The sequence below is a fragment of the Streptomyces sp. NPDC057249 genome (assembly GCF_042669245.1).
GTDB lineage: Bacteria > Actinomycetota > Actinomycetes > Streptomycetales > Streptomycetaceae > Streptomyces.
Genome location: NZ_JBHUXS010000014.1, coordinates 1 through 53,741 on the forward strand (window position 1 = coordinate 1; position 53,741 = coordinate 53,741).

A 53,741-nucleotide genomic window follows, 5' to 3' on the forward strand; every position below is an offset into this window, starting at 1 on the left:
AAACGCCCGGTTACATTCCGAACCCGGAAGCTAAGCCTTTCAGCGCCGATGGTACTGCAGGGGGGACCCTGTGGGAGAGTAGGACGCCGCCGAACTCCTTTTGGAAGAGCCCCGTGCCCTTGTGGCACGGGGCTTTTTCGCGTTCCGACCCTCTAAAGTCGTGCCATGCGCTACGAACTTGTCATCTTCGACAACGACGGTGTGCTCGTGGACAGCGAGCCGATCTCCAACACCATCCTGGCCGGCTACCTCACGGAGCTGGGCCACCCCACCTCGTACGAGGAATCCCTGCGGGACTACATGGGGTCCGCCGTGCACCGCGTCCACGACCTCGTCCAGGAGCGGACCGGGAGCAAGCTGCCCGAGGACTTCGACGTCACCCTCCACTCGCGGGTGTTCGCCGCGTTCGAGGAGGAGTTGGAGCCCGTCCCCGGCGTCGACGACCTGCTGGGCAAGCTGGTCGCCGACGGCGTCCCGTACTGCGTCGCCTCCTCCAGCAGCCACCAGCGCATCCGGGTCAGCCACCGGAAGACCGGGCTCGACCAGTGGTTCGAGGAGGAGTGGATCTTCAGCGCCGAGGACGTCCGGGTGGGCAAGCCGGCCCCCGACCTCTTCCTGCACGCCGCCGAGCGCATGGGCGTCGCGCCCGAGCGGTGCGTCGTCATCGAGGACAGCCCGCTCGGGGTCGAGGCGGCCCGGGCCGCCGGCATGGACGTCTACGGGTTCACCTCGATGATGCCCGCGGACCGGCTGACCGGTGTGACCGGGTACTTCTCCGACATGAGCCAGCTGCCGGAATTGCTTGCCTGACGCGTCTACCCACGGGTAGAAACTGGCCCTACGCTCGCCGCCATGACAGATGCACGGTTGCGGCACGGCAGGGCGTCCCTCGCGTTGAGCTTCTTCGTGCAGGGGGCCACCTTCGCCCTTCTGGTGACGCGGATTCCCGCGATCCAGGACCGGTACGGGATATCCGACGGCCTGCTGCCCGTGTTCCTCGCCGCCGTCCCGATCCTGGCCGGGGTGGGCAGTGTGCTCACCGAGAAGGTGGTCGCCCGGGTACGGCCGCGGGTGGTCCTGCGGTGGACGCAGCCCGTCGTCCTCCTCGCGCTCCTCGGCGTCGGCGCCGGCAGCGAGCTCTGGCAGGCCGCCCTCGCGCTCGGCGTGTTCGGGCTGGCCGTCGGCGCGCTGGACGCGTCCATGAACATGATGGGCGTCAGCCTCCAGCGGGCGTACGGGCGCTCCATCATGCTCGGGTTCCACGCCGCGTACAGCCTGGGCGGGATCGCGGGGGCCTCGATGGCCTGGGCCGGGGCGCATTGGGACCTGTCGTTGCTGGTCTCGTACCTTCCGGCGGTCGTGGTGATGCTGCCCGCGGCGTTCGCCGGGAGCCGGTGGTACGTCGAGGGCGCTGACGGGACACCGGGCGCCGACCCGGAGAAGGGGGCGGCCCGGGCGGTGTCCTTCCGGCTGCTGCTGCCGCTGTGCCTGGTCATGGCGTTCGCGTACATCGGGGACTCGACGGTCTCCAACTGGAGCGCGAAGTACCTCCAGGACGTGCTGGGCAGTTCGGAGCAGCTGTCCACCGTCCCGTACAACGTCTACATGGTGACGACGCTGCTGGGGCGGGCCGTCGGGGACCTCGGGGTGCGGCGGTTCGGGGCGGTGGCCGTGGTGCGGAGCGGGAGCGTGCTGGCGGCGGGCGGGTTCGCCGTGGTGGCCGCGGCCGGCGGTGCGTGGACCGGGATGCTCGGGTTCACCCTGCTGGGGCTCGGGCTGTGCGTGATCGTGCCGCAGACCTTCGCCGCGGCCGGGCGGATGTTCCCCGGGGCGAGCGACACCGCGATCGCCCGGCTGAACATCTTCAACTACGTGGGGTTCCTCGTCGGCTCCCCGCTCGTCGGGGCGCTCGGGGACGCCTGGAGCTACCGGGGCGCGATGCTCGTCCCGATGGTGCTGGTCCTCGCGACGCTCCTGTACGCCAAGTCGTTCGGCGCGGAACCCGCCCGATACGGTGGCGGGCATGAGCGGCCGCGCACAGCTGATGTGGGATGACGCAGTAACGGGTTACGACTTCGGGGAGAGCCACCCGATGGACCCGGTCAGGCTCGCCCTGACGATGGGCCTGGTGCGGGCGTTCGGCCTCGACCGGGCGGTCGACGTGGTGGCGGCCAAGCCGGCCGGGGACTCCACGCTGCGGCTCGTGCACCGGCCGGACTACGTGGCGGCGGTGAAGGCCGCGTCCGCCGACCCCCGCTCGGCCGACCAGAAGTACGGCATCGGGACCGTGGACGACCCCGCGTTCGCCGGGATGCACGAGGTGTCCGCGCTGATCGCCGGGCAGTCCGTGGCCGCCGCCGAGGCGGTCTGGCGCGGCGAGACCCGGCACGCGGTGAACTTCACCGGCGGGCTGCACCACGCGATGCCCGGCGGCGCGGCCGGCTTCTGCGTCTACAACGACCCGGCGCTCGCCATCGCCCGGCTCCTGGAGCTGGGCGCCGAGCGCGTCGCGTACGTCGACGTCGACGTCCACCACGGCGACGGTGTGCAGGCCGCCTTCTGGGAGGACCCCCGCGTCCTGACGGTCTCCCTGCACGAGCACCCGCGCACCCTGTTCCCGCAGACCGGCTGGCCGGAGGAGACCGGGGCGGGGAGCGGCGAGGGCGGGGCGGTGAACGTGGCGCTGCCGGCCGGGACCGGGGACGCGGGGTGGCTGCGGGCGTTCCACGCGGTGGTGCCCGAGCTGCTGGCGGACTTCCGGCCGCAGGTGCTGGTGACGCAGCACGGGGCGGACACGCACTTCGAGGACCCCTTGGCGCACCTGGCGGTGTCGCTGGACGCGCAGCGCTCGGTGATGGCCGCGTGCCACGACCTGGCGCACACGTACGCGGACGACGGGCGCTGGGTGGCGCTCGGCGGCGGCGGTTACGCGGTGGTGGACGTGGTGCCCAGGTCCTGGACGCATCTGGTGGGCATCGCGGCGCACGCCCCGGTGGACCCGGAGTCGGTGATCCCGTCGTCGTGGCGGGACGAGGTGTACGCGCGGACCCGGCAGCCGGGTCCCGCGCGGATGACGGACGGGCGGACGCCGTCGTGGTCGGCGTGGGAGGACGGGTACGACCCGGCGGACCGGTTGGACCAGGCGGTGCTCGCGACGCGGCGGGCGGCGTTCCCGCTGCGGGGGCTGCTCACCTGACGGGTTCGGTTACGGGGGCGAGCACGGTTTACGCCGACTGTGGGGCGTAATCGGGCTTTTGGCCCCTGGGCGGGCCGGGTGGGGCAGCATCGGTGGGGTGTTGAGCACCGGAGCGCTGCGTGCGCATCTGCTGGCGGCCCGGCTGGCCGGGCCCGTGGCCACCTCGCGTGAGGTGAGCCTGCGGAGTTATCGGCTGTTCGCGGCCAGGGACCCCCGGGTGACGCTCGGCCTCGACCCGGAACGGGGCTGGGACGAGCGCGCGTTGCTGTCGTTGATGGCGGACAGGTGCGGGGTCTCGGACGATCCCGCGCATGTGTCCGGGCCCGATGTCATCGATCCGGAGCGGACGGTGGCGGGGCTCGACGCGTTCGCCGTAAGGCTGGCGGATGCGGCGGCCCGGCGGGTGCCGGTGCTGTTCGGGACGGGGCATCCGCATCGGCTGATCGGTTTCTACGCGGCGCTGGCAGACGCTTTGTCGTCGGCCGGCTGCCCTGTCCTCACCCCGGCGCAGGGGCGATGTATCGACATAACGACTCGGTTTGGCGTACGTACGTACAGCCTCGACTACGTACGGGGTGTCGCGCTGGTGCGTGAACCCGGCGCGGGGGCGGCCGGTGGTGGCACCGGCGCACACTCCCATTCGCCGCTGCCCGTGCGGGTGGCCCTGGAGGCCGCCGCAGCCGGACGCGGGCCCGTTCCGGAGTTGGTCGTCGGGGACCACGGATGGGTCTGCGGGGCAGGTCAGCTGGGCATCGAGGCGATCGGGCTGGCCGATACGGACGATCCCGCGCTGTTCGTCGGGGAGGCCGAGGGGCGGGTGGCGGTGACCGTTCCGCTGGACGACGCGGTGCGGTCCGCGTATTACCTGCCGCTCACGCGCTATGTACTCAATCGGGCGTGTCTGTCACAGTAGCGGCCGATCGTCTCTCCTCTTCCCCACTCGCATCACCCGCCCCTAACCTGGGGAGTGAGCGCACAACGACGAAGAGTCACCGGAGGGGAAGCCGGTGCGCGTCTCGTGCGGAAGGTACAGGTGAGTCATGGCTGCTGACAGCGAGAGTCCTCTGAGCGAGGTCAAGTTTCTGACCGTGGCGGAAGTCGCCTCGGTCATGAGGGTGTCGAAGATGACCGTGTACCGCCTGGTGCACAGCGGTCATCTGCCGGCGATCCGGGTGGGCAGGTCCTTCCGGGTGCCGGAGCAAGCGGTTCACGAGTATCTGCGCGAGTCCTTCGTGGGGGTGGCATCGGCCTGACATTCCCCTCGGATTACGTCCCTCACGCGGTGGCGGGTAGGCTAGGCCGACGTAGGTCGTGTGGGCCCAGACGCCCCGCACCAGTGAAGAAGAAGTGAGCGAGGGTAGTCGTGGGCTCTGTTATCAAGAAGCGGCGCAAGCGGATGGCCAAGAAGAAGCACCGCAAGCTGCTCAAGCGCACGCGCGTTCAGCGTCGCAACAAGAAGTAAGCGAACGCAGTTCGAGAATCCGCAGCCCTTCCGCCGTTCCCGGCGGGAGGGCTGCGGTGCTGTGTGCGGGGGGTGTCCACCGGTTACGGTGACGTCCTGACCGACCGAATACGGGAGACCGACGGAAGGCGCTGATCTTGGGGAAGGTCGTGCTCGTCACGGGAGCGGCCCGGCAGCTGGGCGGCCGTTTCGTCCGGCGCGTCCAGCGTGATCCGGACGTGGAGCGGGTGATCGCCCTCGACGCGGCCGAGCCGGAGCACGAACTGGGCGATGCCGTCTTCGTACGGGCGGACATCCGCGGGCCCGCCGTCGCCAGAGTGCTCGCCGAGCACGACGTGGACACCGTCGTCCACCTGGACGTGAGCGGTTTCGCGCTCGGGGCCCAGGGGCGTGCGGCGGTCAAGGAGACCAACGTCATCGGCACCATGCAGCTGCTCGGCGCCTGCCAGAAGGCGCCTGCCGTGCAGCGGCTCGTGGTGAAGTCCAGCACTGGTGTGTACGGCTCGGCGCCCCGCGACCCGGCGGTCTTCCACGAGACCACTCCGCCCAAGTCGCTGCCCGGCGGCGGCTTCGCGAAGGACGCGGCCGAGGTCGAGGGGTATGTCCGGGGCTTCGCCCGCCGCCGGCCGGACGTGGCCGTGTGCGTGCTGCGGTTCGCGAACATCCTCGGGCCCGACGCGGACTCGCCGCTCGCCGACTACCTGTCGTTGCCGGTGCTGCCGACCGTCTTCGGGTACGACCCCCGGCTCCAGTTCGTCCACGAGGACGACGTGATGGACGTCCTGTCGATCGCGGCGAGCGAGCCGAGGCGCGGCACGCTGAACAGCGGCACGTTCAACATCGCGGGGGACGGGGTGCTGCTGCTCTCCCAGTGCGCGCGGCGGCTGGGACGGCCGACGGTGCCGATGCTGCTGCCCGCCGTCACCTGGGTCGGGCAGGCGCTGCGGGCGGTCGGCATGACGGACTTCTCGCCGGAGCAGATCCGGCTGCTCACCCATGGCAGGGTGGTCTCCACGGTCCAGATGCGCGAGACGCTGGGTTTCGCGCCCAGGTACACGACGGGGGAGACGTTCGCGGACTTCGCGCGCAGCCGGGCGCCGGGGCTGCTGCCGCCCCGGGCGGTGGGCCGGGCCGTGGACCGCGTGGCCGCGAGCGTGCCCCGGATCGCCGGGCCCGGCGGCTCCGGTGACACCCACCCGACCCCAAGCGCCAGGTAGAGGAGCGCAGCGACGATGGCGGATGCCAAGGTCATTCCGTTCGACGACGACCGTTCGCGGTCGGGGGGCGTGCCGCGCGCCGCGCGCCGGCGGCCTCCGGTGCGCGGCACGGGGTCGGTGAGCGCCCTGCCGGGGCCCTCGGCCGCCCAGGACGCCGCGCCGGAGTCCGAGGACCCGGGCGGGGGCGGCGCGTCCGGGCGGGGCGCCTGGGACCGGCGGATCGCGGGCGGGCTCGCCTTCCTGCGGCGGCGGGTCACCGGCGAGTACGACGTGGACGAGTTCGGCTACGACGAGGAGCTGACCGACCAGGTCCTGATGTCGCTGCTGCGGCCGGTGTACGAGAAGTACTTCCGGGTCGAGGTGAAGGGCATCGAGAACATCCCGTCCGAGGGCGGGGCGCTCATCGTGTCCAACCACTCCGGGACGCTGCCGCTGGACGGGCTGATGCTCCAGGTCGCGGTGCACGACCACCATCCGGCGGACCGGCATCTGCGGCTGCTCGCGGCGGACCTGGTGTTCATGCTGCCCGTGGTCAACGAGCTGGCCCGGAAGGCGGGGCACACGCTGGCGTGTGCGGAGGACGCCGAGCGGCTGCTGCGCAAGGGCGAGGTCGTCGGGGTGATGCCGGAGGGCTTCAAGGGGATCGGCAAGCCGTTCGGCGAGCGGTACAAGCTCCAGCGCTTCGGGCGGGGCGGCTTCGTGTCGACGGCGCTGCGGGCCGGGGTGCCGATCGTGCCGTGCTCGATCGTGGGCGCGGAGGAGATCTACCCGATGATCGGGAACGCGAAGACGCTGGCGCGGCTGCTGGGTTTCCCGTACTTCCCGATCACGCCGACGTTCCCGTGGCTGGGGCCGCTGGGGGCGGTGCCGCTGCCGACGAAGTGGACGATCCAGTTCGGTGAGCCGATCCCGACGGACGGCTATCCGCTGGAGGCGGCGGAGGACCCGATGCTGATGTTCAACCTGACGGACCAGGTGCGGGAGCAGATCCAGCACACGCTGTACAAGCTGCTGGTGCAGCGGCGGTCGGTCTTCTTCTGACGGCCGCCGCCGCACCGTGGGGCCGGGTCAGCCCCGTTCGTCCTCGGCGTCGATGCCGAGGCCGCCGATGAGGCCCGGGAGCAGCGGCGGGATGGTGATGTCCGGCGACGGCGTCGAGCTGGGGGCCGCGTCGGAGGGGCCGGTCGCGTCCGGGGACGGCGGGTCGAAGAGGCCGTCCGCGCCGCCGCCGATCAGGCCGCCGGCCGGGCTGGAGCCGGCGTCCGAGGGGCGCGGCGAGGAGCTGGAGCCCGTACCGCCGTCCTCGTGGCGGGCGGAGGACGAGGGCGCCGGGGTGCGCGTGTCGGTGGAGGGGCCCGCGCCGGTGCCGGTGGAGTCGGAGCGGCGGGACTCGGGGCCCTTCTCCGGCGCGCGCGGGAACAGCGACTGGAGCGGTGCGACCTCTTCGTCTATGGCGTCGAACACCGAGCTGACCTGGTTGCCCACGTCGGTCAGCTGGACGGGGAGGCGGTCCCGGAGGCCGGCCCAGGTGTCGCGGTGGGAGCGGGAGAAGGAGTCCAGGGTCTGGATCGGGCCGAGGGCGCCGTCCCGTTCGTACGCGGCGTGGAGGAGGCGGTGGCCCTCGGTGGCGTCGTGCGTCATGCCGTTGAGCGTGCGCCTGATCTCGCCGAGCTGTTCGTGGTCGAGGTGGCCCGAGCGGGCGCGCTCCATGAGGCGGCGGGCTTCGCCGAGGCGGGTGGACGCCTGGTCGAGGTAGATCTCGCCGCGGTCGGTGTCGTCGCGGGTGAGGCCGAGGTGGAGGTCCTCCATGCCGCGCTTCAGGCCGTAGAGCGAGTCACCGGGGAGGGCGTCGGAGCTGGCGGCGGCCACTCCGCCGAAGGCGCCGGCGGCCACCCCGACGGTGAGCCCGCCCGCGGCAAGGCCCTTGGACCAGCGGGATCTGGGGCGCAGTTTGCGGAGCGGGGAGGCGCGGTGGCTGCCCCTGCTCCGCTGCTCGGGCACCGTAGGGTCCGCGGACGCGCCCCCCTCGGCGAACATGGCTTCCATGGCGGCGACGAGCTGGGCTCGCTGCACCACTTTGACCTCGGGGTCCAACTCCGGCTTCGGCAGTTCACCGAGGCCGTTCGCCAGGGCCAACAGCGGTCCTTGGTCGGCCTGTCCGGCCGGGTCCTCGGGCTGTACGGCCGCCGCACCGCGGAGCGACTGCTCCTCCAGGGCCTGGGCGAAGGCGTTCGCCCGCCGGTGTGCCGAGACGTTTGCGATCACTGGCGGCACCTCCTCTCGTCATGACGGTCGACTCCCCTGGGAATCCGGAAGGTTGCACACCTTGAGCGCTTCCACACGATCGAGTGAGCGTCTGCGGACATGGTGTGACGACAGGGGGCCTGCAACCGGCACAACGAGTGGCGCGGCACTTGGGTTACGCACGAAAGATGATCGGACCAGTGCGTGACGCATGCGACGCCGGGGCCGGTCCGGCGGGGGGAGCCGTCAGCGGGCATCGTCCGGGAGGAGCCGGGCGAGGGTGCGGACGGCGCGGTACTGGAGGGTCTTGATCGCGCCCTCGTTCTTGCCCATGACGCGGGCGGTCTCGGCGACGGAGAGCCCTTGCAGGAAGCGCAGGGTCACGCACTCCTGCTGCTGGGGGTTGAGGCGGCGCACGGCCTGGAGGAGCGCGGCGTTGGAGAGGGATTCCAGGACGGAGTCCTCGGGGCTGCGGGCGACCTCGTTGGCGTCGAGCATTTCGCCGGTGGTCACTTCCAGCCGGAATCGACTGGATTTGAAGTGGTCGGCGACCAGGTTGCGCGCGATCGTGACCAGCCAGGCGCCGAAGTCGCGGCCCTGCCAGGTGAACGTGGAGATGCGGCGCAGGGCGCGCAGGAAGGTCTCGCTGGTGAGGTCCTCCGCCGTCGCCTTGCTGCCCACGCGGTAGTAGATGTAGCGGTAGACCGTGTCGCTGTACTGGTCGTAGAGGCGTCCGAAGGCATCGGCCTCGCCGGCCTGGGCGCGCTCGACGAGCTCCATCATGCGCGCGCTGTCGCTGTCGGCGGCGGGCCGCCGGACCGGGGCGGCGGTCGCCGCCCCGCGGTTGCCGCGTCTTCCGACCGCCGCGGCGCGTTCGGCCAGGGCATAGCAGGGGCCGGCAGGTGCAGGGGCGGCGAATGCGGGTACGGCGTACGCGGTGGGGACGAAGCCGCGCATGCGTTCGGCTACGGATGCGCGCAGCGTAGCCAGGCCCGAGGCGTCAACCCCGACGTGTGGGTACACGGGACTCCCAGAGGCAGAGCTTCCATCACGAGCAGTGCGAAACCATCACTCGTCGTAGTGAGTGGCGGGTCCGGAATGCGTCTGAGGAGAATAACGCTTCGTACAGGCCGCGCTACGCCCAGTTGCACAAATCATCGATTGCGTCGCTTCTGTGCCAACTTTCCGGCACAACAAGTCGCACGTCGTGACCGCTTGTTGATCGAATTGCTTCGGAATCTGTCTGCGGGGGCGACGGGTTGTGGCCGGTGAAAAGGGTGTGCGGTGTTGACGCGCGCGGGCGCGGAGAGTCAGCGGCGGCGGCGGTGCAGGGCGACGGCCGCGGCCGTGCCGCCCGCGAGGGCGCCGACGCCGGCGGCGGCCGGGATGCCGACCTTGGCCGCCTTGCGGCCGGTCCGGTAGTCGCGCAGCCGCCAGTCGCGGGCGCGGGCGTGCTTGCGGAGCTTGGTGTCCGGGTTGATCGCGTACGGGTGGCCCACCAGGGACAGCATCGGGATGTCGTTGTGCGAGTCGCTGTACGCGGCGCAGCGTGCCAGGTCCAGGCCCTCCGCCGCCGCCAGGGCGCGGACCGCCTCGGCCTTCGCGGGCCCGTGCAGGGGTTCGCCGACCAGGCGTCCGGTGTACACCCCGTCGACCGATTCGGCGACCGTGCCGAGCGCCCCGGTCAGGCCGAGCCGGCGGGCGATGATCGTGGCGGTCTCCACCGGGGCCGCGGTGACCAGCCAGACCCGCTGGCCGGCGTCCAGGTGGGCCTGGGCCAGGGCGCGGGTGCCGGGCCAGATGCGGTCGGCCATGTACTCGTCGTAGATCTCCTCGCCGATCGACATCAGCTCGGAGACGCGGTGGCCCTTGACGATGGACAGCGCGCTGTCGCGGGCGTCCTGCATGTGCTCCGGGTCCTCGACGCCGGCCAGCCGGAACCACGCCTGCTGCCAGGCGAACCGGGTGAGCTCGCGGCGCTCGAAGAACTTCCGCTTGTACAGGCCGCGGCCGAAGTGGAAGAGCGCGGCGCCCTGCATCACGGTGTTGTCGAGGTCGAAGAAGGCGGCGGCCCGGTCGTCACCGACGACGGGGAACTCGGGCTCCTCCGGTTCGGTCTCCTCGGCCGCGGATTCGGCTTCCAGCGAGGTCTTCCGCGCGGCCTCCGCCGCCGCCTCGCCCGCCAGCACGCTGCGGGCCGTGGCGGAACGCCTGCGGGGGGTGAGCCATCCAAGAGCGGCCATGCGGTCGAGCATAGCCAGTCGGCCCGGTCGTTCCGCTTCCACCGTGGTCCCGTGGTGTGAACTCCTGGTGTCCGCGGGCTCCGGGAGGGGGCCGAGAATGAGAGGTATGAGTGCCTTGCTGCGACGTAGGAAGAAGAACCCCGCCGAGCGCGTGGTGACCCTGGTGGGGAAGCCCGGCTGCCACCTCTGCGACGACGCCCGCGCGGTGGTCCGGGCGGTCTGCGAGGAGACCGGCGCCTCCTGGGAGGAGAAGGACATCACCCGGGACGAGGAGCTGTACCGGGAGTACTGGGAGCAGATCCCGGTGGTCCTCGTGGATAACGAACAGCACACGTTCTGGCGGGTCGACCCGGCGAGACTGCGCAGCGCGCTGCTTTCCTGAGGGAAACCCGGTTACCATCGTGGGCGTTTTGAGTGGTCTCGGGGGCGTAGTCGTGAGGAGTGTGTGCCGCTTTGCCCCCTTCGGGCCTGCAACGGGCTGATGCGATCCATGGTTCCTGGATCGCGCGACGGATGTGCGTGACCCCGGTCACTTTGACCGGACAAACCGGACACAATCTTTGTGCACGCGTTCACAAAGACATAGCCTGCATTCGACGGGGCGGTCTAGGGACACACGGCCGCCTAAAGCCCCGCTCATCCCGCAGGAGCACCGTGGCAACTGGCCGAAATCACCGACCGGCGACCCGTAGCCGAGGAATTCCCGAGGCCACCGTCGCCCGACTTCCGCTGTATCTCCGCGCGCTGACCGCGCTCTCCGAGCGCTCGGTCCCCACGGTCTCCTCCGAGGAGCTCGCCGCGGCGGCGGGGGTCAACTCCGCGAAGCTGCGCAAGGACTTCAGCTATCTCGGCTCGTACGGGACGCGCGGCGTCGGCTACGACGTCGAATATCTCGTCTACCAGATCTCGCGCGAGCTCGGCCTCACCCAGGACTGGCCGGTCGCCATCGTCGGCATCGGCAACCTCGGCGCGGCCCTCGCCAACTACGGCGGCTTCGCCTCCCGCGGCTTCCGCGTCGCCGCGCTCATCGACGCCGACCCGGCGATGGCCGGTACGCCCGTCGCGGGCATCCCCGTCCAGCACGCCGACGACCTCGACCGCATCATCAGCGAGAACGGCGTCTCCATCGGCGTGATCACCACGCCGCCCGGCGCCGCCCAGCAGGTGTGCGACCGGCTCGTCGCCGCCGGGGTCACCTCGATCCTGAACTTCGCGCCCACCGTCCTCTCCGTGCCCGACGGCGTCGACGTGCGCAAGGTGGACCTCTCCATCGAGCTCCAGATCCTCGCCTTCCACGAGCAGCGCAAGGCCGGTGAGGAGGGCGTCGACACCGCGCCCGACCCCGCCGCGCCGCCCGTGCGCTCCACCCCCACCGGCCGGAAGGGACCCGACGGGGACATGCCCGCCGTGATGCCGGCATGAGCCTGCTCCTCGTGGGTCTGAGCCACCGCAGCGCCCCCGTCTCCGTACTGGAACGCGCCTCGCTGGCCGCCGACACCCAGGCCAAGCTGCTGCAGGACGTCCTGGCCGCCGAGCCCGCGGCCGAGGCCGCCGTCCTCGCCACCTGCAACCGCATCGAGCTGTACGCCGACGTGGACAAGTTCCACGCGGGCGTCGCCGAGCTGTCCACGCTCCTCGCCCAGCACAGCGGCGTCGGTCTTGACGAGCTGACTCCGTATCTCTACGTGCACTACGAGGACCGGGCCGTCCACCACCTGTTCTCGGTGGCCTGCGGGCTCGACTCGATGGTCGTCGGCGAGGGCCAGATCCTCGGCCAGATCAAGGACGCGCTCGCCCTCGGCCAGGAGCTGCACACCGCCGGGCGGCTGCTCAACGACCTCTTCCAGCAGGCCCTGCGCGTCGGCAAGCGCGCCCACAGCGAGACCGGGATCGACCGGGCCGGGCAGTCGCTCGTCACCTTCGGCCTGGAACAGCTCGCCGACGGCCCCGACACCGCCGCCTGGGCCAAGGGCAAGCGCGCCCTGGTCATCGGCGCCGGCTCCATGTCCTCGCTGGCCGCCGCCACGCTGGCCCGCTCCGGCGTCGCCGAGATCGCCGTCGCCAACCGCACCCGGGCCCGCGCCGACCGCCTGGTCGAGATCCTGAACCAGCCCGGCGGCACGGGGGTGCGCGCCCGGGCCGTGGAGATGGCCGAGGTCCCCGGCGAACTGACACGTGCCGACATCGCCGTCTCCTGCACCGGCGCCACCGGACTCGTGCTCACCGCACAGGCCGTCGCCGGCGCGCTCGGCCTCGACCACGTGCCCGATCCGGCGAGCGGCCTGATCCCGGCCCAGTCCACCGGGCCCGAGCGCCTGGCATTGCTGGACCTCGCCATGCCGCGCGACATCGACGTGGCGGCCGGCCGCCTCGACGGTGTGCGCCTCGTCGACATCGAGTCGCTCGCGGAGGCGTCGGCCGACGCCCCGATGGCCGCCGATGTGGACCAGGTGCGCACCATCGTCGCCGACGAGGTCGCAGCCTTCGGGGCCGCGCAGCGCGCCGCCCACATCACCCCGACCGTCGTCGCCCTGCGCACGATGGCCGCCGGTGTGGTGGCGGACGAGATCGCCCGGCTGGACGGGCGCCTCCCCGACCTGGACGAGAAGCAGCGCGCCGAGATCACGCAGACGGTGCGCCGCGTGGTCGACAAGCTCCTGCACGCGCCCACCGTGCGGGTCAAGCAGCTCGCCAGCGAGCCCGGCGGCGCCGGGTACGCGGACGCGCTGCGTGAACTCTTCGACCTCGACCCGCAGACGGTCGCCGCCGTCTCCCGGGCAGACCTGAACGACCCGAATCGAGGGCGGTCATGACCGACAACTCACCCCTGCGACTGGGGACCAGGCGCAGCAAGCTCGCCATGGCCCAGTCCGGCCACGTCGCCGATGCGGTCAGCGAGGTGACCGGGCGCGCCGTCGAACTCGTGGAGATCACCACGTACGGGGACACCTCCCGGGAGCACCTGGCGCAGATCGGCGGGACCGGCGTGTTCGTCGCCGCGCTGCGCGACGCGCTGCTGCGCGGCGAGGTGGACTTCGCCGTCCACTCGCTCAAGGACCTGCCGACCGCGCAGCCCGAGGGCCTGGTGCTGGCCGCCGTGCCGGTGCGCGAGGACTCCCGCGACGTGCTGATCGCCCGGGACGGGCTGACCCTCGCGGAGCTGCCGTCCGGCGCCCGCGTCGGCACCGGCTCGCCGCGGCGCATGGCCCAGCTCAACGCGTACGCCCGAAGCCACGGCCTCGACATCGAGACCGTTCCGATCCGCGGCAACGTCGACACCCGGATCGGGTTCGTACGCGACGGAGAGCTGGACGCGGTGGTTCTCGCCGCGGCCGGGCTCAGCCGTCTGGGCCGCAGCGGTGAGGTGACCGACTTCCTGTCGGCCGACACCGTGCTGCCCGCTCCCGGCCAGGGAGCACTGGCGATCGAGTGCGCTGCGAGCAGCGCCGACCTCGCCGCCGCGCTCGCCGAGCTCGACGACCCGTACACCCGGGCCGCCGTGACCGCCGAGCGTGCCCTGCTCGCCGCCCTGGAGGCCGGCTGCTCCGCACCCGTGGGTGCGCTGGCCGACCTCCTCGCCGACGGTCAGGCTGTCAACGAACTGCGCCTGCGCGGTGTCGTCGGTTCCACCGACGGTGCCTCGCTGGTGCAGATGTCCACCACCGGTCCCGTTCCCACGTCGCACGACGACGCGGCGGCGATCGGTCGCGAACTCGCGGCCGAGATGCTTGCCAAGGGTGCGGCCGGTCTTATGGGGGAGCGAGCACTTTGAGCCCCACCGGCCCCGCCGCATCCGATTTCCCGGTCCACTCCGCAGGGCACGTCACCTTCCTCGGCGCCGGTCCCGGCGACCCGGGACTGCTGACCCTGCGCGCCGTCGAGGCGCTTGCGAGCGCGGACGTCCTTGTCGCCGAACCGGATGTTCTCGGCGTCGTCCGCTGCCATGCGCGGGCAGGGGTAAGCACCCCTGAGCTGGCGGTTGTTGACGTGCAGTCAACACCCGCCGGGGTGCCCGTTCTCAGGGATGCCGCCAATCTTGTCATGGAGGCCGCGAAGGGCGGCAGGCGGGTCGTCCGTGCCGTGGCCGGAGACCCCGGCCTGGACGGGAACGCCGCCGCCGAGATGCTGGCCTGCGCCTCCGCCGGCATTCCCTTCGAGGTCGTCCCGGGCGTCGCGAACGCCGTCGGGGTGCCCGCGTACGCCGGGGTGCCGCTGCGGGACGCGCAGGGCGCGGACGTGCGGTTCGTCGACGCCCGTACGGCCACCGACCGCTGCTGGAGCGAGGTCGGCGCGAGCGACGCCACGTGCGTCATCTCGACGTCGCTCGACGCGGTGGCCGCCGCCGCCGGCGAGCTGGTCGCGGCGGGCCGCAAGCCCGACACCCCGCTGACCGTCACGGCCGGCGGCACGACCACGCGCCAGCGCACCTGGACGGCGACCCTCGGAACCATCGCCCAGGTCTTCAAGCAGGGCAAGGTGCTCCCGTCGCCGGAGGGGCACCAGCCGGTCATAGCCGTGGTCGGGGAGCGCAGCTCCGCCGCCCAGCGCGACCAGCTCGCGTGGTTCGAGTCCAAGCCGATGTTCGGCTGGAAGGTCCTCGTGCCGCGTACGAAGGAGCAGGCGGCCTCGCTCTCCGACCAGCTGCGGTCCTACGGCGCCGTGCCGCACGAGGTGCCGACGATCGCCGTCGAGCCGCCGCGTACGCCCCAGCAGATGGAGCGGGCGGTCAAGGGCCTGGTCACCGGCCGGTACGAGTGGATCGCCTTCACCAGCGTCAACGCCGTGAAGGCCGTCCGCGAGAAGTTCGAGGAGTACGGGCTCGACGCGCGGGCGTTCGCGGGGATCAAGGTCGCCGCGGTCGGCGAGCAGACGGCTGCCGCGCTGATCGACTTCGGCGTGAAGCCGGACCTGGTGCCGTCGGGCGAGCAGTCCGCCGCCGGGCTGCTCGAGGACTGGCCGCCGTACGACCCGGTCTTCGACCCGATCGACCGCGTCTTCCTGCCGCGCGCCGACATCGCCACGGAGACCCTGGTGGCTGGGCTGATCGAGCTGGGCTGGGAGGTCGACGACGTCACCGCGTACCGCACGGTCCGCGCCTCGCCGCCGCCGGCCGAGACCCGCGAGGCGATCAAGGGCGGCGGCTTCGACGCGGTGCTCTTCACCTCGTCCTCGACCGTGCGCAACCTGGTCGGCATCGCGGGCAAGCCGCACAACGTGACGGTCATCGCGTGCATCGGCCCCGCCACGGCGAAGACCGCCGAGGAGCACGGGCTGCGCGTGGACGTCCTGTCGCCGGAGCCCTCGGTGCACAAGCTGGCCGAGGCGCTGGCCGAGTTCGGCGCGCGGCGCCGGGACGCGGCGCGGGAGGCCGGTGACCCGGTGACCCGGCCCAGCGAGCGGCGTCCGGGTGCGCGCAGGCGGCGTACGACGACCTGACCGGTCCGTGGACAGGGGCCCGGCCACCTCTTCGGAGGGGGCCGGGCCCGCCGTGTTTCCGGGATTCCCGGCTCTTTCCCGGCACCGGTGTCGGTAAGAGCCCGGTGCGCGCGGGTCTACGCTCGAAGGATGACTGTGTACGGAAACTTCCCCGGCTCGCGGCCCCGTCGGCTGCGGACGACCCCCGCGATGCGGCGGATGGTCGCCGAGACACGGCTCGATCCGGCCAACCTGATCCTGCCCGCGTTCGTCCGCGAGGGCATCGACGCCCCGGTCGCGATCTCGGCCATGCCCGGGGTGCAGCAGCACACCCTGGACACCCTGCGGAAGGCGGCCGTGGACGCGGTGTCGGCCGGCGTCTCGGGGATCATGCTGTTCGGCGTCCCGCTGGACGAGAAGAAGGACGGCCGGGGCACGGCGGGCACCGACCCGGACGGCATCCTCCAGGTCGCCCTGCGCGCGGTGCGCGAGGAGGTGGGCGACGACCTCATCGTCATGTCGGACCTGTGCCTGGACGAGTTCACCGACCACGGCCACTGCGGCGTGCTGACCGAGGACGGCCGCGTCGACAACGACGCGACCCTGGAGCGGTACGCGGAGATGGCCCAGGTCCAGGCCGACGCGGGCGCCCATGTGGTCGGCCCCAGCGGCATGATGGACGGCCAGGTCGGCGTCATCCGCGACGCGCTCGACCAGACGGGCCACGAGGACGTCTCGATCCTCGCGTACACCGCGAAGTACTCCTCGGCGTTCTACGGCCCGTTCCGCGAGGCCGTCGGCTCCTCGCTCAAGGGCGACCGCAAGACGTACCAGCAGGACCCGGCCAACATCCGCGAGTCCCTGCGCGAGCTGGCGCTCGACCTCGAAGAGGGCGCCGACATGGTCATGGTCAAGCCGGCGGGCCCCTACCTGGACATCCTGGCGAAGGTCGCGGAGGCGTCGGACGTGCCGGTGGCGGCGTACCAGATCAGCGGCGAGTACGCGATGATCGAGGCCGCCGCCGAGAAGGGCTGGATCGACCGCGACGCGGCGATCATGGAGAGCCTGACGGGCATCCGCCGCGCGGGCGCGCAGCTGATCCTGACGTACTGGGCGACGGAGGTCGCGCGGCGGCTGCGGGGCTGACGGCCGGGGGCTCGGGTCTCGGGTCTCGGGTCTCGGGGTGCGAGCTTCGGGACGGCTCTGTTCCCTCTTTCGTGTGTACGGGGAGGGGGTTCCGCCCGAGTCTCGGGACTCGGGGGCCGGGAGTCGGGGTCCGGGCTTCGAGGGTCGAGCGCTGTCGTACAACCGGTAGGTAAAAGAAGGGTTGGGGAAACCTTTCCGCCCTCCCTACCCCGTCGCGACGAGCAAGTGTGACTATTCGTGACTGAGTTGCGACGCGGCGTCGCGGCTGCTTACGGTGCCGCCAGACGCAAGCGACCCCGGCGCGGTGGACCACACCGACCGGGGTCTCACCTCAAGATCGACCACCTAGAAAGATCCGATCTCGTGGCTACCCAAAACTTTAGCCCCGCCCGGCCGACGTCCGCGCGTTCCGCTCCGTATCCGAAGGCCAGTCCCGGCTACGGCAAGCGAGCCGTCCCGGACCAGTGCCCGCCCACCGCCGATGACTTCGCGTTCCTGCCTGAGCGGGAGCGGTACATCGCGGGTTACGTCGACCGCCTTCCCGACGGTGCGGCGATGAGCATCAAGTCCCTGGCCAAGTGCCAGCCCCTGTACGGGCAGATGGCCGTCGGCAGCGCGCTGCGGGCTCTGGCCGTGGCCGGTCATCTGCGCCAGGTCCGGTGCGCGGTCGATGGCGGCGAGGGCATCCGCTGGGTGACCCGCACGTTCTGGTCGCGTACGGCCCGCGACAACGAGTGGTGGACCGCCTTCCTCGCCGCCGAGGAGGGCCGCTGCGCGCCGCAGCCGGCCGAACCCGTTGCCACGGACGCGGTGGAGGCCCCGCCATCCGCCCCGGCCCTGCCGAAGCAGCGCGCCGGGGAGTCGCAGGGCCCGTCACCCGCGTACCTCGCCCTGGCACGGCTGGGCCGTACCGATGCGCGCCTCGCGCTCTCCGCCGCCGACTGCGCGGCGCTGGAGCAGCTGGCCGCCCGGTGGTTCGCACGCGGCGTGGACGCGGACTACCTCACCCGCGCCCTCATCGCCGGGCTTCCCGAAGCCGTCGACTCACCCGTGGGCTTCGTCCGGCGCCGCCTGCTCGACAAGCTCCCGCCGTTCCTCCCGGCCGCGCAGGCCCCTCCGGCCCGCCGCTTGATGGTCGAGTGCGCGGACTGCGGTGCGTACGGGAAGGCCGAGGTGTTCCGCGACGGACTGTGCGGCCCCTGCCTCCGCAGCGCCCAGGGCCTCGCCACCGAGGAGGACTCCGGCGCCGGGTGCGACGTCCAGGACCACGTGCGACGGCTCCGCGAGCAGCTGAGGGCCCACTGAACCCCTGCCTGCCGGTCGTTCAGGAACCGAGGTGCGCGGCGAAGGCCGTCCAGGTGCTGGGGGCGAGGGTGAGCGTGGGGCCCTCGGGGTTCTTGGAGTCGCGGACGTGGACGGCGGAGGGGTGGGCGGCGACCTCTACGCAGGCGCCGCCTTCGCTGCCGCTGTAGCTCGACTTCTTCCAGTCGTAGGCGACTTCGAGGCACTGTCCGCCCTCGCTGCCGCTATAGCTGGACTTGAACCAGGCGCGTGCGGTGCTCATTGCTCTCCCAGCAGGCTGTCCAACAGGCCCACGGTGTCTTCGGGGTTGAGGGCCTGAGCTCGCAGCATCGCATATTTCTGGGACAGGATGCTGACCTCGTCGGGGTCGGAGACGAGCAGGCTCCCGCGCTGTGTCTCCGAGTAGGCGATGTGCTGGTAGTCGGGTGTTTCGAGCAGCGTGAAGGGGCCGTCGAGTCCAGCATGTGTGCGGCGATTCAGGGGGAGCACCTGGAGGCAGATGCCTGGGAGTGCGGCGCACCTGCGCAGGTGCCGCAGTTGTTCCGTGTACTCCCCGTCGTCGACGAGCTGAAGTCTCACGACCGGCTCCCAGACCACGAAGCTGATGGTGGGGGGCTGCTCCCGCCGCAGGATCTCCTGCCGCTCTAAGCGCCCTGCGGTCTGGTCCCTGATCTTCTCCTCGCTGAAGACCGGGACCCTGTTGCGGAACACCGCACGCGCGTACGCCTCCGTCTGGAGGAGCCCGGGAACGACCTGGTTGTCGTACCAGGACAGGGCGAGTGCCTCCCGCTCCAGGTCCATGTACTCCTCCGCCCAAGCCGGGATCAGGTCCACCTCCGGCAGGTTCTCCACCGCCGTCGCGAGAGCCCCCTTCGTGTCCAGCAGGTCGTCCATGCGGCGGGCCAAGGGCAGTTGCAGGGCGCGTCGGCCCTGCTCGACGGAGGCGATGGTCTCCGGCTGGGTGCACGTCTGCTCCGCCAGTTGGCGCTGGGTCAGTTCGGCCGCGATGCGGAAACGGGCGACCAGCGCGCCCACGAGTTTCATTGCGGACGCGTTCTTGCGCTGCCGCTTCCTGGGTTGCATACGGTCCCCACTTCCCACCCGCGTCCGTACTTCACGCGCGCCCGACCCGTACAAGAAAGGTGTACGGGTCTGCGCACTGCGACAGCCTAGTCACCGAGTGTGACGCTCGTCTCATGAACGAGACGATGCAACTCCCAGAGCTGCGCGAGCGGTTCTTCCGGCGGGAGCGCCGGTCGGTCCGGGAGGCCAGGGAGTACGTACGGAGCGCGCTGGCCGACTGGGGGTTCGGAGGGGCGCGGGCGGACGACGTGGTGGTGTGCGTGAGCGAGCTGGCGACCAACGCGTTGGTGCACGGGGTGCCGCCGGGGCGCGGGTACCGCCTGATGCTGTGGCTGCGGGACGAGGGCCGGGTCCGGGTCGAGATGCACGACAGCGGGGACGGCGAGCCCGGGGTGCGGGTGCCCGACGGGGAGTCGGGGCGGGGGCTGGTGATCGTCGACGCGCTGGCGGACCGGTGGGGCGTGGGGGAGCGGGTGCCGGGGAAGGTCGTGTGGTGCGAGTTCGACGTCCGGGCGCCTACGGCCAGTCCACCAGGCCCATGAAGAACGCCCAGGCCAGGAACACGGTGACTGGGGCGACCACGGCGAGAAGGATCGCGGCCGCCGGCCTGGTGCGCGTGCACACCCAGCTCGCGAGCAGCACGGCCAGGCTCAGGACCAGGCCGCAGCAGGAGACCGTCCAGGCGGTGCCGAAGCTCGCGTCGAAGCGGTCGGAGTCCTCGTCCGAGCACGAGTCGCAGGCCATCGGCGCCATCATGCTGTAGGCGAGCGCGAGGAACGCGAGCGGGAGGGTGACCACCGTCGAGATCAGCGAGGCGATCCAGGCGTGCCGGGGGCGGTCGTCCGTGACGACGGGATGCGACATGCGTGCGATTCCACCAGGCACGGCGCCCCCGCGCATGAGTGCGCGTACCTAGTCCCCGCTCAGTCGCTCCGTGAAGTCGACGGCCTCGCGCACGTCCTCGTCCGGGTCCTCCGCCAGGCGCCGCAGCAGTGACTCGGTGCCGGGGGTCCGCCAGGGGCCCACCGCCTCGGCCAGGGCCGCCCTGACCGTGGGGTCCGGGTGGTCCGCGAGGCGGGCGACCTGCTCCAGCGGGCCGCGCCGGCGCATGCCGAGCCAGTGCAGGGCGGCGCGCAGCTCGGCGGGGTCGCCCGGGTCGCCCGCCTCCTCGATCCGCCGGAGCAGGACGGGGGTCGCGGGCGCGGGGCCGTCGATCGGGTGCGGGCGCCTGCGGCGCAGCCGTCGCGAGCCGTACTCGCCGCGCACCCGGCAGCCGTGACAGGTGCAGGGCTCCCTGCCGTTGGAGTCCGGGAAGTAGCGCCAGCCGGTCACCTGGCGGACCGCTCGTACGCGGTGGATCTCGGCCCGGGAGACGGGCCTCGGCACGAACACCTCCCAGCCGCGCGGGTCCTCCAGCGCGGCCGTCCTGCGCACCGCCTCGCTCGCGGACACCTCGGTGTGGGCCCGGCCCGGCCGGTTGCCGTAGTGGCCGACCGTGACGGATGCGGGGTCCGGCAGCCGGATGTGGACGGCGACGAGTCCGCGCGGCCCGCCGTGCCGGGCGAGTTCGCGCAGCCACTGGTGGGTCAGGGTGTACGAGGGCAGGACCGGGAAGCAGAAGACGCCCTTGGCGCCGTCGGGGCCCCGGCTGAGGGCGCGTATGCCGGACCGGCGGATGCGGGCCGCGTTCGCGGCGGGCGTCAGGTGGACGAACATGGCCATGGCGCCGATCGTAGGGTCCGTACGATGCCGCCGCTCGGCTGTCGTACCCCGCCCCTACGATCGGGCGCATGAGAGCTTCCGGAACCTTCACCGTCAACTCCTTCGTGCCGTCCGAGCTGAAGCCCGAGCCCGAGGTCGTCACCGCGCTGCCGGTCGGGGTGGCGACCATCGTGAAGACCTTCGAGGGGGAGGTCGCGGGGCGGTCCACGACGCTGTTCACCGCGGCCTTCGACCAGGAGTCGGGCGTCGGTACGTACGTCGCCATGGAGTCCTTCGAGGGGGCGCTCGCCGGGCACGAGGGCACGTTCAACTTCGTGCACTCGGCCGCCACCAGCGGAAGTGACCGGGCGAACGAGTTCTTCTCGGTCGTGCCGGGGAGCGGGACCGCCGCCCTCGCCGGGATCAGCGGGGGCGGCGGGCTCGCCGTCGACGAGGACGGCACGCATCGGATCTGGTTCGACGTCGAGCTGGGCGGTCAGTAGACGAGCGCCTGGTCCATCTCGCTCTGCCAGTACGTGACGAAGCCGTTGTCGTCCCAGTAGGTGCCGGCGGGCAGCGTCAGTTCGGTCGCGGAGCCGTTGAGCGGCGCGTCGGCGCGGTCGGCGAAGGTGACGCCGAGGTGCTTGCTCGGGTACGGCTTCCGGCCGTTCGGCTCGCCCGTCAGGCCGATGGACGCGTAGGCCGCCTGGCCCGGTGCGAGCGTCACCACGGCCTGCGGCTTGCTCGTCCGGAGCACCTGGAAGACCGCCTGCGCGCCGTCGAAGCGGAGCATCGGCGCGTGGTACGCGTAGCAGGGGCGGTCGCCCGTGTTGGTCGCCGTGAGCAGCAGGTGGTTGATCGGGCGGCTCACCTTCGTGACGGTGACCTTCGTGTTCGCGCCGGTGCAGGTGACCGGGGACTTGGGCTTCGGCTCGGGCTGCGGCTTGGACGCGGGCTTCGCGGCGGAGTCCGCGGGCTTGTCGGCGGGCTTGTCGGCGGGCTTCTCGGCGGTGTCGGCGGCCGGTTCGGTGTCCGTGGCGGTCGTCGAGTCCTTCTCCGGCGTGGCCGACGCCGTGTCGCCCGTGGCCTGGACGGACGCCGCCGGCTTCTTCGCGTCGGTCCCGTCGTCCCCGCCGCACGCCGTGAGCGAGAGGGCGGCGAGAGCGGCGGTCGCCGCGAGGACGGTGGTGCGGATGCGGTTGCTGCGCATGGTGGTACTCCCCGTATATGTGTTCGGTCGTGGCATGTGTGCGGTCGTGCCGGCGAGGTCAGTTCCGGCAGATCAGGAGCAGGACGATCGCGGTCGTCACGATCACCACCCCGATCGCCAGCGCATCGGCCAGCTCGATGCGGAAGAGGGTTCGCACTGCTCGGCCCCCGTGGTCGTTCCGGTGTGGTCCGAGCTTGTGGCACGTCGGATTCCGGCCGCAACGCCCGACACACCATTGGGGATGCTGGAATGCCTGCGCGTACTGTGACCTGGGCAGATTCCACGTCCCTGGAACGGTGATCCGGGACGGACCAGGAGGGGGAACGCCGCAGTGGCGACGCCGGAGGCCGAGGAACTAGCGGGCCTGCTGAAGAAACTGAAGGACCGTTCGGGGCGCAGCTACGGGGTCCTGGCGGGCCGGCTGCACGTCAGTACGTCGACGCTCCACCGGTACTGCAACGGGGACGCGGTCCCGGGTGAGTTCGCACCCGTGGAGCGGTTCGCGCGGCTCTGCGGGGCGACCGCCGACGAACTGGTGGAGATCCACCGCCGGTGGATTCTGGCGGACGCGGCGCGCGGACGGGGGAAGGCGGAAGCGCCGGTTCCGGCCAAGGTGCCGGTCCCCGAAGAGACCGTTGACCCCGCGCCCGTGGAGCCGGAGGCCGCATCGGTGGAGCCCGAGCCCGAGCCCGCGTCGGCGTCCGTGCCCGCGGCGGTGCCTGAGCCCGGGGCCCCCGAGCCCGTACGTGAAGAGCGCCCCGCCCCGTCCCGTTGGCGCCGGGCCTCCGCCCGTACGCGGGTGCTCCTCGCCGCCGCGGCCGTCGTCGCGCTCACCGTGCCCACCGCCGTCGTCGTCGGCCAGCTCAAGCAGACCGGTTCCGACGCGGCCGCGGGCGCCCCGGGCGTGAGCGGCACGACGGCGGGGAAGGACGCCGCTGCCGTCTCCCCGTCCCCGTACAGCCCCTCGCCCTCGGTCAGCGCGTCGAAGCGGCCCAGCGCCTCCGCGACCACGGGCTCGGCCGGCCCTTCCGTACGCACGTCACCGTCCGCCTCCCGCACCACCGGTGCGCCGGAAAGGGGGACCGGGCGACCGCCCACGGTGACCATCAGCTCGTACAACTGGGAGGAGCCCTGCGGGCAGTTCTACCTGCTGGGCCAGGACCCGGCGACCGTGCCGCCCCCGCCGTCGCCCGACAGCACCCGGGGCTGGGCGCGGGCGCTCGGCGGGGTGGACGGCGGCTCCATGAAGCTGGAGCTGACCGTGCAGGGCACCTCCGCGCAGGCCGTCGTCCTGACCGGGCTCCGGGTGCAGGTGCTCAGCCGGCGGGCGCCCGTGCGGCAGCCGGCGTTCTCGATGGGCGACGGCTGCGGCAGCGGCATCGAGCCGCAGTCCTTCGACGTCGACCTGGACGACAGCCGCCCGGCGCTCAAGCCGGTCGCCGGGAAGCAGGGCGACGAGACCGTGCCCGCCAAGGACTTCCCGTTCCGGGTGTCGTCCAGCGATGTGGAGGTCTTCGACCTCGACGCGCACGTGGAAGGGCACGACGTCAGCTGGTACCTGGAGCTGGACTGGTCCAGCGGCGGCCGGACGGGCACCCTGCGCGTGGACGACGGCGGCCGGCCGTTCCGTACGAGCAGCATCGCCGGGCGCCCGGAGTACTACTACCGGCACGACACCTCGGTCTGGGAAAAGCGCTGAGCGGCACGCGGCCCTGCCCGGGCCGCGTGCCGCTCGGACGGATCAGGCGCGCTTGCGGCGGCGGGCCATGACCACGAGGCCCGCACCGGCGGCGACGACCACGGCGCCTCCGACGGTGATCGGGACCATGTTGCCGCTACCGGTCGTCGCCAGGTCGCCCTCGGGCTGCGAGGGGCTGGCGGACGGGGCCGGGGCGCCCGGGGTCGTCGTGCCCGACGGGGTGCCGGAGGGCGTCGCGGTGCCGGACGGGGTGGCCGACGGCGACGGGGTGGTGGTCGCCGGGGGCGTCGTGGAGGGCGTGCCGCTCGGCGTCGTGCCGGGCTTCGGGGTGCCGGGCACCTCGGGCAGGCAGCCGGTGAACGGGAAGTGGTGCGTCTCCGCGCCGCCCGAGCCGTGCAGCGAGGCCACCCACACCGAGCCGTTGACCGGGGCGGCGTTGCCCAGCTCCAGGTGCGCGTAGGGGGCGAGCACGCTGCCCGGCCAGGCCGCCTGGCTGTTCTTGACGATCTTCGTGGCGTTCGGGAAGTTCCACAGCAGCTTGGCGCGGATCGCGCCGTCCTGCGCGCTCTGCGTCTTGTCGTCCAGGACGAAGTCCTGACCGCCCGACAGGAAGAAGCCCGTCGTACCGGCGGTCGCCATGTCGTAGGTTTGGCCGGTGACGTTGACGATCGTCGTCGCGCCGGCCGGGACCTTGACGAAGACCTCCTTCGCCTTCTCCAGCTGCGACGCCTCGACCGAGAACACGTTCCGGCCGGTGTCCGTGCCGGTCAGCGTCAGCCGGTTGCCGTCGAGGCTCACCGTGGCGCCGGGGGTCGCCGACTCCTTCGCCAGCGCGTCCGCGTACGACCGGAGCTTCGCGAACTCGCCGTCGAAGTCGATCAGATCGGCCTTCTTGCTGAAGGTGCCGTTGTGCAGATCGACGGGGCGGTCCTTGACCGTGCCGCCGACGACGGCGTTGCCCTTCATCACGACGGTGGCCGAACCGCCGTTGTCCAGGTCCCCCCGGACGACGAGCGACGCGCGGCCCGGCAGCGCGTCCACCTGGGCGGCCGTCAGCTCGTTGCCGACGCTGAACCCGCCCTTGAAGTCGGCGTTCCCGCCGACCGCGACGGCGCCTTCCGCGTCGGGGGAGTGGACGTCGTCCCCGAGGACGAACTCGCCGTACTTCCCGGCGACTCCGAAGGCGTCGGTGGTGCAGTCCGCCGAGGCGGGGGCGGCCTGGGCGGCCGGAGCGACGGTGAGCCCGAGAACGAGGGCACCGCCGAGCGCCGCGAGGGCGGCGGAGGTCGGTATGCGCATGGTGCGTGGGTCTCCTGCGGAGCAGTTATGAAGGATCTGTGGCGACTTGGGTCATGATTCTCACATGTACCGGAATTGGTCAAGACCAATGAGGGTATTTGTGCGCGGCGTTGGCCCGGGGACGCCGGGGAAGACGGTCAGCCATGACGAGTGGTACGGACAACAGACCCGGACTCCGCCCCGGCCTCCCGGCGGAACCCCTCCCGGACGAGGACGCGGTCCTCGTGGAGCGCGCGCAGCGGCTCAGACGGCGGCTGGAACGGCTCATCGGGATCGCCGCGACGGAGGGGAACGAACTGGTCCCGCTGCGGAACGGGGACGCGATCTTCGCCGCGATGCTGGACGCCATCCGCAGCGCCGAGCACACCGTGGACATGATGACGTTCGTCTACTGGCGCGGCGACATCGCGCGGGAGTTCGCCGCCACACTGGCGGACCGCGCCCGGGCCGGGGTGCGGGTGCGGCTGCTGCTCGACGGGTTCGGCAGCAGACTCATAGAGAAGGACCAGCTCCGGGCCATGGAGGACGCGGGCGTCCAGGTCGCGTGGTTCCGCAAACCGCTCTACCTGTCGCCCCTGAAGCAGAACCACCGCTGCCACCGCAAGGTCCTCGTGGTGGACGAGGGGACCGCGTTCACCGGCGGCGTCGGGATCGCCGAGGAGTGGTGCGGCGACGCGCGGAACGAGAACGAGTGGCGTGACACGCACGTCCGCGTGCGCGGTCCGGCCGTCGACGGACTCGCCGCGGCCTTCGCGCAGAACTGGGCCGAATGCCACGACGAACTGTTCGACGCGCGCGACCGGTTCCGGCACGTCCCGCAGCGGGGCGACGCGGTGGTGCAGGTGGTGCGGGGCTCGGCCAGCGTGGGCTGGCAGGACATGCAGACCCTGCTCCGGGTCGTCCTGGAGACCGCCGAGGAACGCGTCAGGATCGCCACGGCCTACTTCGCCCCGGACGCCTTCTTCGTGGAGCTGATGTGCGCGGCGGCGCGGCGCGGGGTCGAGGTCGAGATCCTGCTGCCGGGCCCGCACACCGACAAACGGGTCTGCCAGCTCGCCGGGCAGCTGTACTACGAGCGGCTGACGGCCTGCGGCGTGAAGATCCACCACTACCGGCCGACGATGATGCACGCCAAGGTCGTCACCGTCGACCGGGTCGCCGCGCTGATCGGGTCCACGAACATCAACCGCCGCTCCCTGGACCACGACGAGGAGGTCATGCTCGCGGTCATGGACCGGGAGTTCACCGCGACGCTCGACGCCCACTTCGCGGAGGACCTGGCGGTGAGCGAGCGCATCGAGGGCCGGAGGTGGCGGCGCAGGCCCGTCGTACAACGGCTCCGCGAGGCGTCGGTGCGGCCGTTGCGCCGATTCCTCTGAGAGCACGCCGGCTCAGCGGGCCATGGAAATGAGAATGACTTTGCCGCGGGGGGTGTGGTCACGGATGTCGGCCTTCTCCGCCAGCTTCAGAATCAGCGGCCAGCCGAATCCGCCCGTACCGCCGCGGAGGTCGGGTGTGCGTGGCCGCGGGCGCTCGGGGCTGGGGTCGACGACCTGCACGTACAGCGTGTCCTCGTCCGCCCCGAAGGCCAGAGCGGTCACCGCGCCCGCGTGCCGGAGCGCGTTCGTCACCAGTTCGGACACCAGGAGCAGCAGATCCTGGATCGTCGTCGCCGCCGGCCGCGGGTGGAGCGTCGCCAGGAACGCCTTGGCCGCCGCCCGCGCGTCGGCCGCCCTGGACGGCGGGGGTTCGGCCACCGTCATCGGGTGCGGTGACGGTGACACCGCCGCGGAATCGAGGTCGGACATCGTTTCGCCCCCGGAGAAATGATTGTCGAGCAGTCTGAATTCTTCTTCTTCCCTCGCGTCCCAGGCGTATACGGCTTGTTTCCCGTACGTGGGGCGGAAGAATGAACGCCCCATTCGCGGGCAGACGGGGCAAGGAACTTCCGGCCCGCCGTGGCGCCGGAACGAGGCCGTGGCCGAAGGGAACAGCAGATGACCGACTCCGCCGACCCCGTCCGGGACGCACCCGCGCTGGTCACCCATCCGGTGCCCGACCTCCAGCTCCAGATGCTGATCCGGCTGCTCGACCGCGAGCCCCGGTCCGGCCTGCCCCTGACGCTGGTCGTACCCGCGGGGGCGCTCCACGGCGAGGTGATCGGCCACGAGGCGTGGAAGGCGGAATGGGCGCGGAGCCTGCGCCAGGTGGAGGGCGAAGGAGCGAACCTCCTGGCGGAGTTCCCCGAGACGGTGGACCAGGGCGTCAAGGAGGCGCAGGCGGACGAGGACGTCCCCTTCCTGCCCCGGTGGATTCATCTCCGGGACGCGACCCTCATCTGCGGAGGCGCGGCCCCGCTGCGGCTGCCGCTGTGGCGCGGCCGGCTGTCCGACGTCTCGGGATGGACGCTGGGACGGCCGGAGTAGGAGCCGCGAAGGGGCGGGGCCCGACGGACCCCGCCCTTCGCGCACTGCCGCGCTCAGAGCCGCTCGGGCGTCCGGATGCCGAGCAGCGCCATGCCCCGGTGCAGGGTGCGGGCGGTCAGCTCGACCAGGAAGAGCCGGTTCTCGACGACCTCGGCCGGGTTGTCCTCGCTGAGCACGTGGCACTGGTCGTAGAACGTCGTGAGGTGCGAGGCCAGCTGGTAGAGGTACGCGGCCAGCTTGTGCGGCTCGTAGTTCGCCGCGACCTCGGCCAGCACCTCGCCGAACTGGTCCAGGTGCAGGCCCAGCGCCCGCTCGGCCGGGGCCAGCTCCAGCTCCGGGTGCGCGACCGGCTTCGCGTCGCCCGCCTTGCGCAGGATCGACTGGATGCGCGCGTACGCGTACTGGAGGTACACCGACGTGTCGCCGTTCAGCGACACCATCTGGTCCAGGTCGAACTTGTAGTCCCGCACGGCGGAGGTCGACAGGTCCGCGTACTTCACGGCGCCCACGCCGACGTACCGGCCGTTCTCCACGATCTCCTGCTCGGACAGGCCGACCTTCCCGGCCTTCTCCCGGACCACCGCGGTCGCCCGCTCGACGGCCTCGTCCAGCAGGTCCTCCAGCCGGACCGTGACGCCCTCACGGGTCTTGAACGGCTTGCCGTCCTTGCCCAGCACCGTGCCGAACGCGAGCTGGTGCGCCTTCACGTCGTCGTTCAGCCAGCCCGCCCGGCGGGCCGTCTCGAAGACCATCTTGAAGTGCAGGGACTGCCGCGCGTCCACCACGTACAGCAGGGTGTCCGCCTTGAGGCCCTGGACCCGGTCCCGGATCGCGGAGAGGTCGGTCGCCGCGTAGCCGTAACCGCCGTTCGTCTTCTTGACGATCAGCGGGACCTTGTTGCCGTCGGGGCCCAGCACGTCGTCGAAGAAGACGCACAGCGCACCCTCGGAGCGGACGGCGACGCCCGTCTCCTCCAGGATGCGGCAGGTCTCCTCCAGCATGTCGTTGTACCCGGACTCGCCGACGATGTCGGGGTCGCTGATCTCCATGTCGAGCTTGTCGAAGACCGAGTAGAAGTAGATCTTCGACTCGTCCACGAACCGCTGCCACATGGCCAGCGTCTCCGCGTCGCCCGCCTGGAGCGCGACCACCCGGTCCCGGGAGCGCGCCTTGAACTCCTCGTCCGAGTCGAACAGGGCCCGGGACGCCTTGTAGAGCCGGTTCAGCGAGGACATCGCGGCCTCGCCGTCCTCCTTGCCGCCCTCGTGGTCCAGCTCGTGCGGGTGCTCCACGAGGTACTGGATGAGCATGCCGAACTGCGTGCCCCAGTCGCCGATGTGGTGGCGCCTGACCACGGACTCGCCGGTGAACTCCAGAATCCGCACCATCGCGTCACCGATCACCGCGGACCGCAGGTGGCCGACGTGCATCTCCTTGGCCACGTTGGGCTGGGCGTAGTCGACGACCGTGGTGCCCGCCGCCTCGTCCGCCGGCACGCCGAGCCGGTCGCCGTCGGCGGCGCGCGCGGCCAGCGTCTCGGTGATCGCCCGGTCGGTGAGCGTGACGTTCAGGAAGCCGGGGCCGGAGACCTCGACGTCCTTGATCAGGTCCGAGGCCGGGAGCGCGTCGGTGACCTTGCCGGCCAGCTCGCGGGGGTTCCCCTTGAGCTTCTTGGCGAGCGCCAGGATGCCGTTGGCCTGGAAGTCGGCCCGGTCGCTTCGGCGCAGCAGCGGATCGGCGGTGCCGGCTTCCGGCAGTGCTGCCGTCAGGGCGTCCGCCAGCTGCTGCTGGAGCGTGGAAGCGAGGGAAGTGACCGAGGCCATGAGCCGGCTGCCGTTTCGGTAGAGGACAAAGGATCACTCCAGTATCCCACGGGGCGCAAAGCCGTTTTCGTACTGCGGCCCGCACCTGGGAGAATGGTCGGTGCCCCTACGAGTCCTACCCGAGAGAAGGACGTGCCGACCGTGGCTCAGAGTCAGAGCAGCACCGAGACCGACTGGGTCTCCCGCTTCGCGGACGAGGTCATCGCCGAATCGGAGCGTCGTGCGCCTGGCAAACCGGTCGTCGTCGCCTCCGGCCTCTCCCCGTCGGGCCCCATCCACCTGGGCAACCTCCGCGAGGTCATGACCCCGCACCTGGTCGCCGACGAGATCCGCCGCCGCGGGTACACCGTGCGCCACCTGATCTCCTGGGACGACTACGACCGCTACCGCAAGGTGCCGAACGGCGTCCCCGGCGTCGACGAGTCCTGGGCCGAGCACATCGGCAAGCCGCTGACCTCGGTGCCCGCCCCGGCCGGGTCCGCGTACCCGAACTGGGCCGAGCACTTCAAGGCCGCCATGACCGCGTCGCTGGACGAGCTGGGCGTCGAGTACGACCCGATCAGCCAGACGGAGCAGTACCTCGCGGGCACATACCGCGAGCAGATCCTGCACGCCATGCGCCACCGCGCGGACATCGACGCCATCCTCGACCGCTACCGCACCAAGAAGGACCCCGCGGCCGGCGGCAAGGGCGGGAAGAAGCCGCAGCAGAAGAAGGTGGACGAGGCCGAGCTGGAGGCCGAGGCCGGCTCCGGCGCGGCCGGCGAGGACGACGGCAGCGGCGGCTCCGCCGGCTACTTCCCGTACAAGCCCTACTGCGGCAACTGCGAGAAGGACCTCACCGCCGTCACCTCGTACGACGACGACACCACCGAGCTGAACTACACCTGCACCGCCTGCGGCTTCGCCGAGACCGTCCGGCTCAGCGAGTTCAACCGCGGCAAGCTGGTCTGGAAGGTCGACTGGCCCATGCGCTGGGCCTACGAGGGCGTGATCTTCGAGCCCAGCGGCGTCGACCACTCCTCGCCCGGCTCCTCGTTCGTCGTCGGCGGCCAGATCGTCCGCGAGGTCTTCGACGGCGTCCAGCCCATCGGGCCCATGTACGCCTTCGTCGGGATTTCCGGCATGGCCAAGATGTCCTCCTCCAAGGGCGGCGTGCCCACCCCGGCCGACGCCCTGAAGATCATGGAGGCCCCGCTGCTGCGCTGGCTCTACGCCCGCCGCAAGCCCAACCAGTCCTTCAAGATCGCCTTCGACCAGGAGATCCAGCGGCTCTACGACGAGTGGGACTCGCTGGCCCGCAAGGTCGCCGACGGCACGGTCCTCCCGGCCGACGCCGCCGCGTACGGGCGCGCGGTCGGCACGGCCGCCGGTGCGCTGCCGAGCACGCCGCGCCCGCTGCCGTACCGCACGCTCGCCTCGGTCGCCGACATCACCGCCGGCGCCGAGGACCAGACGCTGCGCATCCTCAGCGAGCTGGACCCGGCGAACCCGCTCACCTCGCTCGACGAGGCGCGCCCGCGCCTCGACCGCGCCGAGAGCTGGATCACCACCCAGGTCCCGGCCGAGGCCCGCACCATCGTGCGCGACGAGCCGGACAAGGAGCTGCTCGGCTCGCTGGACGACCAGGGGCGCGAGTCGCTGCGGCTGCTCCTGGAGGGCCTGGACACGCACTGGTCCCTGGACGGCCTGACCACGCTCGTCTACGGCGTGCCGAAGGTCCTCGCGGGCCTGGAGCCCGACGCCAAGCCGACGCCCGAGCTGAAGACCGCCCAGCGGTCCTTCTTCGCCCTGCTGTACCGGCTGCTCGTCAGCCGCGACACGGGGCCGCGGCTGCCCACGCTGCTGCTCGCGGTGGGGGCGGACCGGGTGCGGAGGCTGCTGGGGGCGTGACCCCGGATGTGCCGAGGGGCCGCCTCCCGCAGGGGAGGCGGCCCCTTCGCGCGCGGCGCGCTCACGCGATGTGATCGGCTTCCAGCTCCTGGTGGTAGCGCTGCTTGAAGGCCGGCATCAGCTGCCGGATCAGCGCCTCGCTGCGCGGGTGGCGGACGTTGTGCCCGTCCGACAGGTGTATGTCGAGGACCGCGACGCTCGGGTAGTCGTTGTTCTCGGCGATGAACGCGGAGAACACCTCGTACGCGATCTCGGCGAACTCCTCGTCCTCCCGCGTCCACTGCTGCGCGGGCTCCTGGACGGGCTCGGGCACCGGTTCCGGGACGGGCAGCTGCTCCGGCTGCCCGCCGGGGGCGGTGCTGCCGACCGTGCCCACGTTGCCCAGCGGCCGGGTGCGGCCCCCCGGGCCCGAGGGGACCTGGTGCGGGACGGGGACCTCGACCTCGAAGTCCGGGTCGTACGTGCCCTCGTAGACCTTGGCGGTCGCCTGCGCCGGGAACCAGGGGTTGTCGTCGGCGGCGGGCTCCGCGGGGGCCCCGGACTGCTGCTGCCACTCCTCCGGGGCCGCCGCGCCCGGCAGTTCCGGATGCTGCTGGGCCGTCTCCACGGCGGGGGCGGCGGGCACCTGTTCCGGCATCGGCGTCGGCTCCGGGGCCGGGGGCAGGAGGGCCGGTTCGATGCCGGCGGCGGCCAGGCCGGCCGGGCCGGTCTCGGCGAGCGGCACGCCGTACTTCGCGAGGCGCAGCGGCATCAGGGACTCGACGGGCGCCTTGCGCCGCCAGGCGCGCCCGTAGCGGGCCTGGAGCCGGGCCTGGTAGATGAGCCGGTCCTGCTCCAGCTTGATGACCTGTTCGTAGCTGCGGAGCTCCCACAGCTTCATCCGGCGCCAGAGCCGGAAGGTGGGGACGGGGGAGAGCAGCCACCGGGTGAGGCGGACGCCCTCCATGTGCTTGTCGGCCGTGATGTCCGCGATCCGGCCCACGGCGTGGCGGGCGGCCTCGACGGCGACGACGAAGAGGACGGGGATGACCGCGTGCATGCCGACGCCGAGCGGGTCGGGCCAGGCGGCGGCGCCGTTGAACGCGATCGTCGCAGCCGTCAGCAGCCACGCCGTCTGGCGCAGCAGCGGGAACGGGATGCGCAGCCAGGTGAGCAGCAGGTCCAGGGCCAGCAGGACGCAGATGCCCGCGTCGATGCCGATCGGGAAGACCAGCGAGAAGTCGCCGAACCCCTTGCTCAGGGCCAGCTCGCGCACCGCCGCGTACGAACCGGCGAAGCCGATCGCGGCGATCAGCACCGCGCCGGCCACGACCAGACCGATCAGCACCCGATGCGTGCGCGTCAGCTGCATGGCAGCCACCCCCCATCCCCTCCCTGTTCCCTTGTCTCGTCGCCGGTGGCTTGTTTCCGGCGGGCACAGCCTGGCACATGTGTGCGAGAGGTGTCGCGGGGGGAGGGGCCGGGGCGGTCCCCGGTGTCAGTCCGAGGACTTCGACCCGTTCGACGAACTGGGCTTCTTGGACGGCTTCTTGGAGGAGTCGTCGGACGCCTTGTCAGTCGCCTTGTCAGTCGCCTCGCCGGTTGCCCCGTCGGTCGCCTTCGGGCTCTCGGCGCTGCCGGCATTGGCGTCGGCGACGGCCGCGACCGCGTCCTTGGCGGCCATCGTGGCGCCCTTCAGGATGGTCTCGGCGGACGGCGTCTTCGAACCGGCGTAGCCCGCGCCGTTGTAGTTGACGACCACGACGACGTTCCCGGTACGGGCGACGATCGTCGTGAACCGGAAGTCCTCGTCCGTCTTGGACTGGTCGTAGCTGATCTTCGTCGCCTGGTCGCCGATGCCGCTGACGGACCCGGTCGCGACGTTCTTCGCGCCGTCGGTCGCCTCGGTCTTCTTGACCTGCTTGTCGAACTCCTCGCCCGCCCGGGCGGCCCCGCTGCCCAGGGTCTGGTCGGAGGCGAAGCGGGTGAAGCCGACGTCCAGCCAGCGGTACTGGGAGCCCTTGACGCCCTTGTCGGCCAGCCCGTTCCAGGAGCAGCCGCCGCGGACGGAGGTGTCGGTGGACTTGCTGCGGGTGCCGTTCTTGCTCTTGGCCGAGGGGACCAGGGACTTGACGGTCTTCGCCTCGATCGCCTTGCAGGGGTCGGGCAGCGCGGCGAACTTCGCCGGCTCGACGACCGGTTCCGACTTCGTCGCCTGCGGTGACGCGGAGGCGGAGGAGTCCGCCTCCTTCTTGTCGCCGGAGTCCGACGAGCAGCCGGCGACGACGAGCATCACCGGGACGGCGGCGCAGGCGAGTATGCGGGTGAGTCGCGGGGCTGATCGGTGCATGGTTCCTTCACTCGGATGGCGCGGCGGTCGGGGGACGGTGGTGCGGCGGTAGCCGTGCGGAGACAGGCCGCGGCGATCGGCCGCCGGTGGCTCCGGAGGGCCACGGTACGACGGACGGCGACCGGATGCCGCTTTCGCCGGCGGGCGCGGGGAGCGGTACGGGGACGGCCCGGGCGGCGTCAGTCGTTGAACGAATCGGCCAGCTGACGGGCCAGTGCCTGGGCCTTCTCCTGGAGTTCCTTGCTGTCGGGGACCTCGGTGGACATGGCCGGCTGGGCGGTGTACTCGACGGTCACGATGACGTTGGATGTGCGGAACACCACGCTCACGGTGCGGTGGCGGGCGGGGGCGCCGGCCCGGCTGAGCGCGTCGTCCAGGAACGCGCTGTCGCCCAGTTTGTCCAGCAGCCGGGGCTGGAGGCTGTCGGCGGGGCTGCCGGAGGTGGTGCCGTCGGTGTCGGTGTCGCCGGACGCGCCCTTGTCGTTCGCGCCGTCCGTGTTCTCCGTGTCCTCCGTGTCCTCCGTGTCCTCCGATCCCTCCGTGCCCTCCGCGTCCGGGTCGCCGGAGCCGGACGGGGAGGCGTCGGGGCTCTCGGGCGGCAGGGCCGCGTCGGGCAGGTCGGCGGCGGTCTCCTTCTTCGCGTACACCTCGCGGGCGCGGTCGTCGTCGCTCACGGCGGTGTCGTAGGAGACGACGCGCTCGAAGTCCAGGTGGATGCTGCGGGTGCCCTCGGGGACGTCGGACTTCCAGCGGCAGCCGATCCGCCGGTCGGTGTCGTACGTGACCGTGGCGACGCCCTCGAACACCTTGTCCTGCTGGGCCTCCGGCATGTCGGCGGTGCCGGGCAGGAGGTCCTTGAGGGTGGCGCGCGGGATGGCGCGGCAGGCGTCGGGGAGGGTGCGGTACTTGCCCGGGGGAGCGGAGGACTCGGCCGGGGTGCTCGGCTTGCCGTCGGGGTCGGAGCCTCCACTTCCGGAGTCGCCGGTGCAGCCGGCGGCGAGCGCTGCGATGAGCACGGCGCCGGTCGCGTACGCCATTCGTCGCACGGTCCTGGGCTCCCTTCGTGCGAAAAACGGTTGCCGCCCGATGGCGGCCGGTGGACACAATGTGTATCGCACGCGCCGCTGTGAACGCCGGTCGGCCGACTCATTTGCCGATCTTGGCGCCGGTTTTGCGCTTTCAGACTTTTCCGGGGGAATCGAGGGGTTATGTCGTATGTAGAAGTGCCGGGTGCGCAGGTTCCCATCCGGATGTGGACCGACCCGGCATCGGTCGAGGACGTGGCGATGCAGCAGCTCCGCAACGTCGCCACGCTGCCCTGGATCAAGGGCCTGGCCGTCATGCCCGACGTGCATTTCGGCAAGGGCGCCACGGTCGGCTCGGTGATCGCGATGCACGGTGCGGTCTGTCCGGCGGCGGTGGGCGTGGACATCGGCTGCGGTATGTCCGCGGTGAAGACCTCGCTGACCGCGAACGACCTCCCCGGCGACCTGTCCGGCCTCCGCTCGAAGATCGAGCAGGCCATCCCGGTCGGCCGCGGGATGCACGACGACCCGGTCGACCCGTCCGGCCTGTACGGCCTCGCGGCCGGCGGCTGGGACGACTTCTGGTCGCGGTTCGACGGGGTGGCCGAAGCGGTCAAATTCCGTCAGGAACGGGCCACGAAGCAGATGGGAACGCTCGGAAGCGGAAACCACTTCATCGAGTTCTGTCTCGACGAGGCGGGTTCCGTCTGGCTGATGCTGCACTCCGGGTCGCGGAACATCGGCAAGGAACTGGCCGACTTCCACATCGGCCGGGCGCAGGGGCTGTCGCACAACCAGGGCCTCGTCGACCGCGACCTCGCGGTCTTCCTCGCCGACACGGAGCCGATGCGCGAGTACCGCAACGACCTGTTCTGGGCGCAGGAGTACGCGAAGCACAACCGCGCGGTCATGATGGCGCTGTTCCAGAACGTCGTCCGCAAGGAGTTCAAGAAGGCCAAGGTCACCTTCGAACCGGTCATCTCCTGTCACCACAACTACGTGGCGGAGGAGCGGTACGACGGGATGGACCTGCTGGTCACCCGCAAGGGCGCGATCCGGGCCGGCTCCGGCGACTACGGGATCATCCCGGGCTCCATGGGCACCGGTTCGTACATCGTGAAGGGTCTCGGCAACGAGAAGTCCTTCAACTCGGCCTCGCACGGCGCCGGCCGCAAGATGAGCCGGAACGCGGCGAAGAAGCGGTTCTCCACCCAGGACCTGGCGGACCAGACGCGGGGCGTCGAATGCCGCAAGGACTCCGGGGTCGTGGACGAGATCCCGGGCGCCTACAAGCCGATCGAGAAGGTCATCGACCAGCAGCGCGACCTGGTCGAGGTCGTCGCCAAGCTGAAGCAGGTCATCTGCGTGAAGGGCTGAGCCGGGGGCCGGGCCGACCCGGCCCCGGGACACCTCACGCCGTGCGGTGCACCTTCGAGTTGGACGCCTGGGCGCGGGGGCGGACCACCAGGAGGTCGATGTTGACGTGGCTGGGACGGGTGACCGCCCAGTTGATCGTGTCGGCCACGTCGTCGGCGGTGAGGGGGGCCTCGACGCCCGCGTAGACCTTGGCGGCCTTGTCCGTGTCGCCGCGGAAGCGGGTGGTCGCGAACTCCTCGGTCTTGACCATGCCCGGGGCGATCTCGATGACGCGGACCGGGGTGCCGACGATCTCCAGACGCAGGGTCTCGGCCAGGACGTGTTCGCCGTGCTTGGCGGCCACGTAGCCGCCGCCGCCCTCGTAGGTGGAGAGGCCGGCCGTCGAGGAGAGGATGACCACCGTGCCGTCGCCGCTCGCGGTGAGGGCCGGCAGGAGGGCCTGGGTCACGTTGAGCGTGCCGATGACGTTCGTCTCGTACATCTGCCGCCAGTCCTGCGGGTCACCCGTGGCGACCGGGTCGGCGCCCAGCGCGCCGCCCGCGTTGTTCACCAGGACCGCCAGGGAGCGGAACGCGGTGGCGAACTCGTCCACCGCCGCGCGGTCGGTGACGTCCAGCGCGTAGGCCGTGGCCTGGTGGCCGGCCTCCGTCAGCTCGGCGGCCAGGGCCTCGATGCGGTCCTTGCGGCGGGCGGTGAGCACGACGCGGTAGCCGGAGGCCGCCAGCTGCCGGGCGGTCGCGGCGCCGATGCCGCTGCTCGCTCCGGTGACGACGGCGATGGGGGTTGCGGCCATGGTCGGGCTCTCCTCGGACGGCTGAACGGTACGGTCGAACGGGGCCAGGATAGGCGGGCCGCGCCGGGGTCAGTGGTCGCGGGGGGCGTACATGATCACGGCCATCCCGGCCAGGCAGACCAGCGCGCCGGTCACGTCCCAGCGGTCCGGCCGGTAGCCGTCGGCGGCCATCCCCCAGGCGATCGAGCCCGCCACGAAGACCCCGCCGTACGCCGCGAGCACCCGCCCGAACTCGCCGTCCGGCTGGAGCGTCGCCACGAAGCCGTACGCACCCAGAGCGATGATCCCCGCGCCGATCCAGGCCCACCCCCGGTGCTCGCGCACGCCCTGCCAGACGAGCCAGGCACCACCGATCTCGAAGAGCGCGGCCAGGACGAACAGGGCGGTGGAGCGGAGCACGGACATGGGAGCAGGGTGTCATGGGCGGTGCGCCGCGAGCCGCGCCGGGAACATGAGGCTCACCGGGCCAGCGCGGCGCGCAGGGCCGCCGGGTCGGCGTGGTCGCTCGCCCAGGCGATGTACCCGTCGGGGCGGACCAGCAGGGCGGTGTCCCGGTCGCTCGTCCAGTGGGTGTGCAGGAGCGGGATGCCGGACGCCGGCTCGGGTGTTCCGGCGGGGGTGACGAGGACGTGCGTGCCCCCGCCCAGCAGTCGGTGCAGGCGGCCCTCCGTCAGGCTGAGGTCGGGTGCCCGCTTCCCGGTCAGGCGGTGGGAGCCGCGTGGCGCCCCGTAGGCGATCCCGATGCCCGAGATCATGCCGATGGCCCGGTCGGAGGCGGGGCGGACGACGGACAGCGCGCGGGTGACCAGTGCCCTGGACGCCCGCTGGAGCGGCGTGCTCGCCATCGCGAGGCGGACGATGGCGCCGCTGGCGCGGAGCACCTTCGCGCCGACCGGGTGCCGTTCGGCGTGGTAGCTGTCCAGGAGCGCCTCGGGGTCGGCCGGGTGTCCGCGCAGTGCCGCGGCGAGCTTCCAGGAGAGGTTGGCCGCGTCCTGGAGCCCGGTGTTCATGCCCTGGCCGCCGGCCGGGGAGTGGACGTGCGCGGCGTCCCCGGCGAGGAAGACCCGTCCCGAGCGGTACGCGGGCACCTGGCGTTCGTCGCTGTGGAAGCGGGAGATCCATCGGGCGTCGTGCATGCCGTAGTCCGTGCCGAACGCCTGGCGCGCGATCCCCCGGAGCTCGTCCAGCCCGACCGGCTCGCTGTCGTCCGCCTGGTGGGCACGGTTCCACCCCATCACGCGGTACCAGCCGTCGCCGAACGGCGCGATGAAGGCGAAGGCGTCCCCCGCCCCGTTGACCGTGAGGAGCTCGTCCGGCTCCTCGGTGAGCCGGACGTCGGCCAGGACGATGGACCGGATCACCGACTCGCCGGGGAAGGGGAGCCCGAGGGCCTGGCGGACGGAGCTGCGGACTCCGTCGGTGCCCACGGCGTACCGCGCGGTGAGGCTGCCCGGCGTGCCGTCCGCGCTCCGGAGGGAGGCGGTCACGGTGCCGGGGTCCGCCGTCCGGTCCAGCCCCGTCAGCTCCGCCCCGTACCGGAAGTCCACGCCGGCGGCGCGGGCGCGGCGCTCCAGGAGGCGCTCCACCTCGTACTGCGGGGTGACCAGCAGGAACGGGAAGCGGGTGCGCAGCCGGGACAGGTCCACGTCCAGCCGTCCGAAGAGCCGGAGGCCGGTGAGCGTGGTGCCCGTACTGATCAGCTCCTCGGCGAGGCCGCGGGAGTCGAGCAGTTCGAGCGTACGGGCGTGCACGGCGAAGGCGCGGGTGACGTTCCCCGCCTCGTGCCTGCGGCGCTCGACGAGCGTGACCGACAGGCCCTGGGCGGCCAGGTCGCCGGCGAGCAGTAATCCGGTGGGGCCCGCGCCGACGATCAGCACGTCGACGAGGGCTTCGCGGCCGGTGTGGGCCGCCGGTCGGGCGTCGGGGGCGGGGGTGGCGGTGGGGTTGCTGGTCATGTCGGTCTCCCGGTTTCGGATGCGGCGTCCGCGGGCCCATGACGTGGGCCGCGACTTTGCCAACGCCTGTTGGTCAACGCTTGTTGGTCAACGCTTGTTGGTCAACGCTTGTTGGTCAACGCTTGTTGGTCAACGCTTGTAGGCAAATGTAAAACGCCCTCGCTGGCATGTCAACAGATGTTGGCCTACAGTTGTTGGCATGATGATGAAGGCCTCCCCGGCGTCCCGCCGTTCGGATGTGACCCGGGCCGCGATCCTCGACGCCGCCCGCGAGCGGTTCGCGACCGACGGGTACGAGCGCGCCACCATCCGCTCCATCGCCCGCGACGCGAACATCGACCCGTCGATGGTGATGCGCTACTTCGGCAACAAGGAGGGCCTGTTCGCCGCCGCGTCGGTGATCGACCTCCGCCTGCCGGAGCTCGGAGCCATGCCCGGCAAGCACATCGGGGCGGTCCTCGTCGGTCACTTCCTCGACCGCTGGGAGCGGGACGACGTGCTCACCGGCCTGCTCCGGGTCGGCGCCACGAACGAGGCGGGGGCCGAGCGGATTCGGACCGTCTTCGCCGAGCAGTTCGGGCCGGTCGTCGCGGGTCTCTGCCCCGATCCCTCCGACGCCCCGCGCCGCGCCGCGCTCGCCGCCTCGCAGATCCTGGGCATGGCGCTCGCGCGGTACGTGCTGCGGCTCGAACCCGCCGTTTCCATGGACCGGGACGAGGTGATCGCCTGGCTCGCGCCCACCGTCCAGCGCTACCTGACGGCCGAAGGGCCCTGAAGCGCCGCTGCGCGGACCGTCGCCCTCCGCTCCGTACACTCTCCGCATGCCGCCCAAGCAGTCCCCCCGCCGCAGCACCCTGCTGACCGAGATGTCCGTCGTGTCGCGGCGTTACATGGCCGCGTACGCGCTGTTCAACCAGGCCGTCGCCGACCGGCTGGGGCTGCACCCGACCGACCTCCAGTGCCTGAACCTGCTCGGCCTGGAGGCGGCGCCCGTCACCACGGGCCGCGTCGCCGAACTGACCGGGCTCACCACCGGCTCGGCGACCCGGCTGGTGGACCGGCTCGTGCGGGCCGGTTACGTGACCCGGGCGCGGGACACCGCGGACCGGCGGCGGGTGCTCGTGGCGACCGTGCCCGAACGCATGGCGGAGTTCGGCGCGGTGTGGAAGCGGTTGAACGGCGGCTGGGACGCCCTGTTCGACGCGTACGACGACGACGAGGTCGCCCTGCTCCTCGGCCATATGCGGCGGACGGTGGAGCTGAGCACGTCGCAGATCGCGCGGCTGCGGGAGGGCGGGGCCTGAGGCCCCGCCTCAGCTCGCCACCGGGCCGAAGTCGCGGACCGCTTCCGCGACGATCGCCTCCAGGCGGGCGTGGTGCGCGCCCCGCCAGTAGACCCGTCCGCACTCCGCGCACTGCGCGAACACGTCGTACGTCCGGCGCGTCCCGTGTTCCAGGTGCGGGCCGACCGTGTCCTTGTCGGCCGCCGTCAGTGGACCGTTGCACGCGGTGCACCGGCTCCACGGGGCGAGCGCCGGGGCGAACCGCTCCAGGACGTCCCGCAGCTGCTCGTCCGGCCGGTCGCTGTAGACGTACGCGCCGGCCCAGAGCTCGCGGCGGTGCAGCAGCCCCCGGTCCCGGGAGAGCAGGACGCGCCGCTCCTTCGCGGAGAGCGCGGCCAGGGCCGGGTCGCCGATGTCCTCGCTCTCGTAGGCGGCGTCGACGCCGAGCAGCCGCAGCCGCCGGGCGAGGGTGCCGAGGTGGACGTCGAGCAGGAAGCGCAGGGGCGCCCCCGGCACGGGCTGCGGGCGGGGCACCGGGCGGACCTCGACCAGCTCCTCGGCGGCCGGGATGTGTGAGGCGGGGGCCGGGCGGCCGTCCACGAGGAGTTCGCCGGCCTCGGTGAGCGGGATGCCCAGGGACTCGACGACATGGCCGAGCGTGGACGAGCCGTCGGTGATCACCGGCGTCCGCCCCTTTCGGCGCCCGTGGGCCACGAAAAGCCTGAGCTCGGGGGCGACTTCGAGGTGGATCTCCGGTCCGTTCACCTGGTCAGGATGCCACCGGGGGTCCCGCGGTGCCCACGGATTTCAGGGCCGGAAGGCGGCGGCGTGCTCGGCGGCCCAGGTGGCGAAGGTGCGGGCCGGGTGGCCGGTCAGCCTCTCCACCCCGTCGGCCACCTCGGCGGGCGTGCCGTCCGTGGCCGCCCAGTAGGCGAGCAGCCCGTCGGCGACCTCGGCCGGCATGAAGGGCGCCATGGCCTCCTTCCAGGCGGACGGGCTCACCTCGCCGACGGTGGCCGGGGTGCCGGAGGCGTCGGCCAGGATGCGGACCTGCTCGGCGGCGCTGAGGGACGCGGGGCCGGTGAGGTGGTAGGCGGCGCCCTGGAGGGCCGGGTCGGTGAGCGCGGCGAGGGCGGCCTCGGCGATGTCGGTCTCGTGAATGGGGCTGCCCTCGCTGCGGGGGTAGGGCAGGTCGACGGGGCGCCCGGAGCGGAAGGACCCCGCCCAGCCGTACGCGTTGGTGGCGAAGGCGCCGGGGCGCAGCAGGGTCGTGGTGAGCGGTGCGGCGAGCAGCGCCTGCTCCACCGCGTGGTGCGCGGCGGCGATCGGGTTGGCCGCCGGATCGGGGGCCAGGACCGAGCTGGAGGACAGCAGCACGATGTGGCGCACTCCGGCGGTCCGGGCGGCGGTGACGAAGGCGTCGATGTGCGCCGGTTCCGCGTACAGGAAGACGGAGTCGACGCCCTCCAGGGCGGCCGGGAACGTGCCGGGGTCGCCGAGGTCGCAGGTCACGGCGGGGACGCCGGGCGGCGGGGTCAGCTCGGCGGCGTTGCGCGAGGCGGCGCGGACGGGGTGGCCGCCCTGGTGCAGGAGGTCGGTGAGCGCGGTGCCGACGCGACCGCGGCAGCCGGTGACGAGCGTGAGCATGGGGGCTCCTCGGGGAAAGTCGAATGCGTCGCGCATAGATTGCGCGACGCAGGTAAATATCCAGGAGGCGGCGGCAGCCGTCAAACGGGATAACCGCCTTCAGCCGGCCGCGCGCAAATCCAGCCGCCAGTCGTTGGCGAGGAGCGGGTGGCCCGGCGGGTACTCGATCTCGCACGCGCCGAGCAGCGTGAAGCCGGCCTTGCGGCAGACGCCGTTCGACGGGCCGTTCTCCACGGACGGGTAGGCGTGCAGATAGCGGTGCTTGTGCGCGGCGCGCGCCGCGTCGGCCACCGCGCGCGTCGCCGCCGAGGCGATGCCACGGCCCTGGAACTCCGGCAGCACCGTCCAGCCCGTCTCGTACACCTCCCCGTCCCGCCAGGTGCGCTCCCAGAAGCCGATGGCGCCCACGGCCTCCGCCCCACCGGCCAGGGCGACGCGGAACATCCGCCCCCGGCCCGTCCGGTCCGCGCTGAGCGTGACGTAACGGGCGTGGCGCGCCCTCAGCTGCTCCTCCGTCTCGGGCCCGCCCAGATGGTCCATCAGCTCCGGTGCGTTGGCCCGGCGGAGCAGGTCCAGGTCGCCGTCGGACCAGGGCACGATGCGTACGGAGGACGCCGCGGCGCGCTGCACAGAGGTCATCTCCGCACTGTAGGACGCGGCACTGACAACGGGTCGTCAGCGGGGCGCTCAGCGGGCGGACAGCGCCGTGGGCGGGACGCCGAGCGTCGCCGTGAAGTCCCGGACCAGGTGCGCCTGGTCGCTGTATCCGAGCTCGGCGGCGAGGGCCGCCCAGTCCACGTCCGGCGCCGCCCCGGCGCGTTCCAGCGCCTCGTGGATGCGGTAGCGCAGGATGACCCACTTCGGGCCGACCCCCACGTACGCGGCGAACAGCCGTTGCAGGGAGCGCGCCGACACGCCCTCGGCGCGGGCGAGTCCGTCCACGCGCAGGACCGTGCGGTCGGTGCGCACCAGGTCCACCAGGGCCATCGCGAGATCGGCGCGAGGGTCGGGCTCGGGGCCGAGGGCCAGCAGGTACGCGTCGAGCGCGGCGACCCGGTCGTCCTCGGCCGCCGGGTCCAGCACGGCGGCGGACGGTGCGGGCGGTGCGGGCGGTGCCGATGGTGCTGGTTGTGCGGGCGGCGCCGGTGGCGCGAACACGTCGGTCGCCGGGAGCCGGCGGCCCGTCCACCGGGAGACGGGCGCCCCGGGCGCGAACGGCCGGAACCCGCCGGGCCGGAACTGCACCCCGCAGACCCGCCCGCGCCCCTCCAGCTTCTGCGTGAACAGCTCCAGGCCGACGCCCGCGACCTCGGCGCACCCCGCGTCCTCGTCGCCGCAGCCCGGGTACCGCGCGAAGACGAGGTTGACGCTCGGGTGCGGGACGAGATGCGAGGCGTACGGCTGCGCGAGGTCCCAGTCGATCAGCCAGTAGTGCTCCAGATACCGCCGCAGCGCGGGCGCGGGCTCGCGGCGCCGGAACCGTACGTGCGCGAACAGCTCGGGCGCGTCGACGATGCCCCGGGTATCGCGCCGGGGGCCTCCGAGACCGGCCACGACGGCAGAGCCTAGGGCCGCTCAGGGCCTTCGGCCAGTCGCGCGGCCTGCTGGGTGTACGGGGAGGGCGGCGCGGGATGCCTGCGCCGCCACCAGGTGCGCGTCACCGTGTAGAGGCCGCTGGCGAGCAGCAGCGCGGGGACGGACAGGGTCAGGAGTGTGTCGCCCATGGCAGCCTCCTTCGGGAGGGCGGTGCCTCCTGCATCGGCAGGGCGGGCGGGGCGACTGAAGATCATTCTTCGGCCATTGAATGGCCGGATACGGCCGGCCACACCTGTCCTTCGAGCACGTGACCGCAGGCGGGGGGCGCGGCCCGGCTCAGCCGCCGCTCACCACGTCCCGGACCGCCGCCAGGAAGTCCTCCGTACGCGGATGCGTGGGATGGACGGGACGCGCGAGGTAGACGGTCGCGGCGGGCGCGTCGGCCACCGGGACGAACCGGACGCCCGGGTGGCCGTGGCTCTCGGCCGTCCCCGCCGCGCCCAGCCCGAACGCGCCCCCGGCGGCGATCAGGTTCAGCCACTCGTCCACATTGCCGACCTCGACCGTGCGGTCCGGGCGGCGCTCCGGCGGCCACAGGCCGGGCGACGCGGTGCCGGTGTCCGGCCACAGGGCGAGGGGGAGGGCCTGGCGGGCGGTCAGTTCGGCCAGCAGGACCCGGTCCCGGCCGGCGAGCGGGTGGTCGTCGGGCAGGGCGGCGACCCGGTCCTCCGTGTACAGCGCCTCGGTGCGGATGCGGGGGTCGGCGGGGACGGTACGGAGCACGGCGACATCGGTGTCCCCGGTGGCCAGGCCCGCCGTGCTGTTGTCCTGGCGGACCACGTCCAGCGGGATGTGCGGGTGCGCCCGGCGCCACGAGCGCAGCAGCGGCACGGTCTGCCGTCCGAGCACCGCGCAGGTGTAGCCGATGCGCAGGGGGCGGGAGACGGTGCGGGTGTCGGCGAGGGCGGCGTCGAGGTGGGCGAGGATCGCCCGCCCGTGCCCGAGCAGGGTCTGCCCGGCCGAGGTGAGCGTCAGGTGCCGGGGCGAACGGTCGACGAGCCGGATGCCGACCCGTGACTCCAGCTGGGCCAGCGTGCGCGAGAGGGCGGGCTGTGTCATGTGCAGCCGGACCGCGGCGGCGGTGATGGTGCCCGCCTCGGCCACCGCGTCCAGCGCCCTGAGGTGGCGCAGCTCCACATCATCCATGCCTGAGGAGCATAGTCCCTGCGCACACGGCATTTCCGGCCGTTGCGCGGGGCTCGTAGCGTCAAAGGCGCCGGGGTTCTCCCGGCTTCCTCGAACACGTCATGGACGGACGGTGCGACATGCGGATTCTCCTGGTCGGTGCGGCGGGCACGCTGGGCGGTGCGGTACGGAAGGCGCTGGCGGCGCGCGGTCACACGGTGATCGGGGTCGGCCGCTCGGGCGGTGATCTGGTGGCCGATGTGACCCGGCCCGACGAGGTCGCCCGGCTCTACGCGGAGGCCGGCCCGCTGGACGCGGTCGCGGTCACCGCCGGCGACGCGGTGTTCCGCCCGCTCGCCGACCTGACGCCCGAGGACTTCGCGGCCACGTTCCGCGGCAAGGCCCTGAGCCAGCTCGACCTGGTCCGCCAGGGCGCGGCCCAGCTGCCCCCGCACGGCTCGTTCACCCTGGTCAGCGGCATCCTGACCGAGGAGCCCATCGCGGCCGGCGCAGCCGCCTCCGCGGCGAACGGGGCGGTGGAGGCGTTCGTCCGGGCCGCCGCGATCGAACTCCCGCCCCAGCGCGTCAACGCGGTCAGCCCCACGGTGGCCGAGGAGTCCCTGCCCGCCTACGGCCCCTTCTTCGCGGGCATCGAACCGGTCCCGGCGGCCCGCGTGGCCACGGCGTACGTGCGCTCGATCGAGGGCGCGCAGACGGGGCGGGTGTACCGGGTGCGGTAGCCGGGGGCGCCCCCGCCCGGCCCTGCCGTCAGGGCCAGACCAGGCAGTACGCCTGGTGCCCCGCGTCGTGCAGCCGGTGGCTGAAGTCCTGCCACTCGTGCAGCAGCTGGTAGACGTTGAACGCGTCGCGCGGGCCGCCCCGGTCCGGGACCGTGGACCAGATGAAGGCGGCGGCGCCCACCGACTCCTCGCCCACGCCGCGCAGCGGGTCGACCACCGTCATGGGGAGCTTGACCACCGCGTAGTCGGGGTGCAGGACGACCAGCTCCAGCGGGGGGACCTTGTGCAGGGGTATGCCCTGGATGCCGGTGAGGACCATCGCGGCCACCGTCTCCGGCTTGATCTTGGTGAACATGCCGCCCATGCCGAGCTCGTCGCCGCCGAGCTCCTCGGGGCGCATGGAGATGGGCACGCGTGCCGCGGTGGCCCCGTCGGGAGCACCGAAATATTTGTAGGTCACCCCCACCCGGCCACCACTCCCGCTCCCGGCTCCGCCGCCTGTCCGCGCCTCACCGGCCTGTATGCCCTGCGTGTGCTCGGCCTCGCGCCGCCGGTGCCGGCCACGCCGGGCAGGCTCGGGCCCCGGGCCGTCCGTCCCTTCGCCCACTCCGCCACCGCGATGCATATCTCATCCACCCGACTACTCACTAGGAGGCACAGCCCCCGCCGTGCAACCCGATCATCGTGTCAGTGACCTCCCCCACGGGCGTGCGGTGAAACACCTGTCCGCAAAGACCGTCCGTGGCTCTGACACCATGGCATGTGTGAGCTTTCCCTATGACGCCCCAGTTTCGCAGACGCTTTTCGACCGCGCGTCCCTCGTGACGCCCGGCGGCGTGAACTCTCCCGTCCGAGCCTTCCGGGCCGTGGGCGGTACGCCCCGGTTCATGGTGTCCGGTACCGGTCCGTACCTGACCGACGCCGACGGGCGCGAGTACGTCGACCTCGTGTGCTCGTGGGGGCCGATGATCCTCGGCCACTCCCACCCCGAGGTGATCGCCGCAGTCCAGGAGGCCGTCGCCCGCGGCACCTCGTTCGGTACGCCCGGCGAGGGCGAGGTCGCGCTCGCCGAGGAGATCGTCGCGCGCGTCGAGCCGGTCGAGCAGGTGCGGCTGGTGTCGTCCGGGACCGAGGCGACGATGTCCGCGATCCGCCTCGCCCGCGGGTTCACCGGCCGGGCCAAGGTCGTGAAGTTCGCCGGCTGCTACCACGGCCATGTGGACGCCCTGCTCGCGTCGGCCGGGTCCGGCGTCGCCACCTTCGGGCTGCCGGACACCCCCGGGGTCACCGGCGCGCAGGCGGGCGACACGATCGTGCTGCCGTACAACGACCTGGACGCCGTGCGCGCCGCGTTCGCCGCGCGGCCGGGCGAGATCGCGTGCGTGATCACCGAGGCGTCGCCGGGCAACATGGGCGTCGTCCCGCCGCTGGACGGGTTCAACGCGGGGCTCAAGGAGCTGTGCGCCGCCAACGGGGCGCTGTACATCTCCGACGAGGTGATGACCGGCTTCCGTACGTCGAAGGCCGGCTGGTACGGCGTCGACGGGGTCCGCCCGGACCTGATGACCTTCGGCAAGGTCATGGGCGGCGGCTTCCCGGCCGCGGCGTTCGGCGGGCGCGCCGACGTGATGGCGCACCTGGCCCCGGCCGGCCCGGTCTACCAGGCGGGCACGCTGTCCGGGAACCCGGTCGCCACCGCCGCCGGGCTCGCGCAGCTGCGGCTGCTGGACGACGCGGCGTACGCGAAGGTGGACGCGGTCTCGGCCGAGATCCGGGGGCTGGTGAGCGCCGCCCTGGACAAGGAGGGCGTCGCGCACACCGTCCAGGCGGCGAGCAACATGTTCTCCGTGTTCTTCACGGACGGGCCCGTCCGTGACTACGAGGACGCCAAGCGGCAGGACGCCTTCCGCTTCACCCCGTTCTTCCACTCGATGCTGGCGCAGGGCGTCTACCTCCCGCCGTCCGCGTTCGAGTCGTGGTTCGTGTCCACCGCCCACGACACGCAGGCCGTCGAGCGCATCGCCGCCGCCCTGCCCGCCGCCGCCCGCGCCGCCTCGGAGGCCACCGCATGAGCGAGAAGAATCCCGACGACATCACCGTGGTGCACCTGATGCGCCACGGCGAGGTGCACAACCCGGAGGGCGTGCTGTACGGGCGCCGGGCCGGGTACCACCTCTCCGAGCTGGGCCGGCAGATGGCCGACCGGGTCGCCGAGCACCTGGAGAAGCGCGACATCACGTACGCCGTCGCCTCCCCGCTGGAGCGCGCCCAGGAGACCGCGACCCCGATCGCCAAGGCGCACGGCCTGGACCTCGCCACGGACGAACGGCTCATCGAGGCCGCCAACGTCTTCGAGGGCAAGACCTTCGGCGTGGGCGACGGCGCGCTGCGCAAGCCGGACAACTGGAAGCACCTGACGAACCCGTTCCGCCCGTCCTGGGGCGAGCCGTACATCGAGCAGGTCGTCCGCATGATGGGCGCGCTCGACGCGGCCCGGGACGCGGCCCGGGGGCACGAGGCGGTCTGCGTCAGCCACCAGCTGCCGATCTGGATCGTCCGCAGCTTCGTGGAGCGGCGGCGGCTCTGGCACGACCCGCGCAAGCGGCAGTGCACCCTCGCCTCGCTCACCAGCTTCACGTACCGGGGCGACAAGATCGTCTCCGTCGGCTACTCGGAGCCGGCCCGCGACCTGGTCCCCGCGCACCTGCGGGCCGGCGCGAAGCCGGTGAAGGGCGCGTCGAAGGGTTTCGGCGCGTAAGCGGGCCCACGGGGCGGCACTAGTACCTGTGTTCGGTCAACGCCAGGTCTGGTTTCGTAAAGAATTTTGTGCTATCCGGGGGAACCTCCGTGTGGCTCCTCCCATCTAAGCGATTGCCAGTTTGTATGGACTTAAGGCAAAACGACCGCAGATGGGAAGCCGCATGCGTGAGATCAGCCGAAGGGGATTGCTCGGAGCCGGTCTCGGTGCCGCGGCCGCCGCCGGAATGGCGGGGTGCGGCGCCACCGGCTCCGGGCCCGGCGCCGGAGACGGAAGCCCGAGCCCGGACAAGGGCGCCACCGGGGAGAAGGCGGCCGGCGGAACCTCGAAGGGCACCGGGAACAAGAAGGACGTCCGCGCCATCGGCGACGGTTCCACCGCCTATACCGGGAAGCAGCCGAAGCAACCCCACGCCCCCGTTCCCCTGGAGCCCGGGCAGAAGCCGCCGCAGTTCGTGATCTTTTCCTGGGACGGGGCCGGCGAGGTCGGCAACGGGCTCTTCCCGCGCTTTCTGGAACTCGCCCGGGAACACGACGCGTCGATGACCTTCTTCCTCTCCGGCCTCTATCTCCTGCCGGAATCGAAGAAAACGCTCTACCGCCCGCCGAACAACCCCGTCGGCGCCTCCGACATCGGCTATCTCACCGACGGCCACCTCAAGGAGACGCTGAAGAACGTCCGGCAGGCCTGGCTCGACGGCCACGAGATCGGCACCCACTTCAACGGGCATTTCTGCGCCGGCTCCGGATCGGTCGCCAACTGGACCCCCGCCCAGTGGCAGAGCGAAATCGACCAGGCGATCTCCTTCGTCACCCAATGGCGCACCAACACCGGCTGGGACGGCGAGGAATCGCTCCCCTTCGATTACCGCAAGGAACTCGTCGGCGGACGCACCCCCTGCCTCCTCGGCCAGGACAACCTGCTCCCCACCGCCAAGAAGCTCGGCTGGCGCTACGACGCCAGCTCGCCCGGCGGCACCCAGGTCTGGCCCGTCAAACGCCAGGGCGTCTGGGACCTGCCGCTCCAGGGCATCCCGTTCCCCGGGCACACCTTCGAAGTCCTCTCCATGGACTACAACATCCTGGCCAACCAGTCGCGGAACTCGACCAAGGGAATGCCCTCCCGCTATCCCGGCTGGCGCGAACAGGCCACGCAGTCCTACCTCAGCGGATTCAAGCGCGCCTACGAGACGAACCGCGCGCCCTTCTACATCGGAAACCACTTCGAGGAGTGGAACGGCGGCATCTATATGGACGCCGTCGAAGAAACGCTCAAGCACATCGCCGGGAAACCGGATGTGCGCCTCGTCTCCTTCCGGCAGTTCGTCGACTGGCTCGACGTCCAGGACCCGGCGGTCCTCGCCAAGCTCCGTACACTCCAGGTCGGCGAAGCACCCGCGGGCGGCTGGAACACCTTCTTTAAACGAGCCTGACAACGGGCTTTACGGGCACCGAGGGGGGCGCCCAAGATCCCCGGAAGGGCCATGCGAAACTTTTCACATGAGCCATGGCCGCGCACCCCGACGCCGCTTCACGCTGCTCGCCGCCCCATTGGCGGCCGCCGCGCTCGCACTGACGCTGACCGCGTGCGACTCCGGCAGCAAGACCAGCGGCGGCGGCGACACCAACTTCGTCACGGGCACCGGCGGAATCGCCACCGCGCCCAAGGACGAGCGCGTCGACGCCCCGGAGCTCGCCGGCGAGACCGTGGACGGCAAGCAGCTCGACCTCGCCGACTACAAGGGCAAGATCATCGTCCTGAACGCCTGGGGCTCGTGGTGCGCCCCCTGCCGGCTCGAAGCGAAGTACTTCAAGAAGGTCGCCGAGGCCACCAAGGACAAGGGCGTGCAGTTCGTGGGCATCAACACCCGCGACAACTCCAAGAGCAACGCCCTCGCGTTCGAAGAGAGCCACGAGACCCCCTACCCCAGCTTCTACGACCGGACCGGAAAGCTCCTGCTGCGCTTCCCCAAGGGCACCTTCAGGCTCCAGTCCATCCCGTCGACCGTCGTCATCGACCGGGACGGCAAGCTCGCCGCCCGCTTCGTGGGCCCCATGGACGACACCGACCTGCACAAGATGATCGACCCGCTGATCGCGGAGAAGTGATCAGGTGAGCACCCTCGCCGCCGCCATGCAGAACGACACGGTCATGAACGGGGCCCTCCTGGTCGCCCTGCCCGTCGCCCTGCTCGGCGGGCTCGTCTCGTTCTTCTCGCCCTGCGTCCTGCCGCTCGTCCCCGGCTACCTCAGCTACGTCACCGGGGTCAGCGGCGCCGACCTCGCCGAGGCCCGGCGCGGCCGGATGGTCGCCGGCGCCTCGCTCTTCGTCGTCGGCTTCACCGCCGTCTTCGTCTCCGGCGGCGCCCTCTTCGGCTACTTCGGCGACACCCTCCAGGCCAACAGCGGGCCCCTCACCAAGGTGCTCGGCGTGCTGATGATCCTCATGGGCGTCTTCTTCATGGGCCTCATGCCGTGGATGACGCAGCGCGAATTCCGTATCCACAGGAAGCCGGTGACCGGCCTGGTCGGCGCCCCGCTGCTCGGCGCCCTCTTCGGCATCGGCTGGACCCCGTGCCTCGGACCCACGCTCAGCTCGGTCTCCATCCTCGCCATGGACCAGGGCACCGCCGGACGCGGCGCCATACTGACCGTGGCCTACTGCCTCGGCTTGGGCATCCCCTTCGTGCTCGCCGCCGTCGCCTTCCGCAAGGCCCTCGGCGCGTTCGGATGGGTCAAGCGCCACTACGCCTGGGTCATGCGCATCGGCGGCGGCATGATGATCGTGACCGGGCTGCTCCTGCTCACCGGCGCGTGGGGCAGCATGATGCAGGAACTACAGGGCTGGTCGGCCGACTTCCAGGTGGGGATCTGAGTACCCATGAGCAACACCACGTCCAACCCCTCCCAGGAGCGGGACCAGGAGAACACGGCTGAACTCGGCGCCGCCGGCTCCCAGCTCTCCACCGCCCCCCGCGAGGAGACCCTGGCGAACCTCCCCGCCATGGGCGTCATCGGCTGGATTCGCTGGTTCTGGCGCCAGCTCACCTCCATGCGGGTCGCGCTGATCCTGCTCTTCCTGCTCTCGCTCGGCGCCATCCCCGGCTCGCTGATCCCGCAGAACAGCGTGGACGAGCTGAAGGTGCAGACGTTCAAGGACGCGCACACCGTCGTCACGCCGATCTACGAGAAGCTGCAGTTCTTCGACGTCTACAGCTCGGTGTGGTTCTCCGCGATCTACATCCTGCTGTTCGTCTCGCTCATCGGCTGCATCGTCCCGCGCACCGCCACCTTCGTCGGCCAGCTCCGCAGCCGCCCGCCGGGCGCCCCCAAGCGCCTCACCCGGCTGCCCGCGTACACCACCTGGCGCACCGAGGCCGAGCCGGAGAAGGTCCACGAGGCCGCGCTCGCCATCGTCCGCAAGCGCCGCTACCGGGCCCACCTCGCCGGTGACGCCGTCGCCGCCGAGAAGGGCTACCTGCGCGAGGCCGGCAACCTGATCTTCCACGTCGCGCTCATCGTGATGCTCATCGCCTTCGCCTGGGGCCAGCTCTTCAAGTACGAGGGCGCCAAGCTGGTCGTCGAGGGCGACGGCTTCTCCAACACGATCATCCAGTACGACGACTTCAAGTCCGGCTCGCTCTACGACGACGACGCGCTGACCCCGTTCAGCTTCACCCTGGACGACTTCATCGGCACCTACGAGCGCAAGGGGCCGCAGATCGGCACCCCGCGTACGTACGAGGCGCGCGTGACCTTCTCCGACGGCGCGTACGGCAAGCCGGAGAAGAAGGTCATCAGGGTCAACGAACCCCTCGTCGTCCACGGCACGAAGGTCTACCTCAACGCCCACGGCTACGCCCCCGTCATCTCCGTCAAGGACGGCCGGGGCAAGCAGGTCTTCCACGCTCCCGTCCCGCTGCTGCCCCTCGACAACAACGTCACGTCGAGCGGCGCCATCAAGGTGCTCGACGGCTACCGCGACAAGAACGGCAAGACCGAGCAGCTGGGCTTCCAGGCGTTCTTCGTGCCGACCTTCGCTGGCAAGGGCAAGGGCACCATGTGGTCCCAGTTCCCGGCCGCCGACTTCCCCGTCCTCGCGCTCAACGGCTACCACGGCTCCATCGGCGTCGACTCCGGCATCGCGCAGAACGTGTACCAGCTGGACACGAGCAAGATGAAGGAGTTCAAGGACGCCGACGGCAAGCAGCTCAAGCAGCGCCTCCTCGTCGGCGAGACGATGAAGCTGCCCGACGGGGCCGGCTCCATCACCTTCGAGGGCCTCCAGGAGTGGGCGAGCTTCCAGATCTCCGAGCAGCCCGCCAGCGGCTGGGCGCTCACCGGCGCCGTAGCCGCCATCGCCGGCCTCGCCGGCTCCCTGTTCATCCAGCGCCGACGCGTCTGGATCCGGGCCGTGCGCGGCGCCGACGGCGTCACCGTGGTCGAGATGGCCGGACTCGGCCGCAGCGAGTCCGCGAAGCTTCCCGAGGAGCTGGCCGACCTCGCGGTCACGCTCAACGCCGAGGCGCCCACCGCGCCCGGCACCGACAGCGACGTCGCCGAGGCGTCCTCCGTAGAACCCGCCGAAGGGGCTGAGAAGTGAATCTCGCCGCCGCAACCAACGAGAACCTGGCACACACCAGCAATGTGCTGATCTATTCGTCGATGGCCGTCTACACCCTGGCCTTCTTCGCGCACATCGCGGAGTGGGTGTTCGGCAGCCGCAGCAAGGTCGGCCGCACCGCCGCCGCGCTCACCACCGAGGAGGCCGCCGCGGCCGGCACGGTGAAGGTCCAGGTCGCCACCCAGGGCGGGGGCACCGCCGTCCTGGAGAAGCCCGAGGTCATCACCCGGTCCGCGACCGGCTCGCGGGACGTCCCGGACGGGCCCGGCGCCGCCGGCGGCACCTTCAAGGGCGACCTCTACGGGCGGATGGCGGTCTCGCTGACCGTCCTCGCCTTCCTGGTCGAGGCCGGCGGCGTCGTCGCCCGCGCGCTGTCCGTGCAGCGCGCGCCCTGGGGCAACATGTACGAGTTCTCCATCACCTTCTCCACGGTGGCGGTCGGCGCGTACCTGGTCCTGCTCGCGCTGAAGAAGAACGTCCGCTGGATGGGGCTGCTGCTCGTCACCACCGTCCTGCTGGACCTCGGCATCGCGACCACGGTGCTCTACACCTCCAGCGACCAGCTGGTGCCCGCGCTGCACTCCTACTGGCTGTGGATCCACGTCTCCACCGCCATCATCTGCGGCGCCGTCTTCTACATCGGCGCGGTCGGCACCCTGCTCTACCTCTTCCGCGACAGCTACGAGAACAAGCTCGCGAACGGTCAGGAGCCCGGCGCCTTCGCGCAGTCGGTGCTCTCCCGGCTGCCGTCCGCGTCGACCCTCGACAAGTTCTCGTACCGGGTCAACGCGGCCGTCTTCCCGCTGTGGACGTTCACGATCATCGCGGGCGCCATCTGGGCGGGCGACGCCTGGGGCCGCTACTGGGGCTGGGACCCCAAGGAGGTCTGGTCCTTCATCACCTGGGTCGCGTACGCGGCCTACCTGCACGCCCGCGCCACCGCCGGCTGGAAGGGCCGCAAGGCCGCCTACCTGGCCCTGGTCGCCTTCGGCTGCTGGCTGTTCAACTACTACGGCGTCAACATCTTCGTCACCGGCAAGCACTCGTACGCCGGCGTCTGACGCACACCGCCGCACCGCCTGCCCGCCACCGGTCCGCCGGGGCGGGCAGCGGTCGTTCCCCGGGGGAGGG

At 71.8% G+C, this 53,741-nt stretch carries 56 protein-coding genes and 1 rRNA gene; 33 read left to right on the forward strand and 24 right to left on the reverse strand.

The features are described from left to right. From rrf to ACFUJY_RS24400, 9 genes are all read left to right on the forward strand, one after another. Positions 1 to 95 (forward strand): 5S ribosomal RNA (rrf, locus tag ACFUJY_RS24360); the annotation flags it as partial. 70 nt (positions 96 to 165) lie between these two features. Further along, positions 166 to 810, forward strand: coding sequence for an HAD family hydrolase (locus ACFUJY_RS24365; protein ID WP_383303235.1), 645 nt, complete (start codon positions 166 to 168; stop codon positions 808 to 810). A 42-nt stretch (positions 811 to 852) separates the two neighbouring features. Further along, the gene (locus ACFUJY_RS24370; RefSeq protein WP_383303236.1) at positions 853 to 2,055 is read left to right on the forward strand and encodes an MFS transporter; all 1,203 of its coding nucleotides are present in this window, start codon (positions 853 to 855) and stop codon (positions 2,053 to 2,055) included. Continuing rightward, on the forward strand, positions 2,024 to 3,196 hold the full coding sequence (locus tag ACFUJY_RS24375) for an acetoin utilization protein AcuC (RefSeq protein ID WP_383303238.1): 1,173 nt from the start codon (positions 2,024 to 2,026) through the stop codon (positions 3,194 to 3,196). Before ACFUJY_RS24370 ends, ACFUJY_RS24375 begins: the two co-directional genes overlap by 32 nt. A 97-nt stretch (positions 3,197 to 3,293) precedes the next feature. Continuing rightward, a complete protein-coding gene (locus ACFUJY_RS24380; RefSeq protein WP_383303240.1) occupies positions 3,294 to 4,109 on the forward strand; it encodes a phosphatase in 816 nt (271 codons plus the stop codon). 127 nt (positions 4,110 to 4,236) lie between these two features. Next, complete coding sequence (locus tag ACFUJY_RS24385) at positions 4,237 to 4,449, forward strand: helix-turn-helix domain-containing protein (protein WP_018104376.1); 213 nt, start codon at positions 4,237 to 4,239, stop codon at positions 4,447 to 4,449. 110 nt (positions 4,450 to 4,559) lie between these two features. Then, on the forward strand, positions 4,560 to 4,658 hold the full coding sequence (locus ACFUJY_RS24390; RefSeq protein ID WP_003948845.1) for a 30S ribosomal protein bS22: 99 nt from the start codon (positions 4,560 to 4,562) through the stop codon (positions 4,656 to 4,658). A 137-nt stretch (positions 4,659 to 4,795) separates the two neighbouring features. Further along, complete coding sequence (locus ACFUJY_RS24395) at positions 4,796 to 5,875, forward strand: NAD-dependent epimerase/dehydratase family protein (RefSeq protein WP_383303243.1); 1,080 nt, start codon at positions 4,796 to 4,798, stop codon at positions 5,873 to 5,875. Positions 5,876 to 5,890: 15 nt separating this feature from the next. Continuing rightward, the gene (locus tag ACFUJY_RS24400; protein ID WP_383303245.1) at positions 5,891 to 6,916 is read left to right on the forward strand and encodes a lysophospholipid acyltransferase family protein; all 1,026 of its coding nucleotides are present in this window, start codon (positions 5,891 to 5,893) and stop codon (positions 6,914 to 6,916) included. A gap of 27 nt (positions 6,917 to 6,943) precedes the next feature. Here the strand turns inward: ACFUJY_RS24400 and ACFUJY_RS24405 are convergent, their stop codons facing one another. From ACFUJY_RS24405 to ACFUJY_RS24415, 3 genes are all read right to left on the reverse strand, one after another. Continuing rightward, a complete protein-coding gene (locus ACFUJY_RS24405) occupies positions 6,944 to 8,140 on the reverse strand; it encodes a DUF5667 domain-containing protein (protein ID WP_383303247.1) in 1,197 nt (398 codons plus the stop codon). A 225-nt stretch (positions 8,141 to 8,365) separates the two neighbouring features. Then, positions 8,366 to 9,142, reverse strand: a complete 777-nt coding sequence (locus ACFUJY_RS24410; RefSeq protein ID WP_383303249.1) for an ECF subfamily RNA polymerase sigma factor, BldN family — start codon at positions 9,140 to 9,142, stop codon at positions 8,366 to 8,368. 287 nt (positions 9,143 to 9,429) lie between these two features. Then, complete coding sequence (locus tag ACFUJY_RS24415; protein WP_383303250.1) at positions 9,430 to 10,362, reverse strand: HAD family hydrolase; 933 nt, start codon at positions 10,360 to 10,362, stop codon at positions 9,430 to 9,432. 106 nt (positions 10,363 to 10,468) lie between these two features. Between ACFUJY_RS24415 and ACFUJY_RS24420 the strand changes: the two genes are divergently transcribed. The 7 genes from ACFUJY_RS24420 to ACFUJY_RS24450 all read left to right on the forward strand — a co-directional run bounded on the left by ACFUJY_RS24420 (position 10,469) and on the right by ACFUJY_RS24450 (position 18,228). Beyond that, positions 10,469 to 10,744, forward strand: a complete 276-nt coding sequence (locus ACFUJY_RS24420) for a glutaredoxin family protein (RefSeq protein WP_136203094.1) — start codon at positions 10,469 to 10,471, stop codon at positions 10,742 to 10,744. Between the two features lie 272 nt (positions 10,745 to 11,016). Next, positions 11,017 to 11,784 (forward strand): redox-sensing transcriptional repressor Rex, encoded by a 768-nt coding sequence (locus tag ACFUJY_RS24425; RefSeq protein ID WP_383303253.1) that lies wholly within the window; start codon positions 11,017 to 11,019, stop codon positions 11,782 to 11,784. Beyond that, the gene (locus ACFUJY_RS24430) at positions 11,781 to 13,175 is read left to right on the forward strand and encodes a glutamyl-tRNA reductase (RefSeq protein WP_383303256.1); all 1,395 of its coding nucleotides are present in this window, start codon (positions 11,781 to 11,783) and stop codon (positions 13,173 to 13,175) included. The genes ACFUJY_RS24425 and ACFUJY_RS24430 overlap by 4 nt, the downstream gene beginning before the upstream one ends. Beyond that, positions 13,172 to 14,134: a hydroxymethylbilane synthase gene (gene hemC, locus ACFUJY_RS24435; RefSeq protein ID WP_383303259.1), complete on the forward strand. Its 963-nt coding sequence runs from the start codon at positions 13,172 to 13,174 to the stop codon at positions 14,132 to 14,134. The genes ACFUJY_RS24430 and hemC overlap by 4 nt, the downstream gene beginning before the upstream one ends. Next, on the forward strand, positions 14,131 to 15,798 hold the full coding sequence (locus ACFUJY_RS24440) for a uroporphyrinogen-III synthase (RefSeq protein WP_383303261.1): 1,668 nt from the start codon (positions 14,131 to 14,133) through the stop codon (positions 15,796 to 15,798). The genes hemC and ACFUJY_RS24440 overlap by 4 nt, the downstream gene beginning before the upstream one ends. A 129-nt stretch (positions 15,799 to 15,927) precedes the next feature. After that, the gene (hemB, locus tag ACFUJY_RS24445) at positions 15,928 to 16,923 is read left to right on the forward strand and encodes a porphobilinogen synthase (RefSeq protein ID WP_383303264.1); all 996 of its coding nucleotides are present in this window, start codon (positions 15,928 to 15,930) and stop codon (positions 16,921 to 16,923) included. 363 nt (positions 16,924 to 17,286) lie between these two features. Next, positions 17,287 to 18,228, forward strand: a complete 942-nt coding sequence (locus ACFUJY_RS24450; RefSeq protein WP_383303267.1) for a MarR family transcriptional regulator — start codon at positions 17,287 to 17,289, stop codon at positions 18,226 to 18,228. Positions 18,229 to 18,247: 19 nt separating this feature from the next. On the opposite strand, the gene ACFUJY_RS24455 is transcribed toward ACFUJY_RS24450, so the two are convergent. Further along, entirely contained in the window at positions 18,248 to 18,487 is a 240-nt protein-coding gene (locus ACFUJY_RS24455; protein ID WP_383303270.1) for a DUF397 domain-containing protein, read from the reverse strand. Continuing rightward, positions 18,484 to 19,269 (reverse strand): Scr1 family TA system antitoxin-like transcriptional regulator, encoded by a 786-nt coding sequence (locus tag ACFUJY_RS24460; RefSeq protein WP_383303697.1) that lies wholly within the window; start codon positions 19,267 to 19,269, stop codon positions 18,484 to 18,486. The genes ACFUJY_RS24455 and ACFUJY_RS24460 overlap by 4 nt, the downstream gene beginning before the upstream one ends. A gap of 152 nt (positions 19,270 to 19,421) precedes the next feature. Between ACFUJY_RS24460 and ACFUJY_RS24465 the strand changes: the two genes are divergently transcribed. Next, positions 19,422 to 19,850, forward strand: a complete 429-nt coding sequence (locus tag ACFUJY_RS24465) for an ATP-binding protein (protein WP_383303273.1) — start codon at positions 19,422 to 19,424, stop codon at positions 19,848 to 19,850. Here the strand turns inward: ACFUJY_RS24465 and ACFUJY_RS24470 are convergent. Then, on the reverse strand, positions 19,825 to 20,172 hold the full coding sequence (locus tag ACFUJY_RS24470; protein WP_383303275.1) for a hypothetical protein: 348 nt from the start codon (positions 20,170 to 20,172) through the stop codon (positions 19,825 to 19,827). The two genes, ACFUJY_RS24465 and ACFUJY_RS24470, sit on opposite strands and share 26 nt — an antisense overlap. Positions 20,173 to 20,220: 48 nt before the next feature. Then, the gene (locus ACFUJY_RS24475) at positions 20,221 to 21,030 is read right to left on the reverse strand and encodes a HEAT repeat domain-containing protein (RefSeq protein WP_383303277.1); all 810 of its coding nucleotides are present in this window, start codon (positions 21,028 to 21,030) and stop codon (positions 20,221 to 20,223) included. A gap of 68 nt (positions 21,031 to 21,098) precedes the next feature. On the opposite strand from ACFUJY_RS24475, the gene ACFUJY_RS24480 reads away from it, so the two are divergent. Continuing rightward, positions 21,099 to 21,512, forward strand: a complete 414-nt coding sequence (locus ACFUJY_RS24480) for a DUF3224 domain-containing protein (RefSeq protein ID WP_383303280.1) — start codon at positions 21,099 to 21,101, stop codon at positions 21,510 to 21,512. Here ACFUJY_RS24480 and ACFUJY_RS24485 read toward each other — a convergent pair. Continuing rightward, positions 21,506 to 22,219, reverse strand: a complete 714-nt coding sequence (locus ACFUJY_RS24485) for a DUF4232 domain-containing protein (RefSeq protein ID WP_383303283.1) — start codon at positions 22,217 to 22,219, stop codon at positions 21,506 to 21,508. The genes ACFUJY_RS24480 and ACFUJY_RS24485 overlap by 7 nt on opposite strands. 331 nt (positions 22,220 to 22,550) lie before the next feature. Here ACFUJY_RS24485 and ACFUJY_RS24490 point away from each other — a divergent pair, with 331 nt between their 5' ends. Further along, positions 22,551 to 23,918 carry a helix-turn-helix domain-containing protein gene (locus ACFUJY_RS24490; RefSeq protein ID WP_383303286.1) on the forward strand — a complete coding sequence of 456 codons (1,368 nt, stop codon included), beginning with the start codon at positions 22,551 to 22,553 and terminating at the stop codon, positions 23,916 to 23,918. Between the two features lie 42 nt (positions 23,919 to 23,960). Here ACFUJY_RS24490 and ACFUJY_RS24495 read toward each other — a convergent pair whose 3' ends face one another. Continuing rightward, positions 23,961 to 25,217 carry a choice-of-anchor A family protein gene (locus ACFUJY_RS24495; RefSeq protein ID WP_383303288.1) on the reverse strand — a complete coding sequence of 419 codons (1,257 nt, stop codon included), beginning with the start codon at positions 25,215 to 25,217 and terminating at the stop codon, positions 23,961 to 23,963. Positions 25,218 to 25,360: 143 nt separating this feature from the next. Between ACFUJY_RS24495 and ACFUJY_RS24500 the strand changes: the two genes are divergently transcribed. Beyond that, positions 25,361 to 26,596, forward strand: coding sequence for a phosphatidylserine/phosphatidylglycerophosphate/cardiolipin synthase family protein (locus ACFUJY_RS24500; protein WP_383303290.1), 1,236 nt, complete (start codon positions 25,361 to 25,363; stop codon positions 26,594 to 26,596). 12 nt (positions 26,597 to 26,608) lie between these two features. Here ACFUJY_RS24500 and ACFUJY_RS24505 read toward each other — a convergent pair whose 3' ends face one another. Further along, positions 26,609 to 26,980, reverse strand: a complete 372-nt coding sequence (locus ACFUJY_RS24505) for an ATP-binding protein (protein ID WP_383303700.1) — start codon at positions 26,978 to 26,980, stop codon at positions 26,609 to 26,611. A gap of 234 nt (positions 26,981 to 27,214) precedes the next feature. On the opposite strand from ACFUJY_RS24505, the gene ACFUJY_RS24510 reads away from it, so the two are divergent. Then, positions 27,215 to 27,643, forward strand: a complete 429-nt coding sequence (locus ACFUJY_RS24510; RefSeq protein ID WP_383303292.1) for a hypothetical protein — start codon at positions 27,215 to 27,217, stop codon at positions 27,641 to 27,643. A 53-nt stretch (positions 27,644 to 27,696) separates the two neighbouring features. Here ACFUJY_RS24510 and argS read toward each other — a convergent pair whose 3' ends face one another. Continuing rightward, positions 27,697 to 29,466: an arginine--tRNA ligase gene (gene argS, locus ACFUJY_RS24515; protein WP_383303295.1), complete on the reverse strand. Its 1,770-nt coding sequence runs from the start codon at positions 29,464 to 29,466 to the stop codon at positions 27,697 to 27,699. Between the two features lie 132 nt (positions 29,467 to 29,598). Between argS and lysS the strand changes: the two genes are divergently transcribed. After that, entirely contained in the window at positions 29,599 to 31,359 is a 1,761-nt protein-coding gene (gene lysS / locus ACFUJY_RS24520; RefSeq protein ID WP_383303297.1) for a lysine--tRNA ligase, read from the forward strand. A 61-nt stretch (positions 31,360 to 31,420) separates the two neighbouring features. Here the strand turns inward: lysS and ACFUJY_RS24525 are convergent, their stop codons facing one another. The 3 genes from ACFUJY_RS24525 to ACFUJY_RS24535 form a co-directional block, all read right to left on the reverse strand. Next, complete coding sequence (locus ACFUJY_RS24525; RefSeq protein WP_383303703.1) at positions 31,421 to 32,710, reverse strand: DUF2637 domain-containing protein; 1,290 nt, start codon at positions 32,708 to 32,710, stop codon at positions 31,421 to 31,423. A gap of 126 nt (positions 32,711 to 32,836) precedes the next feature. Continuing rightward, positions 32,837 to 33,688: a DUF3558 domain-containing protein gene (locus ACFUJY_RS24530; protein WP_383303300.1), complete on the reverse strand. Its 852-nt coding sequence runs from the start codon at positions 33,686 to 33,688 to the stop codon at positions 32,837 to 32,839. A 179-nt stretch (positions 33,689 to 33,867) separates the two neighbouring features. Next, positions 33,868 to 34,725: a DUF3558 domain-containing protein gene (locus ACFUJY_RS24535; RefSeq protein WP_383303302.1), complete on the reverse strand. Its 858-nt coding sequence runs from the start codon at positions 34,723 to 34,725 to the stop codon at positions 33,868 to 33,870. Positions 34,726 to 34,896: 171 nt separating this feature from the next. Here ACFUJY_RS24535 and ACFUJY_RS24540 point away from each other — a divergent pair, with 171 nt between their 5' ends. Beyond that, positions 34,897 to 36,090: an RtcB family protein gene (locus ACFUJY_RS24540; RefSeq protein ID WP_383303304.1), complete on the forward strand. Its 1,194-nt coding sequence runs from the start codon at positions 34,897 to 34,899 to the stop codon at positions 36,088 to 36,090. 34 nt (positions 36,091 to 36,124) lie between these two features. On the opposite strand, the gene ACFUJY_RS24545 is transcribed toward ACFUJY_RS24540, so the two are convergent. The 3 genes from ACFUJY_RS24545 to ACFUJY_RS24555 all read right to left on the reverse strand — a co-directional run bounded on the left by ACFUJY_RS24545 (position 36,125) and on the right by ACFUJY_RS24555 (position 38,838). Further along, positions 36,125 to 36,883 carry an SDR family NAD(P)-dependent oxidoreductase gene (locus ACFUJY_RS24545; protein ID WP_383303307.1) on the reverse strand — a complete coding sequence of 253 codons (759 nt, stop codon included), beginning with the start codon at positions 36,881 to 36,883 and terminating at the stop codon, positions 36,125 to 36,127. 69 nt (positions 36,884 to 36,952) lie between these two features. Next, positions 36,953 to 37,288: a YnfA family protein gene (locus ACFUJY_RS24550; protein WP_383303310.1), complete on the reverse strand. Its 336-nt coding sequence runs from the start codon at positions 37,286 to 37,288 to the stop codon at positions 36,953 to 36,955. A gap of 53 nt (positions 37,289 to 37,341) precedes the next feature. Then, a complete protein-coding gene (locus tag ACFUJY_RS24555) occupies positions 37,342 to 38,838 on the reverse strand; it encodes an FAD-dependent oxidoreductase (RefSeq protein WP_383303313.1) in 1,497 nt (498 codons plus the stop codon). 202 nt (positions 38,839 to 39,040) lie between these two features. Between ACFUJY_RS24555 and ACFUJY_RS24560 the strand changes: the two genes are divergently transcribed. After that, positions 39,041 to 39,613: a TetR family transcriptional regulator gene (locus tag ACFUJY_RS24560; protein WP_383303707.1), complete on the forward strand. Its 573-nt coding sequence runs from the start codon at positions 39,041 to 39,043 to the stop codon at positions 39,611 to 39,613. A gap of 46 nt (positions 39,614 to 39,659) precedes the next feature. After that, positions 39,660 to 40,142 (forward strand): MarR family winged helix-turn-helix transcriptional regulator, encoded by a 483-nt coding sequence (locus ACFUJY_RS24565; protein ID WP_383303315.1) that lies wholly within the window; start codon positions 39,660 to 39,662, stop codon positions 40,140 to 40,142. Positions 40,143 to 40,151: 9 nt separating this feature from the next. Here the strand turns inward: ACFUJY_RS24565 and ACFUJY_RS24570 are convergent, their stop codons facing one another. The 6 genes from ACFUJY_RS24570 to ACFUJY_RS24595 form a co-directional block, all read right to left on the reverse strand. Continuing rightward, complete coding sequence (locus tag ACFUJY_RS24570) at positions 40,152 to 40,886, reverse strand: Mut7-C RNAse domain-containing protein (protein ID WP_383303318.1); 735 nt, start codon at positions 40,884 to 40,886, stop codon at positions 40,152 to 40,154. 42 nt (positions 40,887 to 40,928) lie between these two features. Next, entirely contained in the window at positions 40,929 to 41,768 is an 840-nt protein-coding gene (locus tag ACFUJY_RS24575) for an NAD(P)H-binding protein (RefSeq protein WP_383303321.1), read from the reverse strand. Between the two features lie 99 nt (positions 41,769 to 41,867). Continuing rightward, a complete protein-coding gene (locus ACFUJY_RS24580; protein WP_383303323.1) occupies positions 41,868 to 42,407 on the reverse strand; it encodes a GNAT family N-acetyltransferase in 540 nt (179 codons plus the stop codon). A 48-nt stretch (positions 42,408 to 42,455) separates the two neighbouring features. Continuing rightward, complete coding sequence (locus ACFUJY_RS24585) at positions 42,456 to 43,322, reverse strand: DUF6597 domain-containing transcriptional factor (protein ID WP_383303325.1); 867 nt, start codon at positions 43,320 to 43,322, stop codon at positions 42,456 to 42,458. Between the two features lie 11 nt (positions 43,323 to 43,333). Next, positions 43,334 to 43,492, reverse strand: coding sequence for a hypothetical protein (locus ACFUJY_RS24590; RefSeq protein ID WP_383303327.1), 159 nt, complete (start codon positions 43,490 to 43,492; stop codon positions 43,334 to 43,336). Positions 43,493 to 43,640: 148 nt separating this feature from the next. Beyond that, positions 43,641 to 44,510, reverse strand: coding sequence for a LysR family transcriptional regulator (locus ACFUJY_RS24595; RefSeq protein ID WP_383303330.1), 870 nt, complete (start codon positions 44,508 to 44,510; stop codon positions 43,641 to 43,643). 119 nt (positions 44,511 to 44,629) lie between these two features. Here ACFUJY_RS24595 and ACFUJY_RS24600 point away from each other — a divergent pair, with 119 nt between their 5' ends. Continuing rightward, positions 44,630 to 45,229 (forward strand): short chain dehydrogenase, encoded by a 600-nt coding sequence (locus ACFUJY_RS24600; RefSeq protein ID WP_383303331.1) that lies wholly within the window; start codon positions 44,630 to 44,632, stop codon positions 45,227 to 45,229. A 28-nt stretch (positions 45,230 to 45,257) separates the two neighbouring features. On the opposite strand, the gene ACFUJY_RS24605 is transcribed toward ACFUJY_RS24600, so the two are convergent. Further along, positions 45,258 to 45,854, reverse strand: a complete 597-nt coding sequence (locus tag ACFUJY_RS24605) for a hypothetical protein (protein WP_073865012.1) — start codon at positions 45,852 to 45,854, stop codon at positions 45,258 to 45,260. A 130-nt stretch (positions 45,855 to 45,984) separates the two neighbouring features. On the opposite strand from ACFUJY_RS24605, the gene hemL reads away from it, so the two are divergent. From hemL to ccsB, 7 genes are all read left to right on the forward strand, one after another. Then, a complete protein-coding gene (gene hemL, locus ACFUJY_RS24610; protein WP_383303334.1) occupies positions 45,985 to 47,301 on the forward strand; it encodes a glutamate-1-semialdehyde 2,1-aminomutase in 1,317 nt (438 codons plus the stop codon). Beyond that, positions 47,298 to 47,987: a histidine phosphatase family protein gene (locus ACFUJY_RS24615; protein WP_073968737.1), complete on the forward strand. Its 690-nt coding sequence runs from the start codon at positions 47,298 to 47,300 to the stop codon at positions 47,985 to 47,987. Before hemL ends, ACFUJY_RS24615 begins: the two co-directional genes overlap by 4 nt. Positions 47,988 to 48,150: 163 nt before the next feature. Continuing rightward, positions 48,151 to 49,419, forward strand: a complete 1,269-nt coding sequence (locus tag ACFUJY_RS24620) for a hypothetical protein (protein WP_383303337.1) — start codon at positions 48,151 to 48,153, stop codon at positions 49,417 to 49,419. Between the two features lie 67 nt (positions 49,420 to 49,486). Then, complete coding sequence (locus tag ACFUJY_RS24625) at positions 49,487 to 50,095, forward strand: TlpA family protein disulfide reductase (protein WP_383303340.1); 609 nt, start codon at positions 49,487 to 49,489, stop codon at positions 50,093 to 50,095. 25 nt (positions 50,096 to 50,120) lie between these two features. After that, the gene (locus tag ACFUJY_RS24630; protein ID WP_383303710.1) at positions 50,121 to 50,861 is read left to right on the forward strand and encodes a cytochrome c biogenesis CcdA family protein; all 741 of its coding nucleotides are present in this window, start codon (positions 50,121 to 50,123) and stop codon (positions 50,859 to 50,861) included. A gap of 6 nt (positions 50,862 to 50,867) precedes the next feature. Continuing rightward, complete coding sequence (locus ACFUJY_RS24635) at positions 50,868 to 52,589, forward strand: cytochrome c biogenesis protein ResB (RefSeq protein WP_383303343.1); 1,722 nt, start codon at positions 50,868 to 50,870, stop codon at positions 52,587 to 52,589. Beyond that, positions 52,586 to 53,671, forward strand: a complete 1,086-nt coding sequence (gene ccsB, locus ACFUJY_RS24640; protein WP_383303345.1) for a c-type cytochrome biogenesis protein CcsB — start codon at positions 52,586 to 52,588, stop codon at positions 53,669 to 53,671. The genes ACFUJY_RS24635 and ccsB overlap by 4 nt, the downstream gene beginning before the upstream one ends. The last annotated feature ends 70 nt before the right edge of the window (positions 53,672 to 53,741 follow it).

Excerpts from the sequence above, each read along its gene's own strand:
- ACFUJY_RS24510 (WP_383303292.1), top strand. The coding sequence starts at position 27,215 with ATGACCGACTCCGCCGACCCCGTCCGGGACGCACCCGCGCTGGTCACC.
- ACFUJY_RS24470 (WP_383303275.1), bottom strand. The coding sequence starts at position 20,172 with ATGTCGCATCCCGTCGTCACGGACGACCGCCCCCGGCACGCCTGGATC.
- ACFUJY_RS24530 (WP_383303300.1), bottom strand. The coding sequence starts at position 33,688 with ATGCACCGATCAGCCCCGCGACTCACCCGCATACTCGCCTGCGCCGCC.
- ACFUJY_RS24365 (WP_383303235.1), top strand. The coding sequence starts at position 166 with ATGCGCTACGAACTTGTCATCTTCGACAACGACGGTGTGCTCGTGGAC.
- ACFUJY_RS24575 (WP_383303321.1), bottom strand. The coding sequence starts at position 41,768 with ATGCTCACGCTCGTCACCGGCTGCCGCGGTCGCGTCGGCACCGCGCTC.
- ACFUJY_RS24485 (WP_383303283.1), bottom strand. The coding sequence starts at position 22,219 with ATGCGCAGCAACCGCATCCGCACCACCGTCCTCGCGGCGACCGCCGCT.
- ACFUJY_RS24550 (WP_383303310.1), bottom strand. The coding sequence starts at position 37,288 with ATGTCCGTGCTCCGCTCCACCGCCCTGTTCGTCCTGGCCGCGCTCTTC.
- ACFUJY_RS24460 (WP_383303697.1), bottom strand. The coding sequence starts at position 19,269 with ATGAAACTCGTGGGCGCGCTGGTCGCCCGTTTCCGCATCGCGGCCGAA.
- ACFUJY_RS24635 (WP_383303343.1), top strand. The coding sequence starts at position 50,868 with ATGAGCAACACCACGTCCAACCCCTCCCAGGAGCGGGACCAGGAGAAC.
- ACFUJY_RS24590 (WP_383303327.1), bottom strand. The coding sequence starts at position 43,492 with ATGGGCGACACACTCCTGACCCTGTCCGTCCCCGCGCTGCTGCTCGCC.
- ACFUJY_RS24480 (WP_383303280.1), top strand. The coding sequence starts at position 21,099 with ATGAGAGCTTCCGGAACCTTCACCGTCAACTCCTTCGTGCCGTCCGAG.
- ACFUJY_RS24495 (WP_383303288.1), bottom strand. The coding sequence starts at position 25,217 with ATGCGCATACCGACCTCCGCCGCCCTCGCGGCGCTCGGCGGTGCCCTC.
- ACFUJY_RS24430 (WP_383303256.1), top strand. The coding sequence starts at position 11,781 with ATGAGCCTGCTCCTCGTGGGTCTGAGCCACCGCAGCGCCCCCGTCTCC.
- ACFUJY_RS24595 (WP_383303330.1), bottom strand. The coding sequence starts at position 44,510 with ATGGATGATGTGGAGCTGCGCCACCTCAGGGCGCTGGACGCGGTGGCC.
- ACFUJY_RS24500 (WP_383303290.1), top strand. The coding sequence starts at position 25,361 with ATGACGAGTGGTACGGACAACAGACCCGGACTCCGCCCCGGCCTCCCG.
- ACFUJY_RS24465 (WP_383303273.1), top strand. The coding sequence starts at position 19,422 with ATGAACGAGACGATGCAACTCCCAGAGCTGCGCGAGCGGTTCTTCCGG.
- ACFUJY_RS24400 (WP_383303245.1), top strand. The coding sequence starts at position 5,891 with ATGGCGGATGCCAAGGTCATTCCGTTCGACGACGACCGTTCGCGGTCG.
- ACFUJY_RS24580 (WP_383303323.1), bottom strand. The coding sequence starts at position 42,407 with ATGACCTCTGTGCAGCGCGCCGCGGCGTCCTCCGTACGCATCGTGCCC.
- ACFUJY_RS24385 (WP_018104376.1), top strand. The coding sequence starts at position 4,237 with ATGGCTGCTGACAGCGAGAGTCCTCTGAGCGAGGTCAAGTTTCTGACC.
- ACFUJY_RS24525 (WP_383303703.1), bottom strand. The coding sequence starts at position 32,710 with ATGCAGCTGACGCGCACGCATCGGGTGCTGATCGGTCTGGTCGTGGCC.
- ACFUJY_RS24540 (WP_383303304.1), top strand. The coding sequence starts at position 34,897 with ATGTCGTATGTAGAAGTGCCGGGTGCGCAGGTTCCCATCCGGATGTGG.
- ACFUJY_RS24415 (WP_383303250.1), bottom strand. The coding sequence starts at position 10,362 with ATGGCCGCTCTTGGATGGCTCACCCCCCGCAGGCGTTCCGCCACGGCC.
- ACFUJY_RS24620 (WP_383303337.1), top strand. The coding sequence starts at position 48,151 with ATGCGTGAGATCAGCCGAAGGGGATTGCTCGGAGCCGGTCTCGGTGCC.
- ACFUJY_RS24625 (WP_383303340.1), top strand. The coding sequence starts at position 49,487 with ATGAGCCATGGCCGCGCACCCCGACGCCGCTTCACGCTGCTCGCCGCC.
- ACFUJY_RS24600 (WP_383303331.1), top strand. The coding sequence starts at position 44,630 with ATGCGGATTCTCCTGGTCGGTGCGGCGGGCACGCTGGGCGGTGCGGTA.
- hemC (WP_383303259.1), top strand. The coding sequence starts at position 13,172 with ATGACCGACAACTCACCCCTGCGACTGGGGACCAGGCGCAGCAAGCTC.
- hemB (WP_383303264.1), top strand. The coding sequence starts at position 15,928 with ATGACTGTGTACGGAAACTTCCCCGGCTCGCGGCCCCGTCGGCTGCGG.
- hemL (WP_383303334.1), top strand. The coding sequence starts at position 45,985 with ATGGCATGTGTGAGCTTTCCCTATGACGCCCCAGTTTCGCAGACGCTT.
- ACFUJY_RS24370 (WP_383303236.1), top strand. The coding sequence starts at position 853 with ATGACAGATGCACGGTTGCGGCACGGCAGGGCGTCCCTCGCGTTGAGC.
- ACFUJY_RS24505 (WP_383303700.1), bottom strand. The coding sequence starts at position 26,980 with ATGACGGTGGCCGAACCCCCGCCGTCCAGGGCGGCCGACGCGCGGGCG.
- ACFUJY_RS24545 (WP_383303307.1), bottom strand. The coding sequence starts at position 36,883 with ATGGCCGCAACCCCCATCGCCGTCGTCACCGGAGCGAGCAGCGGCATC.
- ACFUJY_RS24475 (WP_383303277.1), bottom strand. The coding sequence starts at position 21,030 with ATGGCCATGTTCGTCCACCTGACGCCCGCCGCGAACGCGGCCCGCATC.
- ACFUJY_RS24535 (WP_383303302.1), bottom strand. The coding sequence starts at position 34,725 with ATGGCGTACGCGACCGGCGCCGTGCTCATCGCAGCGCTCGCCGCCGGC.
- argS (WP_383303295.1), bottom strand. The coding sequence starts at position 29,466 with ATGGCCTCGGTCACTTCCCTCGCTTCCACGCTCCAGCAGCAGCTGGCG.
- ACFUJY_RS24375 (WP_383303238.1), top strand. The coding sequence starts at position 2,024 with ATGAGCGGCCGCGCACAGCTGATGTGGGATGACGCAGTAACGGGTTAC.
- ACFUJY_RS24560 (WP_383303707.1), top strand. The coding sequence starts at position 39,041 with ATGATGAAGGCCTCCCCGGCGTCCCGCCGTTCGGATGTGACCCGGGCC.
- ACFUJY_RS24455 (WP_383303270.1), bottom strand. The coding sequence starts at position 18,487 with ATGAGCACCGCACGCGCCTGGTTCAAGTCCAGCTATAGCGGCAGCGAG.
- ACFUJY_RS24605 (WP_073865012.1), bottom strand. The coding sequence starts at position 45,854 with ATGCATCGCGGTGGCGGAGTGGGCGAAGGGACGGACGGCCCGGGGCCC.
- ACFUJY_RS24630 (WP_383303710.1), top strand. The coding sequence starts at position 50,121 with ATGCAGAACGACACGGTCATGAACGGGGCCCTCCTGGTCGCCCTGCCC.
- ACFUJY_RS24555 (WP_383303313.1), bottom strand. The coding sequence starts at position 38,838 with ATGACCAGCAACCCCACCGCCACCCCCGCCCCCGACGCCCGACCGGCG.
- ACFUJY_RS24565 (WP_383303315.1), top strand. The coding sequence starts at position 39,660 with ATGCCGCCCAAGCAGTCCCCCCGCCGCAGCACCCTGCTGACCGAGATG.
- ACFUJY_RS24420 (WP_136203094.1), top strand. The coding sequence starts at position 10,469 with ATGAGTGCCTTGCTGCGACGTAGGAAGAAGAACCCCGCCGAGCGCGTG.
- ACFUJY_RS24615 (WP_073968737.1), top strand. The coding sequence starts at position 47,298 with ATGAGCGAGAAGAATCCCGACGACATCACCGTGGTGCACCTGATGCGC.